At 42.9% G+C, this 57,671-nt stretch carries 54 protein-coding genes (2 of these 54 only partly in view); 24 read left to right on the top strand and 30 right to left on the bottom strand.

Translation table 11 applies throughout. The features are described 5' to 3' along the window. Together HH214_RS11110 and HH214_RS11105 are read left to right on the top strand one after the other, a co-directional pair. Positions 1-898 carry the 3' portion of a glycoside hydrolase family 2 protein gene (locus tag HH214_RS11110; protein ID WP_169607662.1) on the top strand. It extends 1,889 nt beyond the left edge of the window, so only the last 898 of its 2,787 coding nucleotides appear in the window; its start codon lies off the left edge, out of view; the stop codon is at positions 896-898. 54 nt (positions 899-952) lie between these two features. Then, on the top strand, positions 953-2,740 hold the full coding sequence (locus tag HH214_RS11105; protein ID WP_169607661.1) for a glycoside hydrolase family 9 protein: 1,788 nt from the start codon (positions 953-955) through the stop codon (positions 2,738-2,740). A 268-nt stretch (positions 2,741-3,008) separates the two neighbouring features. On the opposite strand, the gene HH214_RS11100 is transcribed toward HH214_RS11105, so the two are convergent. Then, on the bottom strand, positions 3,009-4,433 hold the full coding sequence (locus HH214_RS11100) for a hypothetical protein (RefSeq protein ID WP_169607659.1): 1,425 nt from the start codon (positions 4,431-4,433) through the stop codon (positions 3,009-3,011). Positions 4,434-4,510: 77 nt separating this feature from the next. Further along, on the bottom strand, positions 4,511-4,903 hold the full coding sequence (locus HH214_RS11095; protein ID WP_169607658.1) for an HYC_CC_PP family protein: 393 nt from the start codon (positions 4,901-4,903) through the stop codon (positions 4,511-4,513). 220 nt (positions 4,904-5,123) lie between these two features. On the opposite strand from HH214_RS11095, the gene HH214_RS11090 reads away from it, so the two are divergent. Further along, positions 5,124-5,537 carry an ester cyclase gene (locus HH214_RS11090; protein ID WP_169607656.1) on the top strand — a complete coding sequence of 138 codons (414 nt, stop codon included), beginning with the start codon at positions 5,124-5,126 and terminating at the stop codon, positions 5,535-5,537. Between the two features lie 59 nt (positions 5,538-5,596). Here HH214_RS11090 and HH214_RS11085 read toward each other — a convergent pair whose 3' ends face one another. After that, positions 5,597-5,980, bottom strand: a complete 384-nt coding sequence (locus HH214_RS11085; RefSeq protein ID WP_169607655.1) for a hypothetical protein — start codon at positions 5,978-5,980, stop codon at positions 5,597-5,599. Between the two features lie 114 nt (positions 5,981-6,094). After that, positions 6,095-6,880 (bottom strand): diaminopimelate epimerase, encoded by a 786-nt coding sequence (gene dapF, locus HH214_RS11080; RefSeq protein WP_169607653.1) that lies wholly within the window; start codon positions 6,878-6,880, stop codon positions 6,095-6,097. Positions 6,881-7,058: 178 nt separating this feature from the next. Between dapF and HH214_RS11075 the strand changes: the two genes are divergently transcribed. Beyond that, positions 7,059-8,618, top strand: a complete 1,560-nt coding sequence (locus HH214_RS11075) for a trypsin-like peptidase domain-containing protein (RefSeq protein WP_169607652.1) — start codon at positions 7,059-7,061, stop codon at positions 8,616-8,618. A 122-nt stretch (positions 8,619-8,740) separates the two neighbouring features. Further along, on the top strand, positions 8,741-9,358 hold the full coding sequence (locus tag HH214_RS11070; protein WP_169607650.1) for an HAD family hydrolase: 618 nt from the start codon (positions 8,741-8,743) through the stop codon (positions 9,356-9,358). Positions 9,359-9,448: 90 nt separating this feature from the next. Here the strand turns inward: HH214_RS11070 and HH214_RS11065 are convergent, their stop codons facing one another. Both HH214_RS11065 and HH214_RS11060 read right to left on the bottom strand, forming a co-directional pair. Beyond that, positions 9,449-10,078 (bottom strand): NAD(P)H-dependent oxidoreductase, encoded by a 630-nt coding sequence (locus HH214_RS11065; protein WP_169607649.1) that lies wholly within the window; start codon positions 10,076-10,078, stop codon positions 9,449-9,451. 87 nt (positions 10,079-10,165) lie between these two features. Further along, on the bottom strand, positions 10,166-12,343 hold the full coding sequence (locus HH214_RS11060) for a transglycosylase domain-containing protein (protein ID WP_169607647.1): 2,178 nt from the start codon (positions 12,341-12,343) through the stop codon (positions 10,166-10,168). 113 nt (positions 12,344-12,456) lie between these two features. Here HH214_RS11060 and HH214_RS11055 point away from each other — a divergent pair, with 113 nt between their 5' ends. The 3 genes from HH214_RS11055 (at position 12,457) to HH214_RS11045 (ending at position 14,616) form a co-directional block, all read left to right on the top strand. Beyond that, positions 12,457-13,545: an Mrp/NBP35 family ATP-binding protein gene (locus tag HH214_RS11055; protein ID WP_169607645.1), complete on the top strand. Its 1,089-nt coding sequence runs from the start codon at positions 12,457-12,459 to the stop codon at positions 13,543-13,545. A gap of 39 nt (positions 13,546-13,584) precedes the next feature. Further along, positions 13,585-13,863 (top strand): NifU family protein, encoded by a 279-nt coding sequence (locus HH214_RS11050; RefSeq protein WP_169607644.1) that lies wholly within the window; start codon positions 13,585-13,587, stop codon positions 13,861-13,863. Between the two features lie 93 nt (positions 13,864-13,956). Beyond that, positions 13,957-14,616 carry a hypothetical protein gene (locus tag HH214_RS11045; RefSeq protein ID WP_248282077.1) on the top strand — a complete coding sequence of 220 codons (660 nt, stop codon included), beginning with the start codon at positions 13,957-13,959 and terminating at the stop codon, positions 14,614-14,616. A 3-nt stretch (positions 14,617-14,619) separates the two neighbouring features. Here the strand turns inward: HH214_RS11045 and def are convergent, their stop codons facing one another. The 6 genes from def to HH214_RS11015 all read right to left on the bottom strand — a co-directional run bounded on the left by def (position 14,620) and on the right by HH214_RS11015 (position 20,310). Beyond that, positions 14,620-15,192, bottom strand: a complete 573-nt coding sequence (gene def, locus HH214_RS11040; RefSeq protein WP_169607642.1) for a peptide deformylase — start codon at positions 15,190-15,192, stop codon at positions 14,620-14,622. A gap of 130 nt (positions 15,193-15,322) precedes the next feature. Then, positions 15,323-16,009: an ABC transporter ATP-binding protein gene (locus HH214_RS11035; protein ID WP_169607641.1), complete on the bottom strand. Its 687-nt coding sequence runs from the start codon at positions 16,007-16,009 to the stop codon at positions 15,323-15,325. Positions 16,010-16,014: 5 nt separating this feature from the next. Then, positions 16,015-17,256 (bottom strand): ABC transporter permease, encoded by a 1,242-nt coding sequence (locus HH214_RS11030; RefSeq protein ID WP_169607639.1) that lies wholly within the window; start codon positions 17,254-17,256, stop codon positions 16,015-16,017. A 1-nt stretch (position 17,257) separates the two neighbouring features. Further along, a complete protein-coding gene (locus HH214_RS11025; protein ID WP_169607637.1) occupies positions 17,258-18,355 on the bottom strand; it encodes an efflux RND transporter periplasmic adaptor subunit in 1,098 nt (365 codons plus the stop codon). Positions 18,356-18,376: 21 nt separating this feature from the next. After that, entirely contained in the window at positions 18,377-19,699 is a 1,323-nt protein-coding gene (locus HH214_RS11020) for a TolC family protein (RefSeq protein ID WP_169607635.1), read from the bottom strand. A 2-nt stretch (positions 19,700-19,701) separates the two neighbouring features. Next, the gene (locus tag HH214_RS11015; protein ID WP_169607633.1) at positions 19,702-20,310 is read right to left on the bottom strand and encodes a TetR/AcrR family transcriptional regulator; all 609 of its coding nucleotides are present in this window, start codon (positions 20,308-20,310) and stop codon (positions 19,702-19,704) included. A 231-nt stretch (positions 20,311-20,541) separates the two neighbouring features. Here HH214_RS11015 and HH214_RS11010 point away from each other — a divergent pair, with 231 nt between their 5' ends. Then, positions 20,542-21,879: a PAS domain S-box protein gene (locus tag HH214_RS11010; protein WP_169607632.1), complete on the top strand. Its 1,338-nt coding sequence runs from the start codon at positions 20,542-20,544 to the stop codon at positions 21,877-21,879. A 121-nt stretch (positions 21,880-22,000) separates the two neighbouring features. Here HH214_RS11010 and HH214_RS11005 read toward each other — a convergent pair whose 3' ends face one another. Next, the gene (locus HH214_RS11005) at positions 22,001-22,144 is read right to left on the bottom strand and encodes a hypothetical protein (protein WP_169607630.1); all 144 of its coding nucleotides are present in this window, start codon (positions 22,142-22,144) and stop codon (positions 22,001-22,003) included. A 258-nt stretch (positions 22,145-22,402) separates the two neighbouring features. Beyond that, positions 22,403-25,024 carry a PAS domain-containing protein gene (locus HH214_RS11000; RefSeq protein ID WP_248282076.1) on the bottom strand — a complete coding sequence of 874 codons (2,622 nt, stop codon included), beginning with the start codon at positions 25,022-25,024 and terminating at the stop codon, positions 22,403-22,405. A 393-nt stretch (positions 25,025-25,417) separates the two neighbouring features. Between HH214_RS11000 and HH214_RS10995 the strand changes: the two genes are divergently transcribed. The 3 genes from HH214_RS10995 to kduI all read left to right on the top strand — a co-directional run bounded on the left by HH214_RS10995 (position 25,418) and on the right by kduI (position 27,593). After that, a complete protein-coding gene (locus tag HH214_RS10995; RefSeq protein WP_248282075.1) occupies positions 25,418-25,816 on the top strand; it encodes a nuclear transport factor 2 family protein in 399 nt (132 codons plus the stop codon). Between the two features lie 37 nt (positions 25,817-25,853). Further along, entirely contained in the window at positions 25,854-26,618 is a 765-nt protein-coding gene (locus HH214_RS10990; protein WP_169607628.1) for an SDR family oxidoreductase, read from the top strand. Positions 26,619-26,762: 144 nt separating this feature from the next. Further along, positions 26,763-27,593, top strand: coding sequence for a 5-dehydro-4-deoxy-D-glucuronate isomerase (gene kduI, locus HH214_RS10985; protein WP_169607626.1), 831 nt, complete (start codon positions 26,763-26,765; stop codon positions 27,591-27,593). Between the two features lie 176 nt (positions 27,594-27,769). Here kduI and HH214_RS10980 read toward each other — a convergent pair whose 3' ends face one another. Both HH214_RS10980 and HH214_RS10975 read right to left on the bottom strand, forming a co-directional pair. Continuing rightward, entirely contained in the window at positions 27,770-29,296 is a 1,527-nt protein-coding gene (locus HH214_RS10980; RefSeq protein ID WP_169606389.1) for an IS1182 family transposase, read from the bottom strand. A gap of 100 nt (positions 29,297-29,396) precedes the next feature. Next, positions 29,397-29,582: a hypothetical protein gene (locus HH214_RS10975; protein ID WP_169607624.1), complete on the bottom strand. Its 186-nt coding sequence runs from the start codon at positions 29,580-29,582 to the stop codon at positions 29,397-29,399. A gap of 214 nt (positions 29,583-29,796) precedes the next feature. On the opposite strand from HH214_RS10975, the gene HH214_RS10970 reads away from it, so the two are divergent. Then, positions 29,797-30,033: a hypothetical protein gene (locus HH214_RS10970; RefSeq protein WP_169607623.1), complete on the top strand. Its 237-nt coding sequence runs from the start codon at positions 29,797-29,799 to the stop codon at positions 30,031-30,033. A gap of 78 nt (positions 30,034-30,111) precedes the next feature. On the opposite strand, the gene HH214_RS10965 is transcribed toward HH214_RS10970, so the two are convergent. Further along, positions 30,112-30,693 (bottom strand): histidine kinase dimerization/phospho-acceptor domain-containing protein, encoded by a 582-nt coding sequence (locus HH214_RS10965; RefSeq protein ID WP_169607621.1) that lies wholly within the window; start codon positions 30,691-30,693, stop codon positions 30,112-30,114. Positions 30,694-30,916: 223 nt separating this feature from the next. Here HH214_RS10965 and HH214_RS10960 point away from each other — a divergent pair, with 223 nt between their 5' ends. Next, positions 30,917-31,549 (top strand): MgtC/SapB family protein, encoded by a 633-nt coding sequence (locus HH214_RS10960; RefSeq protein ID WP_169607619.1) that lies wholly within the window; start codon positions 30,917-30,919, stop codon positions 31,547-31,549. Positions 31,550-31,738: 189 nt separating this feature from the next. On the opposite strand, the gene apaG is transcribed toward HH214_RS10960, so the two are convergent. After that, positions 31,739-32,128, bottom strand: coding sequence for a Co2+/Mg2+ efflux protein ApaG (apaG, locus tag HH214_RS10955; protein WP_169607617.1), 390 nt, complete (start codon positions 32,126-32,128; stop codon positions 31,739-31,741). A gap of 30 nt (positions 32,129-32,158) precedes the next feature. Continuing rightward, positions 32,159-33,151, bottom strand: coding sequence for a tRNA dihydrouridine synthase DusB (gene dusB / locus HH214_RS10950; protein ID WP_169607615.1), 993 nt, complete (start codon positions 33,149-33,151; stop codon positions 32,159-32,161). Positions 33,152-33,197: 46 nt separating this feature from the next. Here dusB and HH214_RS10945 point away from each other — a divergent pair, with 46 nt between their 5' ends. The 3 genes from HH214_RS10945 to HH214_RS10935 are packed head-to-tail and all read left to right on the top strand — an operon-like array spanning position 33,198 to position 35,172. After that, positions 33,198-34,130, top strand: a complete 933-nt coding sequence (locus HH214_RS10945; protein WP_169607613.1) for a CPBP family intramembrane glutamic endopeptidase — start codon at positions 33,198-33,200, stop codon at positions 34,128-34,130. Continuing rightward, positions 34,130-34,342, top strand: a complete 213-nt coding sequence (locus HH214_RS10940) for a putative signal transducing protein (RefSeq protein ID WP_169607611.1) — start codon at positions 34,130-34,132, stop codon at positions 34,340-34,342. The genes HH214_RS10945 and HH214_RS10940 overlap by 1 nt, the downstream gene beginning before the upstream one ends. Beyond that, on the top strand, positions 34,339-35,172 hold the full coding sequence (locus HH214_RS10935; protein WP_169607609.1) for a phosphatidate cytidylyltransferase: 834 nt from the start codon (positions 34,339-34,341) through the stop codon (positions 35,170-35,172). The genes HH214_RS10940 and HH214_RS10935 overlap by 4 nt, the downstream gene beginning before the upstream one ends. A gap of 37 nt (positions 35,173-35,209) precedes the next feature. Here the strand turns inward: HH214_RS10935 and HH214_RS10930 are convergent, their stop codons facing one another. The 3 genes from HH214_RS10930 to HH214_RS10920 all read right to left on the bottom strand — a co-directional run bounded on the left by HH214_RS10930 (position 35,210) and on the right by HH214_RS10920 (position 39,116). Next, entirely contained in the window at positions 35,210-36,319 is a 1,110-nt protein-coding gene (locus HH214_RS10930) for a GAF domain-containing protein (RefSeq protein WP_169607607.1), read from the bottom strand. 277 nt (positions 36,320-36,596) lie between these two features. Further along, entirely contained in the window at positions 36,597-37,682 is a 1,086-nt protein-coding gene (locus HH214_RS10925; RefSeq protein ID WP_169607605.1) for a PAS domain-containing sensor histidine kinase, read from the bottom strand. A 141-nt stretch (positions 37,683-37,823) separates the two neighbouring features. Next, a complete protein-coding gene (locus tag HH214_RS10920) occupies positions 37,824-39,116 on the bottom strand; it encodes a thioredoxin family protein (RefSeq protein WP_169607603.1) in 1,293 nt (430 codons plus the stop codon). A gap of 116 nt (positions 39,117-39,232) precedes the next feature. On the opposite strand from HH214_RS10920, the gene HH214_RS10915 reads away from it, so the two are divergent. Together HH214_RS10915 and HH214_RS10910 are read left to right on the top strand one after the other, a co-directional pair. Further along, positions 39,233-39,901, top strand: a complete 669-nt coding sequence (locus HH214_RS10915; protein ID WP_169607601.1) for a phosphatidylserine decarboxylase family protein — start codon at positions 39,233-39,235, stop codon at positions 39,899-39,901. Positions 39,902-39,923: 22 nt separating this feature from the next. Next, the gene (locus HH214_RS10910) at positions 39,924-40,112 is read left to right on the top strand and encodes a hypothetical protein (protein WP_169607600.1); all 189 of its coding nucleotides are present in this window, start codon (positions 39,924-39,926) and stop codon (positions 40,110-40,112) included. Between the two features lie 295 nt (positions 40,113-40,407). On the opposite strand, the gene HH214_RS10905 is transcribed toward HH214_RS10910, so the two are convergent. The 5 genes from HH214_RS10905 to HH214_RS10885 all read right to left on the bottom strand — a co-directional run bounded on the left by HH214_RS10905 (position 40,408) and on the right by HH214_RS10885 (position 46,839). Next, the gene (locus tag HH214_RS10905; RefSeq protein ID WP_169607598.1) at positions 40,408-41,388 is read right to left on the bottom strand and encodes an aldo/keto reductase; all 981 of its coding nucleotides are present in this window, start codon (positions 41,386-41,388) and stop codon (positions 40,408-40,410) included. Positions 41,389-41,457: 69 nt separating this feature from the next. Then, on the bottom strand, positions 41,458-42,864 hold the full coding sequence (locus tag HH214_RS10900; RefSeq protein WP_169607596.1) for a glycoside hydrolase family 30 protein: 1,407 nt from the start codon (positions 42,862-42,864) through the stop codon (positions 41,458-41,460). 69 nt (positions 42,865-42,933) lie between these two features. Further along, positions 42,934-44,049, bottom strand: coding sequence for an alginate lyase family protein (locus tag HH214_RS10895; protein ID WP_169607595.1), 1,116 nt, complete (start codon positions 44,047-44,049; stop codon positions 42,934-42,936). 36 nt (positions 44,050-44,085) lie between these two features. Beyond that, a complete protein-coding gene (locus HH214_RS10890; protein ID WP_169607594.1) occupies positions 44,086-44,427 on the bottom strand; it encodes a cupin domain-containing protein in 342 nt (113 codons plus the stop codon). Between the two features lie 57 nt (positions 44,428-44,484). Further along, positions 44,485-46,839, bottom strand: a complete 2,355-nt coding sequence (locus HH214_RS10885; RefSeq protein ID WP_248282261.1) for a glycoside hydrolase family 3 C-terminal domain-containing protein — start codon at positions 46,837-46,839, stop codon at positions 44,485-44,487. 421 nt (positions 46,840-47,260) lie between these two features. Here HH214_RS10885 and HH214_RS10880 point away from each other — a divergent pair, with 421 nt between their 5' ends. Genes HH214_RS10880 through HH214_RS10870 form a run of 3 tightly spaced genes read left to right on the top strand, consistent with a single transcriptional unit; the run spans position 47,261 to position 48,811 of the window. Next, a complete protein-coding gene (locus HH214_RS10880) occupies positions 47,261-48,079 on the top strand; it encodes a CHAD domain-containing protein (RefSeq protein WP_169607593.1) in 819 nt (272 codons plus the stop codon). After that, positions 48,079-48,546, top strand: coding sequence for a CYTH domain-containing protein (locus HH214_RS10875; protein WP_169607591.1), 468 nt, complete (start codon positions 48,079-48,081; stop codon positions 48,544-48,546). Before HH214_RS10880 ends, HH214_RS10875 begins: the two co-directional genes overlap by 1 nt. Before the next feature lie 58 nt (positions 48,547-48,604). Then, positions 48,605-48,811 carry a YtxH domain-containing protein gene (locus tag HH214_RS10870; protein WP_169607590.1) on the top strand — a complete coding sequence of 69 codons (207 nt, stop codon included), beginning with the start codon at positions 48,605-48,607 and terminating at the stop codon, positions 48,809-48,811. 33 nt (positions 48,812-48,844) lie between these two features. On the opposite strand, the gene HH214_RS10865 is transcribed toward HH214_RS10870, so the two are convergent. The 3 genes from HH214_RS10865 to galB all read right to left on the bottom strand — a co-directional run bounded on the left by HH214_RS10865 (position 48,845) and on the right by galB (position 53,606). Continuing rightward, positions 48,845-49,705 (bottom strand): YitT family protein, encoded by an 861-nt coding sequence (locus HH214_RS10865; protein ID WP_169607588.1) that lies wholly within the window; start codon positions 49,703-49,705, stop codon positions 48,845-48,847. Positions 49,706-49,769: 64 nt separating this feature from the next. Then, on the bottom strand, positions 49,770-51,029 hold the full coding sequence (locus HH214_RS10860; protein WP_169607586.1) for a BamA/TamA family outer membrane protein: 1,260 nt from the start codon (positions 51,027-51,029) through the stop codon (positions 49,770-49,772). Positions 51,030-51,188: 159 nt separating this feature from the next. Then, positions 51,189-53,606, bottom strand: a complete 2,418-nt coding sequence (gene galB / locus HH214_RS10855) for a beta-galactosidase GalB (RefSeq protein WP_169607585.1) — start codon at positions 53,604-53,606, stop codon at positions 51,189-51,191. Between the two features lie 269 nt (positions 53,607-53,875). Between galB and HH214_RS10850 the strand changes: the two genes are divergently transcribed. Both HH214_RS10850 and HH214_RS10845 read left to right on the top strand, forming a co-directional pair. After that, a complete protein-coding gene (locus HH214_RS10850) occupies positions 53,876-56,686 on the top strand; it encodes a TonB-dependent receptor (RefSeq protein ID WP_169607583.1) in 2,811 nt (936 codons plus the stop codon). Positions 56,687-56,700: 14 nt separating this feature from the next. After that, positions 56,701-57,671: the 5' portion of a hypothetical protein gene (locus HH214_RS10845; protein ID WP_169607581.1), read on the top strand. 430 nt of this gene lie beyond the right edge of the window; only the first 971 of its 1,401 coding nucleotides appear in the window; it begins with the start codon at positions 56,701-56,703; its stop codon lies beyond the right edge, outside the window.

The raw sequence follows: 57,671 nt of genomic DNA, 5'->3' as shown, positions 1-57,671 counted from the left end.
GGGCTACCATGATGCCGCTACAGGTGCGGGTAAGTACGATGAGTATTACAAGGATATGGTAAGCCGTTACGGCAAGCCTACCAGCCGTGAAGATTTTTCCGACAAAATGCAGTTGATGAATACCACTGGCTACCAGGGCATATTTGAAGCAGCAGGCCACAAATTAACGGAAACCGGCGGTGTTATGCTGTGGAAACTGAATGCAGCTTTCCCAAGTGTAATTTGGCAGATTTATGATTGGTACCTGGAGCCTAACGCTGGCTACTATGCGATGCAAAATGCCTGTGAGCCTATTCATATTCAGTTTAATCAGAGTGATTCTACTGTGGCGGTATTAAACCGCACACACCGATCTACCGGCACCTTGATGTTGCAGGCCGATGTTTATGACACGCATACCAAAAGCCTTTTCCACCAACTAGCTACTGCCAGTTTTGACGACGAAGGGGTAAAGGAAGTAATACCAATGGGCTACGTTTTAAAACAGGTTAAGGAGTTCTGTTTTGTAGTATTGAGCTTGAAAGATGCTAAAGGCAATGTGGTATCGCGCAACACTTACTGGATGGCGCCGGGTAATGATTACACTCCGCTTAATAAGTTAAACAATGCACAGGTACAAGCCAAATTACTGAAAACAGCTAAAGGTAAATCTGAAAACAGCTGGACTATACAGTTAACCAATAACAGCAACCAACTAGCATTTTATGTACGCCCGCAACTAATGGTGAACGGCCAGGAAGTAATGCCAGCCTACTGGACTGGCAGCTACGTTACTTTAGCGCCTCATGAAAGCACAACCTTATCGGTAAGTGCACCGGTAGCTAAGCTGGGCCAGCAAACACCTGTTATACAGGTTTCGGGCTGGAACGTAAAGCACCAAATAATTAGTACCAAATAATCATTTGTCAGAGGCACCTGTTGGTGCCTCTGACGTTTTATAGCATCTACCCTTATGGCTTACAGTAAAAACATTATTCGCTCCTTGCTTTGGTGCAGTATTACCTGTTTATTTTCGCTTTCTGCTTCTGCCCAGACAGGGCATTCATCAGCGCCGGATAGCATTCGCCTGAACCAGATAGGCTTTTATCCTGCAGCATCTAAAACGGCTATTGTACTTACGGGCAACGTACAGCCTTTTACCATTCAAACACCCGGTAAAAAAGTAGTTTTCTCCGGTAAGTTAAAACCATCGCCCCGTCCTGACTTATCCGGACGTACTATTTACGTTGCTGATTTTACCGCCTTGCAACAACCCGGTCAGTATAGGCTGGTTGTGCCTGGTGTTGGACAGTCATATCTGTTTCAAATCGGCAATCAGGTACATGCAGGGGTAGCAGCAGGGGCTATCAAAGCTTTTTATTACCAGAGGGTTTCTACTGCTTTGCCTGAAAAGTATGCCGGTAAGTGGGCCCGGGCAGCGGGGCATCCTGATACTGCTGTGCTTGTTCATCCATCGGCAGCTACAGCACAACGGCCCGCAGGCACGGTAATATCGGCTTCCAGAGGTTGGTACGATGCAGGCGATTACAATAAATATATAGTAAACAGCGGAATCAGCATGGGCACGTTGCTGTCTTTGTACGAGGACTTTCCAACATATGTAAAAACCGTAAAGCTCAATATCCCGGAAAGCAATAATCAGGTGCCCGACTTACTGGATGAAGCCTTATGGAATTTGCGTTGGATGCTCACCATGCAAGACCCTAATGATGGCGGTGTGTACCATAAACTTACCAATGCGGCTTTTGATGGTATGGTGATGCCCGACAAAGCCGTACAGCCTCGCTATGTAGTACAAAAAGGCACAGCCGCTACGCTTGATTTTGCCGCCGTAATGTCACAGGCCAGCCGCATTTATGAAAACTATAATCAACAACTGCCCGGTTTAGCAGATTCTTGCCTGAAAGCAGCCGAAAAAGCATGGCAGTGGGCACAAGCGCACCCGAATGCAGTGTATGATCAGGATGCGATGAACAGCCGTTTTGAGCCCAAAGTATCAACCGGTGCCTATGGCGATAATCACTTTGATGATGAGCGGACGTGGGCAGCAGCCGAACTTTATATTACCACAAAAAATGATACGTACCTGAAAGCTGTTCCATGGAGCAATACTATCCGGTTCACCATTCCATCATGGGCACAGGTGCAAACATTAGGTTATTATAGTTTGCTCCGCAACCGTAACCAGCTTACGGCAGCTGGTAAAAAAGCTGTTCCGCAGCTTAGCCATCAGCTATTAGCTTTGGCTGATAGCTTAGCTAACCCAGCTACGTTGCCGGCTTATCAAACCGTTATGGGCCGGTCGGCACATGATTTTGGATGGGGAAGCAATTCAGATGCCGCTAACCAAGGGATCACTTTAATACAAGCTTACCAACTTACCCGTCAAGCCAAATATCTAAATGCGGCGTTGAGTAATCTCGACTATATTTTAGGCCGCAATGGTACAGGTTATTGCATGGTAACCGGCTTTGGCAGCAAAAGCACCCGCCACCCGCACCATCGCCCTTCGGTAGCCGATGGCATTGCCGATCCGGTACCCGGACTAATGGCTGGCGGACCCAACCCTGGTATGCAGGATCATATCCAGGTACCTTCCACCATCCCGAATCAAGCTTATATTGATGATGACCGGGCTTATGCCGTCAATGAAATTGCTATCAACTGGAATGCACCTTTTGCCTATCTGGCTAATGCGATAGAAGCTTTGCAATACCAGGCAGGATATGTAAAAAAGTAAAATAATGTATGTAAAGGTTGTTTAGCGTCAGACAGCATTCCTGTTAAGACTATAAAGTACTGACAAAACAGTGCCACCACTGCCAATGGTTTGTCAGTGTTACAGGGTGTTACACACTGAAACATGTAACACCTGTAAGTATCTTAGGTATGTCATGCATTTAATAAGGTGTTCAAACCTTGTTAAATGCAAAAAAGCTGTTTGGGATATCCAAACAGCTTTTTTGCATTACATCTATATTCTTGAATCTTTATTCTTAATGCTATTACTACATCTGCATATCATCCATCTTCATGGCTTTTTTATGCTGCCCGCCCATACCCATCATTTTCATGATAGAAGGGCTAATGCGCAGGTACACTTCAAAACCTACCGGCGCAGTTCCATATAACGTTTTTAAGGCAGATGGTGAAGCATTAACTGTAGCCTGCACACCAGCACGCAAATCGGTATGTTTTACAGTGGCTAAAATCTGGTTAATGCCTAATGTAAATGCATTAATGTTAAAGTTGGGGTTGCTGGTGTATAGTTCATGCAAATCCAATTCGTCGGCATCCTTCTGCACATATTCGTACCGGCCGTAAATAGCAGTTTTGCGCAGTTGCAGGTTGCTTTCCAGCAATACCGATGGCAAGGTTTTATGGTTGTCTGAAAAATGGTTTTGGCCATATACTAGGGTAGTCGATATATAGTTGTCACCTTTCAGCAAATGCGTGTTCATAGCTGATGCCGTAAAACGATCTACATTCTGCTGCGGCTCCAAATCTTCCGGACTGTGTATCCAGCCGTTAGATACCTGCAAGGCCCACTCTCTGGATGGATTGTAAGACAGGCGTACAGAATAGGAATCAAACTTCGGACTATCAAAGCCATAACGCTCTTCGTTAGGTTCGCGACCTTTGAAGGTAGAGCCTTCTATTTTCACATCCTTGTACCGAAAGCCTAAGGTAGCTACACCAAAAGTAATGTGGGTAGCATCTGCATAATGGTGTGTTAACGGAGCATCCGGAATATTCATGGCCGAAAGCCGGTGCATAAACGTAGGCGGACCTAAAGCCGGTTCGCCAGGATAACCCACAGAAGCATATACATCGGTGTTTTTAGCTATGCGATGGGCATAAGCGATGCTCAGCTCCGAAAATAAATCGTGCGGGTGCTGGCGGTCGACCAGCTTTACACCTTTGTAGGATTCGCCGGTTTGATACAGCAGCGGATAACCGCCATTACCCACCAAAAACGGATCGAACGAGAACATAGCATTTACCGAGAACAAGCCGTTAGCGCCTATTTTACGCTGCGTCATGGCCATAAACCAGTTTGGGGCATCTACTTTATAAGCGCCACGACTGCCTTTGTTAAACAAATCCTGGTTGGTATAACGCGGCACAATGTTGCCATGCACCATGCTCATCCACTTTTTACCATGAATCATGTAGCCATACATAGGCGTAGCATCGGGTACCCATGATGAACCGGAACCATCACGGTTCATAGGCAAATCGCGCGAGTATTGGCTCGACATCATCATCATGTGGTTCATGGGGTGATGGGTAGTGTCATGCATCATCATGGTACTATCGTGATGCATGTGTTGTACCCGGTGGGTAGGCAAGTGTACGGTATGGTCGGTTTGCGCCTGAGCAGCGCTTATGCTGATAGCCAGCAAGGCTATCGAAAGTTTTATCAATTTCATAGTTTATCAAATACTTAATCGTGAATAAAAAACACAGGATAGCGAGCGCCACCCTGAACAGGAACGATCAAGCTTGATCAGATACGAAAATTGCAGTTCTTAAGAAATACGGGGACTAGGTTAACCGGCAAATCAGGCGGGCCTCTCAGCTGCTGCGCTATCAGTGTAACAGGTTGCGGAGCAGGAGCAAAGCTATTCAGAAAGGCTACGGGTAAGTGCAGAGCCAGTAGTTTAATCGACTCCAAAGCCGACACACTCTGGTGTGCATCTTTTACTTTAACATTAAGGTGCTGGTTTTTGCAGCACTTCATTTTCATGCCGCATTTGGCTTTAGCTATCGGTAATTTACCAGGAGCCTCAAAATGTACGGAGGCCATATAGCTGCCGCAGAAATGCAGGTCCATAGCAAAGCCCAATACCGTAACTAAGTACAGCAGTGCTAAAGCTATAATACCTGATTTTTTCAGCATAATACAAAGTTAAAGATTTTGATTGGTTATGCAGGTTTACAGGTATTCATTTTTTGGAATGTATGAACGTTCATGAACGCTGTAAATAGTATCCTCAAATTCAACCTAAAAAATGTTCAGCAAATCCTTCCGGCTTACTCCTTTTAAAGCTATGAAGTATAAGTAGTTTAAAAACCCCTTCTTGGTTGATGTGTTGCAACAGATATTAAAAAAACGAATTATGAGTAAACAACTTAATATAGAAGCTCAGCAAAAATTTGGAGAAGCGGTAAATACTGGCAACTTTGAATTGTTTAAAGAGGTAGTAGCACCTAATGCTCTAGATAACGATCCGGCACCTGGCCAACTATTAGGCCCGGAAGGTTACATGCATTTTTTCACCATGATGCGAACTGCCTTCCCGGATTTTAAAGTGGAAGTAGAACACTTGGTGGCCGATGAGAATAATGTAGCCTTTGCCTACACAGCAACCGGAACCCACCAAGGCAACTTCAACGGCATACCGGCTACCGGCAAGTCTATCAAGATCAGAGGTATGCAGATTAGCCGTTTTGAGAATGGCAAAATGGTAGAGCGCTGGGGCAGTTCAGACGAACTGGGTATATTAAAACAACTCGGCGTACAGGTAGGCTAAGTTTGACCTTCATGCTGGCACCTATCTTTTTTATACTTGTGCCAGCATGAAGGTCATAATCAATCCCCATGCTCTTCTTCAAAAATGTAACCCTCTACACTTTGGCTGATTATAAAATCATGATCGTCGGCCGAAATGGTATCGTAACCTTCTTCGCTTTCGTCAGGGTCTAAGGAGATATAGACCTTGTTACCAATGTGGTAAAACTTACAGGAGTCCACCTGATATAATTCATCAGCTGGGTTATTGTCAAAACCATTCTTCAGCACATCTTTAAACGTGAGCATTACATCAGCTTCGGTATAAGCCAGTTCAAAAATAATACTGATAGCCGGGCTCCCCTCTACCACGTGCTTTTTAAAGTTCTTGACCGTAGCGTTTAATAAGGTTAAATCATTAACCAGGTAATTAATGATGTCTGAGTTATAGCCAATGAATTTCATGTTTGCTTCTGATACTTTTTGTTAAACTCATGGCTCGGTCTTTAGTTCTTCGTGAGGATAGGTAAAGTGCTATAAAAACCCTCACAACACAAAGCACAATAAATATGCACGCAACTAAATTTCTATTTCTCCTTCAAACACCTGCACTGCCGGGCCTTCTAAAAATATGTTGCTAAACCTTGTACCATCATCTTCAAACCGGATGTTCAGGTTGCCGCCTAGTACCTTAATGGGTGTGTTGATGTTGCCGGTTTGCCCGTTATGACGGGCCATAGCTAAAGCCACTGCGGTTACCCCTGTACCGCAAGCGTAAGTTTCGTCTTCTACACCACGCTCAAAGGTGCGTACGAAATAACCATCCTCCAGTGGCTCTACAAAGTTTATGTTAATCCCTTCAGCCGCATACGTGGCATTATTGCGAATAGCATAGCCTTCAGTGTACACATCTTTGTTTTGCAAATTGGTGGTTAATTGTACGTAATGGGGCGAACCGGTATTCAGCACGTAAGCTTCGGCATCACGGCTCAGGGTATCTACATCAATCATCTGTAAACTTACCCAATTACCCGATTCAGCAATTTTGGCATGGTGTGGGCCATCAACTGCCAAAAAGTTAGTCTCGCTGTCAATTACCTTTAAAAATCTGGCAAAAGCTACAATGCAGCGGCCGCCGTTACCGCACATGCTGCTGGGCTGTCCATCAGCATTATAATAGATCATTTCAAAGTCATAACCTTCTTTATTTTGTAAGAGCATTAAGCCGTCTCCGCCAATACCAAAGCGCCTATCGCACAACTTACTGATAAACTGCGGGTTATGATGATCAATGTTAGCCGTGCGATTATCCAACATAATAAAATCGTTGCCGGCGCCCTGATATTTATAGAATTTCAACTTCATGACCTTTACATTTTAGCCCTGCCGAAGCAGGTACAACACCTCAAAAATACAATAATTTGGGCTTTAACATTTTTTAACAAAAAACAACATACCATATGGTTGCCTTCATCGTCTATATGGTATTAATTTTGAATAGTATTTAGCAACCATTTAAGTAAAAAAAGAAAGTAAAGTATATATGAGAAAAATTGGTTTAACCATGTTAACCGCCTTTTTGGGCGGCGCAATGGCGCTCGGTACTTATAAAGTATTTGAGAAAGATCCAAATGCAGGGATGACTTTCGAAGACCGCCAAAAAGTTTATTTCACCAGCAACCGTACGCCTGAGATCATGTCATCAGCCGGCGAGCTTGATTTTACCCAAGCTGCAGCAGCAGTAACACCGGCTGTAGTTTATATCCGTACTACCTATAACGCCAACCAAAGTGGCCGCAGTAGTGGCCAGGATCAGTTAGAGCAGATGTTTGGTGAAATGTTTGGTCAGCGTGCTCGTCCACAGCAACAAGCACCACAACGTGCATCAGGTTCAGGTGTAATCATTTCGCCTGATGGTTATATTGTAACCAACAACCACGTAGTGGCTAATGCCAGCAAAGTGCAGATTACCACCAACGACCACCGCGAGTTTGAAGCTAAAGTAATTGGTACCGACCCGAACACTGACTTGGCGCTGATTAAAATTAGTGCCACTAACCTGCCTATCGTAAAATTAGGTAACTCTGATGATGTACGTGTAGGCGAGTGGGTATTGGCTGTAGGTAACCCTTTCAACTTAACTTCAACCGTTACTGCAGGTATAGTAAGTGCGAAAGGCCGTAGCATAGGTATTATCGGCAGCGATAACGATGATGACGATCAAAACAGCAATCCGTTTGGCCGTAGCCGTTATCAGCAACAAGCACCTGCACCAAGAAAAGCTATCGAATCATTTATCCAAACTGATGCCGCTATTAATCCAGGTAACAGTGGTGGTGCCTTGGTAAACACCAAAGGCGAGCTGATTGGTATTAACTCAGCGATTGCTTCACACACTGGTTCATACGAAGGTTACGGTTTTGCCGTACCGGTTAACCTGGCTAAAAAAGTATTGAATGATTTAGAAAGATTTGGTTCTGTTAAACGTGGCTACATTGGTGTAAGCTTCCAGGAACTAAACCCTGATGTTGCACAACAGCTGAACATTAAAAACACTGTTGGCTTGTATGTAAACGATGTAGTTGCTGGTGGTGGTGCTGCACAAGCAGGCTTACAAAAAGCTGATATTATTACCAAAGTAGAAGGCAACACTATTTACGAGTCATCAGACTTGCAAGAACGTGTAGGCCGTCTGCAACCTGGCGATAAAGTAAACTTAACTGTACTGCGTAATGGTAGTGAACGTAACGTTTCTGTAACCTTAAAAGGCGATATGCCGGTTGCTAATCGTACAGCAGCAGTTTCTAAATCAGCCGAAGAGTTGTATAACAAACTGGGTGGTAGCTTCCAACCCTTGAGCCCTGCTCAAAAAGCTAAGTTCCATATTGCTTCAGGTGTGGTAGTTACCCAGGTTCGTGAAGGTGGCTTTTTTGAAAATGCTGATATTCCGGTAGGTTCAATTATTACCAACATGAACCATAGCCCAATCAATAGCACTAACGATATTGATAAAGCTATTACCAGCACCCGTAATGGTATGGTTAATATTTCAGGCTATTACCCTGACGGTTCTAAATTTACCGGCAGCTTCCAGGTAGAATAACCCAAATTGATTAAATAAACAAAGAGAGTCCGGTACTGATAAACAGGCCGGGCTTCTTTTTTATTACAATTACTGGAAGATACAGGGTTTTATTTTTACCACTTTTGTAACTATACAACATTATGAGTACATCAACCAACAACGATAAGTACGAAGCCTTGGTTAAGTTAAGCCAGGATGATTTTGAAGCTTTTTTGTACGATTGCGATGGTACCCTAGCCGATAACATGGGCGCCCATAAAGATACCTACATCCGGGTAGCGGCCGAGCAGGGTATAGCTATTGAGGGTTCAATCATAGATGAGTTTGCCGGTTTACCGGTAACCAAAGTAGTGGAGCAGATTAACCATCGTTATGAGTCAACTTTTGATCCGGAAGAGTTTAAAACAGCCAAGTATAAGTTGTTTATGGATCAGTATATTGAGCAAACTCAGCCTATCGATTATGTGGTAAATCATTTAAAATATCACTTCGGCCGGGTTAAAATAGCCGTAGTATCTGGCAGTAGCCGCGAAGCTGTAGAGAAAACCTTGAAAGTATTAGGTATTGATCATTTCATACAAATCGTAGTTTGCGCCGGCGAAACCCCTAACGGCAAACCTTACCCTGACCCCTTCCTGAAAGCGGCCGAACTGCTGGGCGTTGCACCTGAGAAGTGTCTGGTATTTGAAGATGGAGAGGCTGGTGTACAAGCCGCCAAGGCTGCTGGTATGCGCTGGGTTCGCATTGATAAACTATAAGCACAATAATTAGCACTTATACTAAAAAGGCCATTGCTGGCATCAGCAATGGCCTTTTTAGTAATGAATTTAATTTGAAAGCAAAGTTGCTTAAATACGAATAAACAGATCATCTTTAGGTTTGCGCACTTTGGCAAACTCACTGTATTTATCATCTTCTGCACGGAAACCGATACAGGCAATTACCGATGTAGTCAGGTTTTTATCTCTCAAGCCTAAAATCTCGTCGAATTTACCGGCGTTAAAGCCTTCCATTGGGCAAGCATCAATACCAGCTTCAGCAGCAGCAGTAAGCGCTACACCTAAAGCAATATAAGCTTGTTTGTGCGACCAGGCAATTTTCTGATCTTCAGCACGGCTATCAATAGTATCCATCAGGCTTTTTTCAAATGGAGCCAATTGGCTAGCATCCACCTGACGTACACGGGCTACTTCGTTAATGTATCTTTTTATGTAATTGGCATCCAGCACAGTTTCGGCAGCAAATACCAATATTTGTGAAGCATCGGTAAGTTGTGTTTGACCGTAAGCGGCTTCGCGCAGTTGTTGGCGTACAGCAGGGTCTTCAACCACCAAAATACGGTAATGTTGTAAGCCGTATGATGAAGGCGCTAGTTGTATAGCACTCAGTAAGTCTTCCAGTTGTTCGGCACTTAACTTTTTAGTAGCATCAAATTTTTTGGTGGCATAGCGCCACTGTAGCGGTTTTATTAATGACATGACTATGAGTTTCTTATTTCATCAAAAATACATGTTTAAACATATATCTGTGTAATGCTTGCGTAATTTTGCAAGTACTTATAAAAACTACATCAAGCCTCGTTCACGCATTAACTTCTTTCGCTCTTTTTCTAAGCGCTTTTCTTCTTTGCGTTGTGCCTTCTCGCGCTTACGGGCAGCATCAGCCGAATCGGCCTGTACTTCTTTACGATGGTCGCCGGTGGTATCGCGCTTACCAAATAGGCGCTGAAAAAAGCCGGGACGTTTTTCTTCTTCGGTAACTGCCGGTGGCATTACATCATCTTCACCCTCATTAGTATCAATCTTTTTCTGCAAACTATCAGCTAAGGCAGTATCTGCCGGTGCCATCTTCGGTCTTAATGATTCACGTAACCGAACAGAATAGAACCCGTAATTACTGCTGTCGCGCTGTGCCAATCCCCGGCTAGCCATCAGGTTACCTATCAACCTGAAGTAGCCATGCAGGCGGTAACGTAAGCTGCCATCAGGCTCAAAATCATATAAACCGGTTTTCGGGTGCGGTACAATACTGGCCAGATAAATACTTTCACCTATGGTTAGCTGTGATGGCGCTTTAGCAAAGTAATAACGGGAAGCCTCACCAATGCCGTAGATATTCCGGCCCCATTCAATAATATTAAAATAAACCTCCAACATACGGTCTTTGGTCATGATATGACCATTCTCGATGATCCATACAATCAAAATTTCCTCAATTTTGCGGGCCAGTGTTTTTTGCCGTACCAGAAAAGCGTTTTTAATTAACTGCATGGATATAGTACTACCGCCACGCTTAAACCGATGTTCTTTCACATCTTCAGCAATAGAACGGCGTATAGACTCGATCACAAAGCCATGGTTGGTATAAAACGATGGATCTTCTGCCGTTAAAACCGCGTTTCGTAAGTTGGGTGAAATATTTTGCAGCGACGTATAATTAGAGTTTGATGCACCGATAAATCTGGCTGGCATAGGCTTGCCTTTCTCGTAAGGGGTGTAAGTAAACTCCTGGTTCAGGCGGCTTAAATCAGTTTTACCATAGCCCAGCACCTGAAAACCCTGCTGTGCCATACCCGACTCAAACTGTACATCGTCAGGATTAGAACTATCCAGAAACAAGTGCATGTTGTAACGCAGCTTACCCGCTACCCGTATACCTTCCAGCTCATCAAACATACCTTGGGGCAACGAGTTCACCATATCCTGGGCTCCGGTCCAGTCGGTATGCATTTTTACCACGTATATTTTGGTAGGCTTTAACGTGTATTTGATATAAGGATGCGCTACAATCTTTTTTAAATAAACCACTGATGAGCTATCAAGCGATACGTATTTAGGCCCTACAAATAAATTGGCATCAATAGCACCCTGTGGCACCACAATATTGTTAGGCGATATAGCCGGATGGTTAATGAGCAGGTTGCGTATGGCACAATACGTATAAATCTGGGTTTCATCGCTGCCATGTTCTACCTTGTTCAGGCGGGTGGTTAGGGTATCAAAGTTCAGCTTTAAATGAAATTTCTTTTCCACCAGCGGAAACTCCACCTTACCGGCATCAGCATAAAACTTCACATCAATATGCTTATCAGATGGTTGCATAATCCCCGACAGGTGCCAAACCGCTTCGTTGTTGTTCACCACGATGGTGGAAGTCAGGTCGCCATCTTTAATTAACGCTGTGCGCGTAAGCAATTTTACCTGGTTGCTGTCATCAGCAAAAGATACCAGGAAGTTTTTCATATCTAAATTATCCGGTATCTTATACAAAACTTGGTTAATGAGGTTATCAGCCAAATCATTCAGCCCTTTTTTCGATTTGGTTGCGGTAGAATCTCTTTTCTTTTTAAACAGAAAATCAAAATTGCGTACACCGTTTTTGCTGGTTAAATTCAGTAAGCCGTTTTGTAGCTTTACATCGGCCAGCTTTACATGGCCTACCAGCAGGGGCAGCATCTTTACGCTTACCTCAAAATGCTCAATGCTCAGCAAGCTATCGCGCTGTTCGGGTACTACGGTAATGTTGGAGAAGGATACCGTATTGGCGCCAATAAAGTGTGCGTCGCCTATTTTTACATCTAAATTATACTCACGTTTGGCTTTTGCTTTAGCTTTGCTGATAGCATTTTCCAGTATAGCCTGGCGTTTGGAATAAGCTATATAACCGCCAATTAACACAAAAATTAATATTATACCAACAATTAATCCGGCAATGCGGATGTATTTAGATTTAAGGCGATGCATCTGTAAATTTTCGTCAAAACTAAGCTAATTCAGTATAAAACGATTTTGCCTAGTTATTATTTCTCTAACAAAAGCAGCAAGGCCCGGTTTTAGTAATTTTGCTTATCAAAAAAATGCAGTTGAATAAAGAACAAGTTTTACAAGCCCTGAGTAACGTTGAAGAGCCCGATTTGAAAAAAGATCTGGTAACGCTGAACATGATTCAGGATATTCATATTGAAGGCAATCGCTTGAGCTTTTCAGTAATCCTAACCACGCCGGCCTGCCCGCTTAAAGGATTAATTGAAAATGCCTGCCGCAATGCTATCAGTCATTTTATTAGCCCGGCAGTGGAAGTAAGCATTAATATGACTTCGCGGGTTACTACGCAAAAGAATACCGGTGTACCGGGTGTTAAAAATATTATTGCAGTAGCTTCAGGCAAAGGTGGCGTAGGCAAATCAACTGTGGCAGCTAATTTGGCTTTGGGCCTGGCAGCTACCGGCGCTAAGGTAGGTTTGATTGATGCTGATATTTACGGGCCATCAGTTCCTATTATGTTCGGATTGGAAGGCGCTAAACCGCAGGCCAGCCAGGTGAATGGTAAAACCCGCATTGAGCCCATTGAAAAATACGGTATCAAGCTGTTATCTATCGGCTTTTTTACCGACCCGAACCAGCCTGTGCCATGGCGTGGCCCGATGGTATCCAGCGCGGTAAAACAATTGTTTAATGATGCCGATTGGGGCGAACTGGATTACCTGGTAGTGGATTTGCCACCCGGTACCGGAGATATTCATATCACCGTTACTCAAAGCTTCCCAATTACGGGTGCCGTTATTGTCACTACCCCGCAAAATGTAGCTTTGGCAGATGCTAAAAAGGGTATAGGCATGCTGATGATGGATGCCATTAATGTACCTATATTGGGTATTATCGAAAACATGTCGTACTTCACACCTGCCGAACTGCCTGAAAACAAGTACTACATTTTTGGCGAAGGCGGCGGTGTAAAGCTGGCTAACATGATTAATGCACCATTTTTGGGCGAAATACCGATGGTAAAAAGCATTAGCGAATCGGGTGATGCAGGCAAGCCGGTAGTGCTTACCGAAGATGGCATTTTGAGTAAGGCTTTCTTGCACTTAGCCGAGCGTGTAGCCCAACAGATATCTGTTTATAACGCCAAGGCAACAGACTTGCAGGATGTTATAAATCGTTAAAATTTCGTATCTTTACATATAATATAATTGAAACCAATTATGAGTTTATTTGAGCAGGTTGAATCAGCTTTAGATACCATCAGGCCATATCTGGAGACTGACGGGGGGAACGTTTCAATAGAAGAAATTACACCTGAAAAAGTAGTGAAGCTGAAACTGCTGGGCTCATGCGGTTCATGCCCGATGAGCATCATGACGCTAAAAGCTGGTATTGAGCAAGCCATTATTAAAGCTGTACCTGAAATTACCGGTGTTGAGGCCGTTAACCTAACCGACATGGATGACCCTAATGCCGTATTGCCGGCCAACATGCGTTAGTGTTAAGGAGTGTTAAAAGCAATATTTTGTTTAATTAAGCGTATATCTTTGCACAGGTAAAAACCATTTAAGGGCTAACCGGATAAATATTTGATGATGCCAGCTGGGGTAATAAAACGTTTTATTGTTATTGTAATAAGCCTTTTTGCCGTATCGGCAGCTTTTGCACAAAAGCAGGAGCGCCCATTAGTGCAGTTTACCGGTATTACTTCAAATGCGGATAGCATTAAAGCTGTTGTACCTTATGTAAGCATTACCGATATGGCTACCCACAAAGCCGTTAATATTTCCAACTATAAAGGCTATTTTTCTTTCGTTGTGCATGAACAGGATACGCTAAGCTTTACCGCAGTAGGCTTTGCACCGCAAGAAATTGTTATACCAACCGGTGTAAGCAGTAAAAGCTACATTGCACAAGTTAAAATGAAGCCGCAGGTTATTAATCTTCCGGCTTTTCGTGTTTTCCCGTGGGCTACTACAGATGAGTTCAGGAAAGATTTCCTGACCATGAAAATTGCTGATGATGATTTGGAGAATGCGCGTAAAAATTTAAACCGCAGTTCATTGGCGGCTGCCAACAGCAGCTTGCCACGTGATGCTAATGAAATACAATCATCATTGGCGCGCGATATGCACACCAACATCCTAAATTCGCACTCGTTGATTCCGAACCCATTGCTGAACCCTATTGCCTGGGGTTCATTAATTAAGCAAATTGCCGATGGGGATAAAAGCCGCACCGGCAGTAATTAACTACTAACGGCCTTTTTTAGCTGCCGGGAATTTCATTTTATAGTCTACTTTCACTACCCCGCGCGATATATCGCTCAGGCGTTTTTCAATAAGGCGTTTGCGTAAAGGGCTTAACTTATCTGTAAACAGTTTGCCTTCAATATGGTCATATTCATGCTGAATAATACGGGCCACCAAGCCTTTAAATACTTCTTCATGGTGTTCCATGTTTTCGTCATAGTATGACAGACGCACGTGCGATTTACGGTACACATCTTCCCGAACATCGGGTATGCTCAAACAACCTTCATTAAATGGCCATTCTTCGCCGGTTTCTTCCAGTACCTGGGCGTTAATAAAAGCCTTCTTGAAGTCTTTTAATTCTGGTTCATCATCGTCAAAAGGTGTAGCATCTACCACAAACAAACGGAGTGATAAACCTACCTGCGGAGCAGCCAGCCCTACACCACGAGCGGCATACATGGTTTCAAACATATCTGTTACCAACTGTTTCAGATCCGGCTCTTCTTCGGGTATAATATCAATTGCTTTTCTGCGTAAAACCGGATCTCCGTAGGCTACAATAGGTAATTTCATGGTGCAAAATTACGGATTTTGGCGCAGGTTAAAAAACCGGCGGCCTTACCAGAGTATAAAGTTATTGTCATTTCGGACCGCAACCCCAGCCTTATTTTAGGTATGAGCTGCATACCTGGCACTATGCAGTTTAGCCATGATGCACAATACGACCATCACTCAAATCAATGGTGCGATCGCTGTTTTTGGCAAAGTCTTCATCGTGGGTTACCGCAATAATGGTTTGACCACGCTCATGAGCCAGTTCCCTGAAAATATCAAATACCACCTGCGTATTTTTAGAATCGAGATTACCGGTAGGCTCATCACCCATAATAACAGACGGGTCGTTAATCAGCGCACGGGCTATGGCTACCCGTTGCTGTTGTCCGCCAGATAATTTACTCGCCATTTTAAATGCCTGATCTTCCAAGCCCAGTAGTTTCAAGTTCTCGTAAGCTTTGTGTTCAATTTCGGCTTTGGTTTTCCGGTTAAGCTTCAGGGCTGGCAGCATCACATTATCCAACACGGAAAATTCAGGCAGCAAGTAATGAAATTGAAATACAAAGCCAATATGCTCATTCCGATAAGCCGCCAGCTGGTTCTGCGTACGACCTGTTAACGTTTCCCCATTGATAATGAGCTGACCTTCGTAGTCGGTATCCATAGTAGATAGCACATACAGCAACGTTGATTTACCGGAACCCGATTTGCCAGTAAGCGATAAAAACTCACCTTTTTTAACATCAAAGCTTACATTTTTCAATACCTGAAATTTTTCAGGCTCATAAAAATATTTGATAATATGATCAGCCTGCAAGGCTAGTGTGCTTTCCATAGGGGTTATCCTCTAATAATTTCAACCGGATCAATTTTGGAGGCTTTGCGGGCAGGTAGGTAACCGGCCACCAGCGTAGTAATCAGCCCAAAAGTAAAGGCCATTAGGTAGTCTTTTACGTTATAAGCCATAGGCAGATGATCTAAACCGCCTAGCTTAAACGGAATATGGTTCACAATATCGGCAATGGCAAACCCCAGCATCATGCCTGCCAAACCGCCAATCACACCAATTACAACAGCCTGAATTAAAAATATCTGCGTTACATCATGTCCTGAAAAGCCCATAGCTTTCAGAATGGCAATCTCCCTGATTTTTTCATTGATCGTCATGTTCATGATGTTGTAAATACCGAAACCAGCTACCATCAAAATAGTGAGCGATACCGCCTGTGCAATGATATTACGCAGCTTTGAACCTGCTTCCAGCTGTTGGTTGGATGTTTGCCAGCTTTCTACCTTGTAAGGTACAACCGGGGCTATACGTTGTACAATCGGAGCTGTGTTCTCAAAATTCTGTACGTTTACCTGCAAATCGGTTACATATTCCTGATTTTTGTTCAGCAACTGGCGGGCCGCAGTAATGTTGATGTAGGCTTTAGCTTTATCTACACTTTTCACATTGGTTCGAAAAATGCCGATCAGCTTATAATTACGGCTTACACCATCCGAGGTCAGGATGTTTACATTGTCATCAATATTCAAGCTTAGGTCATGCGCCAAGTCGGCACCTACAATAATACCATCCGGGCGGTATAGCAGGCTATTCCAGCTACCGGCCGTCATGTAGGTAGAAATGTTAAATACTTTATTTTCATTCTCTACATCAACGCCCGATAGGGTACCATTTAGCTTGTTGCCGCCATTACGGAAGAAAACATTAATATTTACCTGCGGGGCAATAGCAGCTACCTCGGGCTGGTTGCGTACCAGTTCGAGTATAGCCGCAGTATTTTTAATACCCTCGGTATATTGTATTACTTTAGCATTGCGGATGTTGATAGCGGTACTAGCCGGGTAAACCTGTTTAACTAAATTGGTATTATCAGCCGGTCCATCATTATAAATGCGAATGTGAGCCAGTGAGGTAAAAGCCAGCACCGTTTGTATATCGTTTACGCCCGATATAAAGCTGTTCATGAACACATACATGGATATACCAAATACTACACCCAGCACGGCCACAATAGTTTGCTTAAGCCTGGAGGTTAAATGTACCTTGGCTATTTTAAAGTTGGTTGTTGCCATTTTACTGTTGCTTAGGTAAGGTAAGCTCCTCATTACCGCTTAATCCGCCGGTAATTTCGGTCCACTCCAGGGTACGTATACCTGCTTCTACCTTCTTTTTCTCTTTGCTACCTTGAACAAATACGTAATCGCCGTTTTGCAGATAATATGATGGAATTACCAGCGCATCTTTCTTTTTCTGAATAATGATATTAGCTTGCAGCTGCGTTCCATTCAGCAAGTTACCTGGCGTATTCGTGAAAGTAGCTTCAGCAATAAAAGCCTGCTCGCTGGTATTAAAAGCCGGATAAATTTTGGTGATGGTAGCTTCATAAACCTTATTTTTATCACTGTTAAGTGAGATTAAGGTTTGCTGACCTACCTTAATACGTTCAATATCATTTTCGGCTATATCCAGTTTGGCAATAGGCTTACCAGCACCAACCAAGGCAATGGCATCGCCTTTACGCACGTAATCGCCTGTTTTTTTCACCACATTCATCACCACGCCGGCACCACTGCTGGTTAGGTTATAGTAATTGTTATTGGCTTCCTGAATTTTGTACTGTGCCTTGGCATTCTGTAGATTTAAATTCAGATTACGTTGCAAATCGGCCAGGTTCTTTTGCAGCACATGCAGGTTAGATAAAGAGTTTTGATAGGTAAGGCGCGAGTTCTCAAAATCGGTAACTGATACAGCTTGGGTTTTAATCAGGCGTGAGTAGCGCTGATAGTTGGCCGAATCTACCCGGTTGCGTTGTTTAGCCAGTCCAATCTGTATTTTCAATTGCTCAATTTGCGGTGAGCCCTGGGCAGTGTTGGTTTCAGCATACTGCAAATTGGTTAATGCATTGCTTACCTGAGTTTGCTGCACATCATTAGCCAAGCGAAACAGCGGCTGACCGCCTTTAACGGTATCCCCTTCGGCTACATAAGCTTTCTTGATAAAGCCTTCGGCATTAGCCATAATGGTGTATTGGTTCAAGTTTTCAATATGACCACTGCCGAAAACGGCATCTACAATATTTTTACGCTGTGGCTTAACCAAGTTTTTAGGCTGGCAACCGGCTAATATTAACAAAGCGGTTAACCCCAACAGCGAGTAGTGTTTTATATACATACAATGGTTCATCTTATCTCTTTATTGACGTGATAGTAAGGTTGATCGGGTGGACAGTAGTTGCGACAAGCTGTTCAGGTAAGCATTTTCTGCTGTTAAGTAATCCTGAAAGGCACGCAGGTAAATATCCATGCTCAAAATACCTTCTTGGTATTTTTGCTGATTCAGCTTTAAGTTACTGCCGTATAACTTAAAGCTAGTGGCCGCTGCCTGCGCCATGTGCAGGTAATCGGTATAGCTTTTCAGCAGCAAGCGATCGTTAATTTCACTTTGCTGACGGGCGTTGTTGTATTGTATTTGAGCGATATTTTTTTGTACCAGCGCGCTTTTATATTTATTGCTATTGGTAAACCCGGTAAATACCGGAACGGTTAAATTAACCCCCAGGTAGCGGTAACCTGACCAGGCGTTATTGCCAAAACTCAAACCAAAATCGTTACGGAACTGTTGTGCGCCAAAGTAAGCCGAGGCGGATAGTTTAGGGTAGGCTGTTGAACGCTGCGAACGGCTTTGCAAAGCGGCTATGCTGATTTGCTGCTGGTAAACATCCAGGTTTTTGTCATTACCCAAGTTGGGTATACCTACCGAAACAAGCGAATCCAGATTCAGCGTTTCGGCCACAGCCAGTTCATTGGTGGGTTGTTCGCCTAATAAAATTTTCAGGTTCTCTATACTTTGATCATACAACTGCTGGCTTTGTGCCTGATTTTGCTGAATGTTGGTGGTATTGATGGTGGCTTGGTTTACGGCCAGCAAATCGGTAGTACCTTCTTTTAACCGCTGTTTGGTAAGTGCCACAATACTATCGGCCAATAGCTTATCAGTAGCTACAATTTTCAGGGCCGATTTGGCAATCAGTGCCGAAAAGTAATACTTACCTGCTTGGTCTCTTAAGTTCTGCAAGTAAGAATCCTGTTGCAATTGATTAAGTCGGATATTGTTGTTGGCTATTTGCGATTGCAGGATGGAGGTCCAATCGAAAATGTTTTCAGTTAGCGTTACGCCGGTGTTGTAAATAAACTGCTTACCGAATTGTGCATAATACGTAGTACCTGGCTGCCCTAATAATATACCAGGTATAGGCGTTACCGCCAGGTGCAGGTTATCCGTTCCGTTAAAATTAGCGGAGGCATTAGGGTAAATAAAACCTTTAGAAGCTTTATAGTTATAATGCGTCTGTTTAATTTGCTGCTGGTAAACGGCTAGTGTCGGGTTATTTTTTACGGCTGTAGCCACCACCTCCTGGTACGATTGTAGCTTTACCGTATCGGCTTGAGCCTGCATTACTGCTGGTTTAGGATGGCTAGCTAACAGGTTGAGCCATAAAATAGCGAGTAGCTTCATGTTTAAAATTCTTTCAGGTATTTAATCAGCATTTCAGGAATAACAGCCTGCCGGGTTTCTATAAAAACTTCCCAGCTGGTTTCCTGTACATGGGTCATGTAATTAATCATAGGTTGGGCAATAAACGGGAATACAGTTTCAGAAATAATACTAACCATTACCTGAATAGGCCGAATAGGGCGAATAAATCCCTTTTCCATACCCTCTTTAAGCTGCTGAATAAACAAGGTATTACCGACGCGATTTTCAGTCACAATATTGATAAACTCATCCGGATTGTAGCGTAGTTCGTTAATCACGAACATCGGTAAATCCGGGTTTTTCTGCATTGATGAGATATAATGCGCCACCAATAGCGGTATTTTCTCTTCCCAGGTATTGGGCTGATTCAATAACGGGATAACAGAAGCCGAAAACTGCTTAAAGGATAGCAGAAACACTTGCTTAAAAAGCAGTTCCTTACTACGATAATAATAATGCAGCATGGATTTATTAATACCTGCCGCATCGGCAATTTCTTGCATACGCGCACCAGCCAATCCTTTTTTTTGAAAGATGCTTAAGGCTGCATCAAAAATCAGCTCTTCTGTTGTTTTATTTACGTCAACCATTCAGTTCAACCATTTGGTTGATGCAAATATACAAGCAAATTTTATACTTAAAAGGAGTTCATAAATAATGGTTTACAGATTACAATACACGTAAATTCATTAACTATGATTGCATTTTTTACTTAACTTTATATTAATAAACCTATTATCAAAGCCTTATTTACAGATTGCTTTTTTGATATTGTTCTGTAGATCTGCGTTGATGCTTATTCATTAAAACCGATACCTAAATTGACTCACTTATCAAACACCCTTCAGCTAGCGGCTAACCGCTTGCAGCATTATTTGCGGTTAGGATGGCAGCATTATCAACAGTTTGTTGCTGATGCAATTCAAGCTGACTACCCTAACCACAAAGAAGATATCCATTATTGGCGAAAAAAGCTATTTACGTGTTTTGTAACCTATACGTTGCCGGTAAGCTTACTAGCTATAATACCCGGTATATGGGTAGGCATCAGGCAAGGGTATGGACTGGTAGTTTGTTTTGGCTTAACAGCAATAGCTACGGTATGCTTAGTAGCGCTGAACAAATCATTAAGCCTGAAATTTAGAAAGATGTTTGTAGTAGCCATGTTTTACCTGCTGGCTATTGTACTTACAATTACATTCGGCACTTTGGGGCCCGGAATTTTATACCTGCTAGCCCTAAATTTGTTTATTACCCTTACTTCCAGTGCAAAGGCAGCTTACTGGTCGGTAGCAGTTAATGTACTGGTAGGCGCTGTCTTTGCTTTCGTAATTCAGTTTAGGCTTTTTGCTACTCCTTTAATACAGGAGTATAATACCGGCAGTTGGATAGCGGTGGTATCTAACCTGATTTTTTTAAGTTGGGTTGGTGTAGCCCTGGTTAATTATGTGCTTAGCGGATTGGAGAAAACTTTAACAAAAGAGTATATATTACAGGACGAGCTACAACAAGAAGCCGTAGAAAGACAGCGGCGTAATGAACAGTTAAAGGAATCGGAAGGACATTACAAAAGTTTATTCCATTCAAACCCAACGCCTATGTGGGTATTTGATGAAGACACTTTACAGTTTTTACAGGTGAACGAGGCAGCTATTGAAAGTTACGGCTATTCGCGGGAAGAATTCTTATCTATGACAATTAAAGAAATTAGACCCGTTGGAGATGTAGATCAATTTTTGACGACTCTAAAGCAAGATTTATCAACTGGTATGGATTTTCATGCTTATTGCCAGCATTGTCGTAAAAACCAGCAATGTTTTCATGTAGAAGTACAATGCAGTACCATTCCGTTTAATGGCAAACTATGCAAACTAGTTATAGCACATGACATTACCGAACAGGTTAATTATACCCGTGCTATAGAAATGCATAATAAAAACTTACAGGAAATTGCCTACATACAATCGCATGTAGTAAGAGCACCATTGGCTCGCATAATGGGGTTGGTTGATTTGCTGATTCAAAATGCTCCAGAAAAAGCAGATCAGGAAGTATTACACCATTTGGAAAGCTCAGCTAATGAGTTTGATGAAGTAATTAAAACTATTACGTATAAAACTTATAACTACAATGAGAGTGATAATATACCAGAACTGTAGTTAACCAGCTTAAAGAACCAAATGTATTATAACCAATCCGGTTTGATTATAATATAAAGAGGCTTATTGTTTTAAACCTTTGTTGGCCTGCGCAGGCTGTATTATATATAGAGTAGTTAACTTAGGCAGCTTGCTTTTTAGCAACTTCCTGAGCAACTTGATTTTGCTGACGTGATTTGAACTGTGTTAAATCTTTTTGCAACATAGCTTTTAGTTCTAAATCCAATGCTTTTAACAGTACGGTGGTTTGTGTAGATGCTTTCATGCGATGTTTAATTTGTTGTATTGGTATATGCCAAAATGGTGCCAACTTTAATTTAGTACGCTTATAATAGCCTGCAATGAGTTTCTGTAAAAGGTAAACTTTGCTTTCAGGCTAATTTTATAGCCACCTCACGAAATCTTTTAAAGATATATGTAGAGAAATACATACAAATAAGAAGTTATCAGCCGAATTCGGCTTATCGGCTGCACAAAAACCAAATTGTACTACCTACCATACGCTAAGTACATTTGTCTAGAACTAACTTTGATGTACAGGCACAGCAAAGCAAAAGGTAGAACCTTCACCCTCTACAGAATCTACCCACATACGGCCGCCCATATGCTTAATAATTTCGGCTGAGATATAAAGTCCTAAACCTAAACCAGGAAAAGTGTGCTCGCGGGTGCCACTTACCCGGTAAAATTGCTCAAACACCCGGTCTTTTTTATCAGCACTGATTCCAATACCAAAATCCTGAACACATAGCTGAACTTCTGCACCTTGTAAACTGGTTTGTACTACAATTCGGTTAGCCTCAGGCGAATACTTGATGGCATTGGTTAGCAAATTAATAATTACCTGGCCTACCCGGTCGCGATCGCCTATAACAGTACCATGAAAATTAAGCTCCATTACCATCTGGTGCTTAGATGCGGTACGCTGTAAATCTTCTACTACCTCTTCCACCATCTGGCTAAAGTCAAATACCGTGTCGTTAAATTGTAATCTGCCGGTATTTATTTTAGTTACATCCAACAAATCGCCAATTAAACTATTTAAGCGGTTAATCTGCTTATCCATTTTAGCCAGCATCTCGGCATTCTTAATATCGCCCGAACGCCTGAACATACTTTCCATTACCTGGGTGTAAGCCTTTAAACTGGTTACAGGCGTTTTCAGTTCATGGCTGGCTACGCCCAAGAAGTTGTCCTTTTGCTGCGAAAGTTCCTTTTGTTCAGTAATGTCAGTATTGGAACCATACCATTTAATCACCTGGCCATTTTCATCTCTCAAAGGCACAGCACGAACCAACCACCAGCGGTAATGGCCATATTTATCCAACCGCCTGATTTCAACTTGGTAAGGCTCACCTGTAGCGATGGATGCGTTCCACAAAGCGGTTGCAGGTTGCACATCTTCCGGATGCACATCTTTCAACCAACCTGTACCCAAGGCGGCTTCAACAGGCTGTATGCTGTGCTCGCTCCAGCGCTGGTTAATGTAATCCATCAATCCGTCGGGAGTACTGCTCCAAACCACAGCTGGTACCGAATCGGCCAGAAACTCCAACTCTTTAACAGCTTTGTTCAGTTCAGTATTTTTTATATCTATTGCCTTACGGGCATTCAACTCAGGCCGCAAATCGCGGGCAATTCCTGCTATAGCTATAGGTTCATTGGTAATATCTTCACGAACAACAAAAAACTGCTTGTGTATAGGTATAATTTCGCTGGTTTTTTGATGAAGTAACTCTAACTGGCCCGACCATCTACCGGTTTTCAGGAGTTGAGGCAATACCTCATCCTTAATTTTATCATTAGCAGCCACCGAATGATAATCAAAAATTGTAGTGCCACTCAGAGTTTCTTTGTTTAATCCAATCAGCTCACTACCCGCTTTGTTCAGATAAATAGTATTACCGCTGATATCACAATAATTACAAAAGTCTTCGCTACTATCTACAATGGTAGCCAAGCGTTGCAGTTCGGTTTTAGCCTTAATTTCAGGGCGCAAATCACGAATAGTAGCGCCACGGCCAATTACATTGCCTGTTTGCAAATCCTTAATTAAAATAAAGCTTACCTGACACGGGATAACCTCGCGGGTTTTACGGTTCATCAGGTTAATTATGCCTTGCCAGCCTTCGTGCTCACTAATTTCTTTAATTACCTGCTGCTGTACCCGCTTCAGCTCATCAGGCATGTAAAAATCGTTGGCACTTAAGGTATGTACATCAGTACCGGCATCTACACCCAGCATTTTCTTGGCAGCCTGGTTCATGTATAGTAAGTGCCCGTCCATATCGGCTACGGTCATCTGGTCGGCATTATTGTTAACCAAACTCAGCAATTGCAACTCGCGTTGCCGGGCGTTTACCTCCGTGGTAATATCCTGTGCAGTACCGGCAAAGCGATAAGCTGCATTATCATTATTAAAATAAGCTTTGCCTTTACAATGCACCCAACGCACCTGCTGATTATGCCGGCCTACGGTACGATACCGAATATCATAACTGCTGCTATTGTAGGGGTTAATGGCTGCTGTAACTGCTTTACGTACCAGCTCTGCATCATCCGGGTGAATGCAACTTAATACATCATGATATGGAATAATACTATTGCCGTCAAAACCAAACAACTCACGGCATCGGGCATCCCAGTTTACGACATTGTTAATTGGGTCCAAATCCCAAGTTCCCACTTCAGCAGCATCCAACGCAAAAACTAAGCGCTCTTGTGTTTCGGCCACCTGCTGGCGGGCCAACACCAATTCCGTTACATCAGTAGCCGTGTTAATGATAGCTTGTGTTTGTCCGTCAGTTCCTTTTAAAGCTTTATAAGTGAAAGTAAAATAGAAGGTTTGCAACTTACCATCTACTATCAAATCAGCCGGATCCTCCTGGGCTTCATAGGCTTGCCCGGTGGTAAAAACGGTATTTAGTAAATCAAAAAAAGGTTGCCCCTCTAATTCAGGTAAAGCATCTTTAAGTGGTTTATTTAATACGGAAGAATCTTTACCCCACGTTTGCAACATAGCCTGATTGGCGGCTATAATCTGCATTTCCTGCCCCCAGTAAATAGCGGTAGGCATAGGTGATGCTTCAACCAACTGTTGAAAGCTTTGTTGCGTAACATGATTGTCGGACTGCATATCATTCATAAACGGGATAAATATAAGTTTTGCCCTGCTGATAATTCAACATTTTATAGCCTTTATGTCTTATACATTACAATGCATACCGAACAGCAAATCTTCCAATTTAAGCATGAATTATCGGACTATTTATCTTAACTTTCAGCGTTTAAAGAACCAATTTTTACCAACTAGGTTGCTTACTAAAGAAAATATTTTTTCAGCTGGTTCACTCCAATATAAAGAAATAGTACCTTGCAAAAGTTACAAAATCCTATGTTATAAACCTCCGGTCGGCTCATGCCAGCAACCATAACAGAACAGGATAGTTATTTTGTTATTTTTTAAAAGCCGGAAACCTATTATTGCAAGCCAATGATGAATAGAAAGTTATTATTGTTTTTTATCTGCATCATGATAATGAGCATAAGCGCTATGGCCCAATCTAAAGAAGAAACCGAAGTAGCCCAGGCAGTAACTGCCTTAACCAAGGCCATGACGGATGCTGACACCACGCAGCTCTCCAAGCTTACTTCTGCACATTTAAGTTATGGACACTCCAGCGGTAAAGTTCAAACCCAAGCTGAATTTATACATTCACTGGCTACCGGCGAGTCGGATTTTGTAAGTATTAACTTAACCGAACAAACCATTACGGTATCGGGTACTACAGCCCTGGTTCGCCACACACTAGCAGCCACTACCAACGATAGCGGCAAACCTGGCACGGTTAAGCTATACATTTTACTGGTGTGGCAGAAAACCAAAAGCCATTGGATATTATTAGGCAGGCAAGCCATAAAACCGCCGGTGAGCTAATCGGGCAGGCAAATCATATTTAATTTACCAATTACACATGAACAACATATTTGATTTAACGGGCAAAACGGCGCTGGTAACAGGCGGCAATAAAGGTATTGGCCGTGGTATGGCGGTGGGCTTAGCCCAAGCAGGTGCCGATGTTATTGTCGTTTCTGGTTCTGTAGCACTGGAAGGCAGTGAAGTAGAGCAGGAAGTAACGGCTTTGGGTCGTAAGTTTAAAGCTTATCAAGCCAACCTTTCTGACCGTGACAGCCTTTATGCTTTTATTAACCAGCTAAAAACCGATTATCCGCAGATTGATATTTTGGTAAACAACGCCGGCACCATACTGCGCAAACCGGCAGCCGAACACCCTGACGAATACTGGGACAGTGTATTATCTTTAAACCTGGATGCTCCTTTCATTCTGGCGCGCGAACTGGGCAAGCAGATGGTAGAACAAGGTTCTGGTAAAATCATCTTTACATGCTCATTGCTGAGCTTTCAAGGCGGCATCAATGTGCCGGGTTATGCAGCCAGCAAAGGGGCGCTTTCCAGCTTAGTTAAAGCCTTATCTAACGAGTGGGCAGCTAAAGGGGTTAATGTTAATGGCATAGCGCCGGGCTATATTGCTACTGACAATACTGAAGCACTGCGGAACGACCCAGACCGTAGCAAAAGTATTTTGGAACGCATACCTCAAGGCCGTTGGGGAAACCCGGAAGATTTTGCCGGACCAGCCATTTTCCTGGCTTCTAAAGCTGGCGATTACGTAACCGGCACCATCCTGACTGTAGATGGCGGCTGGATGGGACGATAAACTGGAAAGCCCGGAAACAAGAGCCAAGAGTCAAGAGTCAAGACGTAAGTTACAATTTAAGAATATAGATTCAAGAACATTAGCAGGCAATTGGATAACGGCCATTCGCCACCGGGAACCCGCCACTGAAAAACAAATACCTATATGGAAATCAGATTTGAAAATAGCAAAAAGGAAGTTAGCAGAATGATTACCGAAGAGCTGAGAGAAGCTTTTTTGGTAGAACAGCTGATGCAGGAAGATAAAATTACGCTGGTGTACTCGCATTATGACCGCCTGATTGTAGGCGGTGTAAAGCCAGTAAACAGCCAAGTAAGGCTGGAAACGCATACCGAGCTTAAAGCCGAGTACTTTTTGGAGCGCCGAGAGCTGGGCATTATCAACGTAGGCGGTGCAGGCACCGTGACTGCTGATGGACAAACTTACCATTTAGATAAGTTGAGCTGTTTGTATTTAGGTAAAGGCACCAAAGAAGTTAGCTTTACCAGCACTGATGCGGCTAATCCCGCAATGTTTTACCTGCTATCAGCACCGGCACATGCCGAATATCCTAGCCGCTTGATGCCTAAAGAAGAAGCTTCACCAGTGCAGTTAGGCGATGCAATGACTTCGAATAAACGTACCGTGTACAAATACATTCACCTGGAAGGCATTCGAAGTGCACAACTGGTAATGGGCCTTACCGTGCTGGAACCTGGCAGTGTATGGAATTCTGTACCACCGCATACGCATACCCGCCGTACCGAAGTGTACTTTTACTTTGATTTGCCGGAAAACCAACGCTTGTTCCATTTTATGGGCGAGCCGCAGCAAACCCGCAGCATTGTTATGCAAAACCATGATGCCGTGATCTCACCACCTTGGTCGGTACACTTTGGTTGTGGTACCAGCAATTACACCTTCATCTGGGGCATGGCCGGTGAAAACCAGGTTTACTCAGATATGGATGCTTTGACTGTACCTGATTTAAAGTAAATCTACATTTTAAAATCCAAAGTAATAAAAAGAGGCCGTCTCATAAGTCAAATATGAGGCGGTTTTTTATTTAGTTATGATTTTTGGTTGGAAGGTTGAGTGAAAGATGTCAGCAGCCGTTTAAGAACCGGGGGATTGATTCTAACAGGTTCTAAAAGTCTATAAAAAGCTTGTTTTCAGGTTTTCCATTTTCTTAGGTTATGTGCGATGGATAATAAGCCGATTTCGACCTCGGCCTTGGACATCCCTTTCAGCAGGAATCGTCTGAAGCCATGGTTATGCTTTAATTGGGCGAATACCGGTTCCACATCGGCCGGCCTTCGTTTCCTGAGGTTGATACCCTGTTCTGTATTCAACCGTTCTTTGGCTGCCTGTTTATGTTGTCTTAGGCTGTGGTTGATCTCAACGACCCGGTTACCCTGTGTAGTATGGCAAACACCACGCATCGGGCAACCTTCACAGTTCTGGGCACGGTAACGGCTGATCAGTTGTACAAAACCAGATGAAGTGACTCGCTGACCGTTACCGATATGCGCCATCCATTGACCTATCGGACAAACAAGGTAATTCTCCGCTTCGTTATAATGCAGGCTGTCGTTACTGAACGCTTTGATACCGTCCTTTTGTTCCTTATCGAACGTATTGTATTTGATGTAAGCCTCAATGCCTTTTCGCGCTAACACACCGTAGTTCTCATCCGATCCGTAGCCGGCGTCGGCAACAATGGCTTTGGGCAGGTCTTTATATAAGGCTTGGTATTGTTCAATATGGGAAGACAAGGTTTGGTAATCGGTTGAGGTTTGATGCAGGGTATAATTAAGGATGAATTGCTCCTGGGTGGATATCTGCAGGTTATAGGCCGGCTTAAGTTGTCCGTTCAGCATATGGTCTTCCTTCATCCGCATGAAGGTGGCATCCGGGTCGGTCTTTGACATGCTGTTACGGCCGGCTAATAACTTTTCCTGCTCGTCATACCGTGCCAGGCTCTCCGGCCAGTGCTTCTTTGCGTAGTTCAGCTTTTGCTTTACTTTTTTGTCTACGTCTTCTTTATCATCTAAGGCTGCATTGATCTTTGAGATGGTTTCCTTTACTTTCTCCGGGTTGATCTCACTATATTCCAAGGGCGCTGTATCTTTTAGTTCTTCGGCGGCAATGCTTTGCGCATAACCCCACAGTTCATCAAGCTGGGCTTTCATCTTATCTTTATTCGCCTTGATGTTTTTGCCCCATACGAAGGTGTACTTGTTCGCCGCTGATTCGATCTTGGTACCATCAGTAAAAACGGCTTCTTTCAAGGATACGATACCTTCCTGCTCGAGCAGCAACACGATTTGTGAGAAGATCTGCTTTAAGACGCCTGACAACTTCTCGCTGCGAAAACGGTTGATGGTGTTGTGGTCGGGCTTTTTCATCCCTAAAAGCCACATGAAGTGTACGTTCTGTGCCGCCTGTTCTTCCAGTTTGCGTGAGGAATAAGTATTGGTCAGATAGCCGTAAACCAGCAGCTTCAGCATCAGCCGGGGATGGAAACTTGACGCCCCGCCGCCTTTGTACTTCCGGTTGATCGGTTTGACATCTACCGTGTCCACGACCTGTTTAACGATACGGACCGGATGACCTGTCGGTACCAGTTCCTCCAGTTTGTACGGTAAAAACGTTAACTGGTCTGGATCATATTCCTTAAAGACTATCTTGCCTCCCATGCCTTTAAGATACCAAAAATATCCTAAAACAACAAGAGACTGTCCCTTATGAGACAGCCTCTTTTTTATGAAGTGCTGGTACAGAATTGAGCCTAACACTTTAATTATTTAGCATCTGCTGAATAGTTTCGGCCGATTCAACAACATCAAAATTGCTGTCGCCTATAAAAACCTTAGTGGTATTGCCATCAAAATCGACTACCTCATAAAAGTATAAAATCAGATCTGCGTTAAAGTAAAGTTTCCGGCCATCTGGCGCTTCCGACAGTTCAATAATCTTTGCCATAGTTGTGTTGTATATGCTGATGGCAACAGTTAAAAAACAAATAGGGTTTTAAGCGGAGCAACTATTTATGCCGGGTAGGTTAATTGCGGTCATCCTACCTCAGAAAAATTTATAACATAAATGGATATTTAAGTCTAATCAAATTCTAATCTGTTTTCATTAAACTAATGTTCATTTTGGCTATCTGACTATTAAAATTAACAAAATACGAATTATGAAAAAGATGATGTTACTGGCTGTCGCAGCAATGATTTCTGCCGCAAGCTTCGCTAAAAATACTATACCGGCTGTTAAAAAAGCGCATACTAAAGAGGTGAAGAAAGAAGTAAAAGCTCCGGTTGCGAAAAAAGAGGTTGCTGCAAAAGCTGATACCCAAAAGGTAAAAAAAGCGGTGGTGCACAAAACTCATAAAACCGTAGTGAAAAAAACAGCTAAATCAGCTACTAAATAATATTACAGCAGGGGAATACAATAGCAAAGCCGGCTTACATTAAGCCGGCTTTGCTATTTTTATAAAGGTTTATAAACCTTACAGGGCAGTGAAATTATCTAACTCGGTATGCTGGTCTTGTTCAGCCTGTTCCATAAAGTTGTTTAGTTCTTTGATGATAGTATCTAGTTCGCTGGCTGAGGCCTGTAAGTGCTCATGATATTCTTTTAAACTGGAAGCATCAGCATCTTTATCAATCAAATTAACAAGGCCCAGTATATTCGCTACGGGTTTTCTTACCTGATGAGAGGTAATAAACAGCATATCTTCTAACGCCTTGCTGTATTGTTTTTCCTTATCGCGGCTTAGCTGGCTTAACTTGTTGTAGTGTGCCGCTATGTACGCAACAATACAGATGGCAAAAATAGATATGCCACGATTAACCCATACAGATAAGTTAAGCATTAAACCATTTTCAACGGCAATCAGTAAACTGAGGCTAATGAGCAAACAGGCGGAAAAAGAAAAACCGATTATAGTTTGTATAGATTGTTTAAATACGGCTAAAATGCAGCACAAATACAAAATATCAACAGTATAGTCGGTTGGTGTTACAATGTCAATAATAAAAACAGCCGCAAGGCCTAGCGCCGATATAAGCTGCACTTTATTTAAAGACATAAATCGAGTAAATTCATGATGGTTGTGCTGTGTACGGTAAACATCTGCTTTAAGTTTGGGTATCTACAAGGCATAATTTATCAGTCAAAACGCAAGTATTAGCAACCATCAAAATCAGTCAGGGTATCAATTGCCGGATCTGTAATATCTATAAATTCTTAAAAACACTTAGTAACCTTTATGTGCTTATTCATCATCTGCTTTCAACAAGATTATTTGCCACATGCACTCTGAATTCTTTCACATCGCGTACCATGATTTAATTAAAATAGGTTTATCTATATTCTTCGGTGGAATATTAGGTTTAGAAAGACAGTACAAACATAAAACTGCTGGTTTTCGAACTATTATCCTGATCTGTTTAGGCTCAGCCTTGTTCACGCTGGTGGCGCAAAAGGGTGGTACAAATGTAAATGCCAATGTAATTACGGGCATTGGCTTTATTGGTGCCGGTGTGATATTTAAAGATGGTTTTTCGGTAAGTGGTTTAACTACCGCGGCCGTAATCTGGATTTCGGCTGCTATTGGCGTAGCAACCGGCACCGGCGATTATACATTGGCTATGGTGGCTACTGCATTAACCATATGCATCTTATCGGTATTTAGCTTGTTTGAAGATTACATGAACAAGATACATAGTAAGAAAATTTACAATCTTGTATTTACCGACGTTAATTTTGATGATATTAAATCTTTCGAAAGCTTGGTAATAGTCCATCATTTAAAGTCAGAACGCCTTTCCATCAACAAAAAAGATAACAATCTGCAGGCGTTGATTGAGGTAACTGGTCATCAGGAAAATATCAATAAGCTAAATGAGCAATTAGCTATCAGTCCGCTGGTAAAATCTTTTTAATGCTTGTCTTTCCTACAGGTGCAATAAAAAACTTGCCTATTTATACCTTTTGTTGCCCTTTGTAGCTAAAGCTTACTCAATACTGCATGCACTTACTCTAGGTCGTACAGATTACCAATAACTGCAAAGAGCTACCAAATAAAAAAGTCCTGCTGATGACCAGCAGGACTTTTATTTAAATAACGTATTTTAATTCATTTTAAACGGAGCAATTAAGTAAAACTCCGGTATTTGGACGTTGAAGGTGGTGTTATCTAACAGGCGTACCATCTCGTACTCGCCTTTCATGCTGCCCATATCAGTTTTCAGGTTGCAGCCTGATATGTATTCGTGTGAATGGCCCGGTTCAATAACCGGCTGTACACCTACTACACCTTCACCTTCTACTTCGCGACGGGTACTGTTCGAATCAAAAATGTGCCAGTGGCGGCGCATCAGTTGCACAGTATAGTTGCTCAGGTTTTCAATATTTATTTTGTAAGCAAACATGTAATGCTCATTCGCCGGGTTTGAGTATTCAGGTTGGTACTGCGTTTCCACCGACACTTTAACTCCATCTGTTATTGTAGTAGTAACCATATTCAAAGTTATGTTTTGGGTGGTCAATAATCAAGCCATTTGCACACTATATTTCTCATTTATCTGCCATAAAATATCATACAGTTCGTCAATATTTTCGGTAGATACCAGTTTCATGCGGTACTCCTTAAAATGGTCTAACCCCTTGAAGTAGTTGGAGTAATGACGACGCATTTCAAATACACCGGTTTTTGGTCCCTTCCACTCAATGGATTTTTCCAAATGTGTTTTGCAGGCATCAATCCGCTCGGCTATAGTAGGAGGTTCGCGGTGCTCGCCAGTAGTAAAAAAGTGCTTAATTTCTCTGAATATCCAAGGGTAGCCAATAGCTGCACGGCCAATCATCATGCCGTCTACGCCATACTCCAGCCGCCAGTTGGCTGCCTTTTCGGGCGAGTCAATATCACCGTTACCAAAAATAGGTATCTGTATGCGCGGGTTGCGTTTAATTTCACGAATCAGCGTCCAGTCGGCTTCACCTTTGTACATCTGGGCGCGGGTGCGGCCATGTATGGTAAGGGCTTTAATGCCTACATCCTGCAGGCGTTCGGCTACTTCGTACACGTTTTTGGTATTATCATCCCAACCTAAACGGGTTTTTACCGTTACGGGCAAATGGGTAGCTTCTACCACGGCTTTGGTCATGGCTACCATTTTATCAATATCCTGCAACAGGCTGGCTCCTGCACCGCGGCAAGCCACATTTTTAACTGGGCAACCATAATTGATATCCATCAAATCCGGACCAGCCTGGGTGGCTATTTCGGTGGCTTCGCGCATATGCTCAATATTGCTGCCGAATATTTGAATCCCAATGGGCCGTTCATATTCAAAAATATCCAGCTTCTGACGGCTTTTAGCAGCATCGCGTATCAGCCCCTCTGATGATATGAACTCGGTGTACATCATATCCGCGCCATACTTCTTGCATACGTAACGGAACGGCGGATCGCTCACATCTTCCATAGGTGCCAGCAGCAGCGGAAACTCACCTAAATCAATATTTCCTATTTGTACAGACATAGCTTACCTTTAACCGCTGCAAAAATACGAAATTTGCAACAGTTATATGATGACAGAAAAGCCATATCAGCGTCAGCAGATGAATCCGGCGCTGCAGTTTGTAGTATTTTTAGCGCTTACCGTAGGGCTGATTATTGTGGGGCAATTGCTCGGACTGGCAGCCGCTTACATTTTTTATGGTTCGGATGCCGTAAAGCAGATTCTGCACATGAACATCTCGACACCGCAGGCTACGCATGCTTTATGGGCCATTCAGCTTTTGGGTACTACGCTGCCTATCGGTTTAATTCCGGTTTTGTTTGCCTTGATTGTAAAAGAGCCTAATGCTTACCTGAAAACCAACATCAACTTTCGGCCTATTTTACTGATGGCCGTATTGCTGATTATGGTTGCCTCTACCCCGATTTTGCAGGTGCTAATTAATTTTAACCAGCGCATGGTACTGCCACAATGGCTGAAAGGGCTGGAAGACTGGATGCGCAGCTCGGAGCAAATGGCACAAAAAGCTATGATGGCTATGCTGCAAATGAATACTGTATGGGATTGTATAGTTAACGTACTGCTGATTGGCCTACTAACGGCTTTTGTAGAAGAACTAATGTTTCGGGGCTGCCTGCAAACTATATTGGTGCGGTGGACGAAAAGCACCCATGCCGCCATTTGGATTACAGCCGCTTTATTCAGTGCTTTCCATATGGAGTTTTTCGGTTTTTTACCCCGCTTAATGCTGGGCGTGCTGTTTGGCTACTTTGCTGCCTGGAGCGGTAGTATATGGCCGGCCGTGTGGGCGCACTTTATAAATAATGGAACTGATGTGGTTTTGGTATACCTGTATCAGCATAAAAAGCTGGCAGGCAACCCGGATAGCCCCTATGTTTTTAATTATAGCTGGTATATTTTAAGTGTGTTAATTACCGTAGCTTTGTTATATGCTTACCGGGCTATTGCCTTGAACAAGCATCAAGCTTACCTGCATTAATGGAAAAAAACTGGGTTAAATTTTATACATCAACCGACTATTTTAAGGCTGAAATAATTAAACAGGTACTGATTGAAAATGAAATTGGCGCCGTGTTGCTTAATCGCCAAGCCTCTTCGCACCGCAATTTTGGCAACATTGAAGTTTACATTCATCAGGAAGATTTCAGTAACGCCATTGAATTAATGGTGATGAACCAGATTACTTTATGAAAACACGTGCTATAACTGGGCTATTTTTTATAGCTGTAATGCTGGGTTCTTTTTTTGCCGGGCATTACGTATTTGCTGCTTTTTACCTGTTGCTGAGCTTACTTTGCTTGCAGGAGTTTTATAAACTGGTTAAGCAAGCTGGTATCAACCCCAATGTGGGTGCTGGTATATTAAATGCAGGGTTACTTTATGTAGCTTTTGCATTGCTAAGCTATAGTTCTGATCCAACCAACGTGGGGTTTACCTTCCCGGTAAACAAACTTGTTTTTTTATTGCCGGTAACTATGGGCAGCATACTGGCCCTTGAACTATTTAAGGAGCAGCCTAACCCATTTACGCATATTGCCTATACTTTTTGGGGTATCATTTTCGCTGTGGTGCCGTTTTGCTTTTTTCATGCACTGGCTTATGTAGGGCATAGTGGTTTTAACTTTCATATCCCGCTAGCTTTTATGCTGATGCTATGGGCTAATGATACCGGGGCTTACTTAACTGGGCGCTGGCTGGGTCGAACCAAATTGTTTGAACGGCATTCGCCCAAAAAAACTTGGGAAGGCTTTATTGGTGGTGTTTTGATAAGCGCGGTAGTAGCTTTTATTATCAGCAGGTACTACCCCGAAATGTCATGGCGCAACTGGGTATCAATGGCTATCATTATAGGTGTGGTAGGCACCACTGGCGATTTAGTAGAATCTATGTTCAAGCGCAGTATTAATATTAAAGATAGCGGCGGCATATTGCCTGGTCATGGCGGCTTGCTGGACCGTTTTGATGGACTATTACTGGCCTGCCCAGTTGTATTTGCTTATTTATACTTTGTGCTGAACTAAGCCGTAATCTTCTATCTCAATAAAAATTACCTGAAGTTTAGGCACTCAGGCTGGATGATGAATTGTCAGTATAATTAACTACTATTCTGATCTTCTCATCTAGTTCTTGTACAGCGTGCTGCATAAGTTCCAGTTCTTTAATCTGAGAGGTATGCCCATCCATTTCCAAAATTTGCATTAAGCCCAGAATGGAAGCTACGGGACGACGTAACTCATGAGATTGAATAAAAGCAATTTCCCGGAGCGATTCGTTCTGTGCATCCAATAGGGCTCTTTGTTCAATTTTCGAGGTAACATCAGTAGAGTTGACTGATACGCCAATAATTTCACCGGTGCTGTCAAACGCTGGTTCAAACTTGGAAAGGCGCCAATGGTGACTGTTATGCTGTTTGATTTTTCTTTCAGCAAAAACGGCCGTCCCTCTTAATGCTTTAGTATAATCTTTATAAAAAACGCCTAAGTTGTCAGGATTTAAGTAATGCGTCATGGATTTACCTCTTTCCAGCGTTAACCCATAAGCTGATTTTACATAATTTTCCCAGGCTTTATTAAAAGTTAATATTTCAAAATCTTTTCCTAAAAGCAAATGGCAATCAATTGAACTTTCAAAAAAAGACCGAAGTTCAATTTCTGCTCGTTTTGCCTCCGTATATTGCTCTTTCAGAATTTGTAGGCTGGCATCAAATTCCATTAGCTGAATAGCCTGTTTAGAAAGAGCTTTCAACATTAGCTGCTGAATGCTGCTCAACTCTTTAGGTGCTTGGTCAATTACGCATAAGCTTCCCAAGTTCTGCCCGTCTTGCGTGGTTAATGGAGAGCCGGCATAAAAACGGATATTGGGGTTGCCCGTTACTAAGGGATTGTTAATAAAGCGTTCATCCTCAAGTGCATCAGGTACTACCATAACCTCATACTGATCAATTACATGATTGCAAAATGCATCACGACGGGTTGTGGTATCAAAATCAAAAGCTTGTTTTAATTTGATGTATTGCGTTTCCTCATCAATCAACGTAAGCAGGGCTGTTGGTGTACCGCAAATTTCAGCAGCAAGCTTTACAATCTCTTGTAATTCCTTTTCTTTGCTTAACTCTAGTTTTAAAAACCGGTTTACAGCAGCAATACGTTCTAACTCTTTTTGAGGCATATAATTAGAGGTGCTATACTTTAATCAAGCAATTAGAGCATAGATTTTTCCTTATACTTCAATAAACCTTATAATGTTAGAGTTTCCTGATAAAAATTAAACCGTAATTAAGCAAATACGTGTTCTGGTTAAATTAACTTATTATCAAATGCTTGTCAGTAAGGTTTTGAAGTTTAGTTTACAATATCAGCAATCAATACAGGGCTTTTACACTTTTAATTAAATTGTTTTAATGCAGGATTTTAATTAGAGCTGTTATGAGTATATCTGCTTTATATTAAAGCATGGGCAGTTCTATGTAAAAAGCGGTTCCCATATTTTCTTTACTCTCTAGCCATATTCTTCCGCCATGCAGTTCAACAATCGTTTTAATGATAGACATGCCCAGCCCGGTAGTTTCTTCCCCGTTTAAGCCCAACCGCCTTGCCTTGGTAAATTTATCGAATATGTAAGGTTGCAGATGATCGGGAATGCCAATACCATTATCGCGCACCGTAAGGATTACCCATGGATGCTGTTCTTGAATATGCACCTCAATTAAACCATTTGCCGGTGTGAATTTGATGGCATTAGATAGTAAATTGTTAAATGCCTGTATAATTTTTAAATTATCAATCTGCACATATATTTTTTCGGCAGAGGAGGTTAGCGTGAATTTTTTCCGAATAATGTCTTCCGAATTTTTGTAGGTATTTAAAACATCATTGATAGACCAAACCAGGTCAACCCTTTCCTTGTGCAAACCAACCTCAGGCGATTCTAAAAATTCAAGGTCAATCACGTTGCGTATCAGGCTGATGTTGCGCTGGCATAGTTCCTGAATAAATTCTACGGATTGTAATAGGTTTTCAGTTTTTTCCTCCTCAAGGCCGCTTTTAATAGATGCAGCCAATACGTCCATCGTACCCATAGGGCCTTTCAAATCATGGGCAAGAATATGCAGCATGGAATTTTTACGGCCGTTAATTCTTTCGGCATACAGCACATTATTTTGCAGCACTGTTATATCACGCGCAATACCCGCTATTGAATTGGTACCGTAATCTGCATCGAGCGGGTAAAGGCTAAGCTGAAGATACTTTTCCTGCCCGCTTGCTGGGCAAATTCTGAACTCGAATTTATGTTCCTGTGCCGATTGCAGGGCATCCGCATAGCAATCCTGAACATAACCCCGATCTTCCGGATGAATGATGTCTAAAAGTATAGATGGATTAAGTTCTACTTGATTTATAGGCAGCTCCCATATTTTTTCAAAAGCTGGATTAAGATAGTGAAAACAGTTATGAGCAGTATTGAAAATGAAATAAGCATCTTTAGAAAGACAGCCAATATGATGAAATAAGTTAGACGAAATATTCTTCATGCTACGGTAAAAGATTACCAAATATACTTTCAGTAACGCCGATAAATATGTAATCTTATTGTAAAAGGGGAATATTGATAAGAGCAATAAAGAATAAAGCCGCCTACGCTATACTTAAAGCAAAGAAAGATTAACGTCTATTTACCACGTCTTTTCGCCTTTTTTCATTTTATCCAATTCGGTGGCTAATACTTCATTTTGTCCTTTTACCGCAGCTTTATAGGCTTTTTCCATCGCGGTGATGGCTTCTTCTTTTTTGCCAAGTTTATATTGCAAGTGGCTATAGGTATATAGATAGCCTACGTTATGAGTGCCAGCCCCTACCAGTAGTTTATCACACCAAGATAAAGCAGTTTTTAAGCAAGTAGTATCATCAGTTGAGCGGAAAACGTTTTCGGCGTAAGAACTTAAATAGTCAGGGTTAAGGCCATCTGCATAAGGAGAAGCCAGGTAAGCAGTAACTGATTGACAGAACCTGGGCCAGTTATGTATAAATTGGTAGTAAGTAGGTTTAGACGATAGTAAAACAGCTTCTGACAAATCTGGGTATTGTGCATCTAATTTAGTTTTTACATCAGCCCAATTTACATTTTCAACCGCTTGACCAGAATACATAGCCATTCCCCAACCAAGGTCGGTTATTTTACCATCCTGCATTACCTCTGGAAAAACTACTTCCTGAAATACAATATTTCTAACTTTTTCGGCGCTTTTACCTTTACCTAAAACGGCATCAGCCTGAGTACCGCTACGGCGTAAAATATTAAAGCCAGGATCAGTGCTTTTAGTAGTTCCGGCCAAAACAAACTTCAAGTTTTCATCGGTGAGCAGGTTATTTTGTGTAGCCAGGTAGGTATTGGTTATAGTTGGTATAAATTTCCAATCGTTAGCTTGTAAAGCAGCACAGCTAAGGGTTAATAAAAAAGTGGAATCTCTTTTACCCTGTTCATATTGCTTCTTGAGTGTAGCGTATTGTGTTATCGGGTTTAATGCTGATTGTGCTTTGGCTATAAATTCATCAGGGTTCAGGATTGCACCTTCCTGTGTGTGTACCAAATCCCCTTGCGGGTTTAAAAACAAGAAAGTAGGATAAGCATGAATAGGGTACGTTGCCTTAATAAGCCTGGCATCCCGGTACCAACGTTTTATTTCAGGGTTATCTCTTTTTGATACATCTAACTGAACAGATACGTTGATGAAGTTCGCGTTAAAAAAATCTCCTACCTTTTGTTGCGGAAAAACTTCTTTCGCCATTACTTTACAGGGTACGCAATCACTGGTGTAAGCATCCAAAAAAATGTACTTGTTTTGCTGACGGGCTTTGGCTTTGATTTGTGCCCAGGTAAGGCCGTGTTCAAACTTAATTCCTTTAAATGGCTGTGCTTTAGTTAAACCGCTAGTAAGCAGTAGCAGAATGATAAAAAGGTTTTTCATGTTCAGGTAGTTGGTTAACAGTAAAGATAAAAGGAATAATTACTACCTGCCTGTTTTATATATTTTTTCGCCTATGCCGGTTAATTATTACTTTTGATACTTTATTTATAAGCGATATGACTTTTCATAAAGAAGGATATACCTCAATGGCTCTGTGCATACTGGTTATCTTTATACTTAATGCCCTGGTACATTTTTATTATCCGGAATCGATTTATCTGAAATGGATAGTATATGGTATATCAGCCTTGCTGTTTATTGTAATTCTACAATTTTTCCGTAGTCCGCGTTTTGCCATTAACACGCATGAAACCCAAGTGTTATGCCCTGCTGATGGTAAAGTGGTAGTGATTGAAGAAGTAGAAGAGCCGGAGTTCTTTCAGGATAAACGTATCCAGATTTCGGTTTTTATGTCGCCTATCAACGTGCACGTAAATCGTAACCCAATATCAGGCATAGTTAAGTACTTTAAATATCATCCGGGAAAATATCTGGTGGCTTGGCACCCTAAATCATCAACCGATAACGAGCGTACTACCATTGCTATTGAAAACAGCGCGGGCTTAACCGTACTGTTCCGCCAGATAGCGGGTGCTATGGCCCGCCGTATTGTATGGTACGTAAAAGAGGGACAGGAAGTAGAGCAAGGCCAGCAATTCGGCTTTATCAAATTTGGTTCGAGGGTAGATATTTTCTTACCTTTAGGTTCGCAGGTATTGGTTAACCTGGGCGATAAAGTAAAAGGCGGGCGTACCATGCTGGCCGAATTACCTGAAGCAGTTTAAATCAACCTAAATATAAACAAACATGAAAAAATTAGTATTAATGCTGGCCGTAATGGGTACCATGGCCACCACCTTTGCCCACGATAAAGACAAAGGTAAAATGCATGAAAAATGCACTGCAGGTAAAGATTGCTGCAAAAAAATGAGCCAGGCTAGCGCTGCAACTAAAGCAAAATGCGCTAAAATGTGCGCTGATAAAAAAGCAGCATAACACATCGGGTTCGTAACACAAAAGCCGGTTTGTAAAATTACAAACCGGCTTTTGTGTTTTATATAGAATACTATACCTAAGCAGTACGGAAAGCTGGTCAACAACTTTCCTTATTTACTATTAATTTGGTTAAGAACCTTTCTTACAAAAACAATACAAATGCGTCATTGCGAGCGCTAGCGTGGCAATCTCTGCGGAGACATTAGTTGTTTACAGATCAGCGTAGAGGTGGCGCCCGTTCCTTGCAAGAACGTGTTTGTATATAGTACTGCTATCTATAGCTTCTTACAAGCTTCTATTGAAAGCCCAGTACCGGGTGTGGCTGGTACAACTCTTCTAATTGCTTAACCTCCTCATCAGATAATTTGACCGACACAGCGGCTACGGCATCTTCCAGGTGGCCGGGCTTGCTGGCGCCTACAATAGGAGATGTAATGTAAGGCTTGCTCAGCATCCAGGCTAAGGCAATCTGAGCATTCGGTAAGCCGCGTTGTTCAGCTATTTCGCTGACGCGGTTTACAATGTCAAAATCTGAATCCTGACCGTACAGGCTTTTACCGAAAGCATCTGTTTTAGCACGTTCTGTTTCGTTACGCTCTTTACTGCGTTTGCCAGTCAGCAGTCCGCGTGCTAATGGCGACCACGGGATAATCGCAATCTTCTGATCCTGGCAGAATGGGATCATCTCCCGTTCCTCTTCCCGGTAAATTAAATTATAATGCGGTTGCATAGATACAAAGCGTGTCCAGCCATGTAAATCAGCAGTGTATTGTGCCTGCGCAAACTGCCAGCTGTACATAGATGAAGCGCCAATGTAGCGCGCCTTACCGGCTTTTACTACATCGTGCAAGGCTTCCATCGTTTCTTCAATGGGGGTATCGTAATCCCAACGGTGTATCTGGTACAAATCCACATAATCAGTACCTAGGCGCTTTAAACTGGCATCAATGGCACTCATGATGTGCTTGCGTGATAAGCCTTTATCATTAGGCCCTGGCCCCATAGGGTTATATACCTTGGTCGCCAGCACCACCTCATCACGTTTGGCAAAATCTTTTAATGCCCGGCCTACTACTTCTTCGCTGGCGCCAGCGGTGTACACATCGGCCGTATCAAAAAAGTTGATACCCAGCTCCAACGCTTTTTGAATAAACGGGCGACTTTGCTCCTCGTTCAGTGCCCATGGCCAACGTTCGGTTGGCGTACCATAGGTCATGGTTCCCAGGCATATCCTGGAAACCGTCATGCCTGTATTTCCAAATCTCACAAATTCCATAACTCTCCTTCTGGTTGTTGTTATAAATAAGATTTGTAACGTTTATTTGTTGACCAAAAAATTAAAATATTACTTCCACACGTAAGTAGCAACCGAACCACTATTCAAGTGAGTGCTTACCTGCTGGTTTTTGTATTTAATGTTGAAGTTTTGGGTTTCTTTACCTGTATTAATAACCACCAGCACTTTCTTACCATCAGGTGTTTTAAAAGCTACGTTAGGTAAATCGGCAGGCAGGTTTGATTGTATACGCATGGAACCCGGACGAATAAACTTAGCGGAGTGCGCTGCTACATAATAGGCTGGGTTGCGCAGTACATTATCTTTATCTAAAGTAATAGCACCCAGGCACCGGTCGCAACCACCACGGTCGGTGTGCGGGTTATTTTGCGGGTCGGCAGCTAAGTTCCATTCTAGTACGGTACGGCACCAGTTGCGGGTAGCGCCAATAGTCAGGTCGCGAATGTGATCCCGGAAGTCGCGGAAATTAGCAGGTGCGCCCATCCATTGCTCCGTAAAGTACAGGTTTTTGTCAGGGTGTGCATTATGCACGGTAGATAACGCATCAATAGTACCTCCGTACAAGTGAAAAGCCGAACCATCAATATATTTAGCTGCTGCCGCATCATTCAAGATGGAGATCGGATATTCTGGCTTGTCAGCATTATGGTCATAAATAATAATCTTGGTATCCAGCTTAGCAGCATTAAACGCCGGGCCTAAGTGGTTTTTTACAAATTCGGCCTGTTCTGGTGCTGGCATATACATGCTGGGGTTATTACCAGGGTGCAGCGGTTCGTTTTGTACCGTAATAGCACTGATGTGAATGCCATTAGCTTTCATGCTCTGGATATATTTTACCAGGTAACGGGCGTACACACCCTGGCAATCGGGCTTTAAGCTGCCACCTTTGGTATCGCCATTAGTTTTCATCCAGGTTGGTGCCGACCAGGGTGAACCCAAAATACCTAGCTTCGGATTAATCTTTAAGATTTCTTTTAATACCGGAATTACATCTTTCTTATCAGGTCCTAAATCAAACTTGGTTAACGATGAATCCGTCTGCCCGGCTGGTAAATCATCATACGAGAATACGAAAGGATTTAAGTCAGAAGCACCAATAGAAACTCGTAGGTAGCTAATGCCAATGTGATTGCCTTCGGTATCAAACAATTCTTTAAGTAGTTGTGTGCGGCTGGCTGGTGTCATTTGCATCAGCAACTGGGCGCTGCCGCCAGTTAAACAAAAGCCAAAGCCATCAATGGTTTGGTAATGTTCAGCTTCGTTTACCTCAATAGTTGGGTTAGCTTTAGCCGTTTTGGTAAAATTAAGCGGTTGTTTTTGGTGTACAAACAACGTGGCATTGTCGGCTGTGGTAAGCCAGCTATCTACCGCATTGCTCTTCTGTTGCGAAAAAGTACTGGCTGTAATGGTAGTAAGTACCGTAGCCAGTAAAGCGTGTTTTAATTTAAACATAGATGAATTATTGAAAACGTATAAAGAAGCACTTAGGGCTTTTATGATGCTTGAAGTTTCAGATAAATATTAATTGGTTCTTTTAATTTGACTAAGCAGCAGTGTCCAGTTTAGATACTTACTTTTTTTTCTAGATACCTGCTGAATAATGCTCGCATAATCAGGGTTAAAATAGCTGGCTAAGGATAGCAGGTAAACACCCGATTGCGGATTGAACGGTGTACCGGCGGCATACCCTTTTTCATGATTGGCAGCCCGTTTCCGGTCAAACTCTACCCGGCTGTTTACAAATTCGCCATGCTGTTTTTCACCAGTCATGTAAGGAATGATAAAATCAACCGACTTTTTGATAGAGGCTTTTTTATCCGACTCATACATAAAGTAGTTTTTACCTGTAGCGCGCTTGATGGCGATAGCTGCAGTTAGCAGAGGTTCCAAATCGTAGGTATGGTAATGAAAAGCATCACGTTCTATAAAATCCAAAGTGGTTCCATCGGCATTCAGGTTTTGGCCAATCTGCTTTTCCAGTTCGGGTATAATTATACCCTCATACTTGCTGCTGTGTAGCGTATAGGCAATCAGCGTGATAATCTTGATGCGGTGCGAGTTCCAGTTGTTAATGACGGTGCCTTTACCTGGCTGTATCGAAAAGCTATGCACTTCACCATCGGCTATGTGGTCGAGCCAGGCATCAATAGGCTGCCTTTGTGCAATGGATAATTCCGGTCGTATCAGATCGTACCCAGTTATAAAGGGTTCCAGTTTGGTTTCGTTAATTGGGTCGCCAGTGGGCTGGTTGGTTTCGGCCCAAGCTGTTAAATATGCAACTGCTTTTAGCTTATAATCTTGCTTACCATAAACACGATAGGCTAAAGCCAGTGCATACACCTTATCACCATCTTTCACCGCCTTTAGGCTGGCTACTTTCCTCGAATCGCCCTCCAGCAATCCCTGCGATTCAATTTTTTGAATCGGGTTAGGCTGCTCTTGCAAGGCCAACGCTGCCTGCCTCCAAAAAGAGGCTATCAACCGTGCTGCTGCCGTGTCTTGGCTAATGCGGGTTTTAAGCCGGATAAGCTCGTTGGTAGTTAAGCTTACATATTGAGCTGTGGCTGTTGCTGTAACCAGCCAGCAAGCCAGCAGCCCAATGAGCTGAATTTTTAGTGGATGGATAAGTCTCCCCATTTAAATTTGTTGTCTCGGAAACTAAATGCTTATCTACTATTTAGGTAAAAAATCTTCCCGGCAAGGGCTAAATGTATCTACCAGTTCACCGGCCTCCAGACAAATAATACCATGCTGAGTATTTGGCGGTACATAGTAGCCATCGCCTTTTCTTAAAACTTGGGTTGTATCGCCAATAGTCATTTCAAACACGCCACTTTCAATGTAAGTAACTTGTGTATGCGGGTGGCTGTGTGTGGCTCCTATACCATCGGCATCAAAGCGTACCTTAACCATCATTACGCTGGCATCGTAACCTAATATTTGCCGTTCAACACCTTCTCCAGCATATTGCCAGGCAATCTCCGGTCCCTGTTGAAATAAACTGCTATGAGTCATGTTACTTGGGTTTGTTTAATACTATATAAACTATTTAAAAGCCGAAGGTTTAAAATATTACTTACTGGCTGAACCTTTATACTCAGTAATGTTTACCGGTGTTTGCAAAACCTGATGATCTTTTTCTACCACCAAGGCTTTGGCTACGTTAAAGGTGGCTGTTTGCTTGATGTCTCGTGAGGATGTGCCGGCCTTTAAAGTGTACTTGCCAGCATCGGTAATCCATTCTGAACTACGGGTATGATACGAAGCTAGATCTGCCGAGCGGATTGCAAATGTAAGCGTCTGTGACTCGCCGGGTTGCAGCAGGTGGGTTTTGGCAAAGGCTTTCAGTTCCTGCTCTGGTTTATCAATAGTTTGCGTAGGTGCGCTAATGTAAATTTGTACTACTTCTTTACCCGCTACTTTGCCGGTATTTTTCACCACAACACTGGCCGTGAGCAACCCGTTGAACTGCGTTGAGCTCAGTTTCAGGTTACTAACAGCAAAGTTGGTGTAGGATAAGCCATAGCCAAACTCATATTGAGGTTTTACTTTGTAGGTATCATAATAACGGTAGCCTACATAAATACCTTCCTGGTAAATCACCTGCGCTGGTCTTTCTGCCGGTGTGCCCGGAAAGTTCTTAGCTGAAGGTACATCACTGTAACTAACCGGGAAGGTAGTAGCCAGCTTGCCGGATGGATTTACCTTGCCGCTTAATAAATCGGCAATGGCATCACCTGCTTCCTGGCCGGGCTGCCAGGCTAGTAAAATAGCATCGGCATCATCCTGCCAGCCTTTCATATCAATTACGCCACCTATATTCAATACAGCTATCACCTTTTTGCCTTTGCCATGAAAAGCTTCGGCAATTTTCTTAAAGTTCTGCTTTTCTTCTGGGGTTAGGTTGTAATTGGTTTCTAAATTACGATCATGACCTTCACCTGCATTTCTGCTGATGGTTATTAAAGCCACATCATTATGGCTGGCTGTAGCTTTGAGCAAGCTATCACTCGCCATTAGCTCAGATGAGCCACGATGAGGGTGTTCCGGGTCTGTTAAAGATTTAAAAAAGCGCCCATACACGTTTTTTAAACTTTCATCGGGTAGATAGCCTGCATTAAGCAAACCCTGATACACGGATGTAGTATAAGCCTTGTTGACCTCACCGCTGCCTGTACCGCCCGGAATGGTATTGTAAGTAGCATTGCCAAAAGCCGCTACGGTTTTCACGTTGGTAGTCATTGGTAAAGCCTGGCTCTGGTTTTTCAGCAAAATCATGCCTTCGGCTGCTGCCCGGCGTGCTATTGCGGCATGAGCTTTTAAATCGGGATGGTTAGAGTAAGCATACTGTTTAAAGGCAGGCGATTTCAGGATGATATTCAACATGTGCTCCACATTGCTATCCAGTACTTTTACCGACAGTGAATCGTGCTGCACCGCGTCAATTATAGTTTCAATCTGGTCTGGGCGACCTGGCATAATCAAATCGTTGCCTGCTTTCATTTCAGCTACCCAGTCGTAACCACCACCCCAGTCGGTCATTACAAAGCCTTTAAATTTCCATTCGTTTCGTAAAACGGTAGTCAGCAGGTCATGGCGCTGGGCTGTATAAACATCATTTAAGCGGTTATAGGATGACATAACCGTCCAAGGGTTAGATTCGGCAATAGCCAGCCGGAACGTTTTCAGGTAAATTTCGCGTAAAGCCCGTTCACTCACTATTGAGCTTACATAATTGCGATTGGTTTCCTGGTTATTAGCTGCAAAGTGCTTAATAGAAGTACCTACTCCATTTGATTGTACGCCCCTGATTAAAGCAGCGGCTATTTTCCCAGCTACTAAAGGGTCTTCCGAGTAGTACTCAAAATTACGCCCGTTTAAAGGGTTACGGTGAATGTTTACACCGGGAGCCAGCAAAATATCAACGCCGTACTCTTTTACTTCGTTACCAAAAGCACGACCTACACTTTCCACCACGGTTGGGTCCCAACTGGAAGCCAGCAGTGTACCTACCGGAAAAGCCGTAGCATAGTAGGTATGGTTATCACCTTTGCGAGTGGGCGAAATGCGTACCCCAGCAGGGCCATCGCTTAGTACCAGCGAAGGAATGCCTAATCGTGGTATGGCATTGGTATTACCGGCAGCGCCAGGTACTTTGGTTTCAGTATGCCCGATCATGGGTGGTTCCGGAACCCAGCCGTTACTCACGCCGTTACCGGCTGATTTGGGCTTGGGCGCACGACCAGCACCAACGAGCAACGTAACCTTTTCGCGCAGGGTCATGGCGGCAATAACTTCTTTAACCGAGTTTTTGCCCAACTGCGGTACCGGCTTTTTAGCGGTTTGTGCAGCTGCACATAAAGACACAGCCATTAACCCGGCCGATGAGGTAACAACTAACGCAAATGTTTTGAAAAAGCGCATCATGTAAACAGAATTATTTAGATAGATGTAAGCCTTGAAAGTGGCTATTTGTTATAAAAGGTATCTGCAAATCTAAAGGGAAATTTAATTCTATTCAATAAAAACGCTTATACACTGTATTTAGCACTGGCTTTAATACGCTTTAAACACATACTGATGAGTGCTATAAATTCGGTTTAAATCTGCCTAAGCACCAATTTAACTTACAAAAAAATATTTCTTAATACGCTTAATTCCAGATAAGCCATTCTAACGATGATATGGCACATATTGAGCCTGTTAAGCGGCTTAGCTGCTAATAGTTGTTATCGGTACTGTTTGCAATTACTGAAAGATGAACTAAATTGATACTTAAGCGCTAATTTCATCTTTTTTAAATCTTTTAGGTGTTTCGCAAGTTGCTATATCACTAGCAATACAACTGATGAAAACGAAGGAAGAAGAAAAGCAGATAAGTAAACATTATCAGGAGCTAAAAGCACATGTTAAAGGTTTTTTAAAATCGGCCGAGCAGGAAGAATTACACCAGTTCAGGGTGCAGTTTAAAAAAATGCGGGCTTTGCTTACGTTACTGCAAAGCGGCGATAAGCATCCGAAACTGCTGAAGCAGGTTAAACCCATACAAAAGATGTTTAAAAAAGCAGGCGTTATTCGCGGTGCTTACGTGAACCTGCAGCTAAGCCATCAGTACGGATTCAGAAAGCCTGAGTTTGAAGATAAGCAACAACAGATTATATTATCAGGTGCCAACCGGTTTTACTGTAAAGGCCCTAAGCAGCTTGAACAACTTAAACGTACACGCAAAAAGCTGATGAATAGTTTGCACCGCCTACCAGCTAAAACGGTACAAAACTTCTACCAGGATATGTTGAATGAGGCAGCCGATTTTTTGCAATCGCCAGTATTTGACGAACGTTTGCACGACTGCCGCAAAAAAATCAAACTACTGATGTATAACCAGAAAGTGGCTGATAGCGCCCTGGCTGATAAGCTGACCTTGAATAAAGATTATTTAAACCAATTACAGGACACTATTGGCAAGTGGCATGATGTGGTGCTGGCGTTGGAGTTATTTCATACTGATGAACTGAAGCATGAACCTGTACCGCGACAGTTAAAAGCACAGAAGGACGAACTACAAAAAAGCATAGTTTCTCTAGCTGAAAATTTCAGGCAGAAAGCTGTACTGGAGCAGGCCTCGGCAGAGAAGAAGAAACCCGCAAAAAATAAAGCAGTACAGTAATGGGGGTAGAAATTGAACGCAAGTTTTTGGTAGATAAAAACCGCTGGCAACAGTTGGAAAAGCCGGAAGGTACTTTATACAAGCAAGGCTATTTGTTAGATAGCAGCGAGAAGGTAGTTCGGGTGCGTGTAGCCGGTGAAAATGGTTATATCACCATTAAAGGAAAATCGGAAGGTTTTTCGCGGAAGGAGTATGAATACAAAATTCCTGTGCAGGATGCCGAAGAGATGCTGGCACATTTTTCTGGCACTGTAGTAGAAAAGACCCGGGTTAAAATCACCGTAGCCGGTAAAACCTGGGAAGTGGATGAGTTTGCCGGAGCCAACCAGGGCCTGTTATTAGCCGAGCTGGAATTAGAGCATGAGAGCGAAGCTTTTGAACATCCCGAATGGCTGGCCGAAGAAGTAACTGAGGATGAGCGATATTATAATGTTTATTTAGCCAAACATCCATTTAGTAAATGGTAATACTGGCACTATACTTGTACACCTAACCTAGTTAAACATCAACTTAATTTATATAATCATGAGTTTACTAAAATACGCAGTTATAGGCGCAGCAGTAGCCTACGGCATTCAGCAAGTTACCAAAAAACGTGCTACCGATGGTAAATCGATACTAGATGACTTACAGGAAAGAGCACCGGAGTGGACAGATAAGGCCAAGCAGTTTAGTGATCAGATACTGGACAAAGTGGCTCCTCGTACCGAAGGTCAGGAAACTTACCAATAAAGAAAAAGCCCCGCCTATTAAGCGGGGCTTTTTTTAGTGTACAGATTTTCGCTTCATTAGCCCGCCGGTGGTATCATCAATGCTTTGTTGTACCACAAAAGCAGAGGCATCAATTTTCAAAACTTTTTCTTTCAGCGTAGGTATTTCCAGCCGGGTTACTACCGTAAAAAGAATATCTCTTTCTTCCTGAATGTGCCCTACTTTGCCGTAACCACCCCGGCCCACATACACGGTTACGCCACGTTTCATGTTATTTTGAATAAAATCTTGAATTTCTTTACTACGTACGGATATAATAGTTACTCCGATATACTGCTCTATACCATTCAAAATAAAGTCAATCATTTTGGAAGCGGCCAGATAAGTAAGCGTTGAATACATGGCCGATTCAATGCCTAAAAAGAAGGCTGCCAATGTGAAAACGATAACATTAAGTAGCAATATAATATCGTTTACCTTAAGCAATTGGCTTTTTTTACTCAGCATTAGGGCGGCAATATCAGTACCATCCAGCACGGCACCGCCGCGTATAGCCAAGCCAATGCCTACCCCAATAAAAAAGCCGCCAAATACCGCTGTTAATAGTTTATCGTGCGTAACATCTGGAAAATGAACAAAAGCAACGCATAAAGATAAGCCTGCAATAGCGAGGGCTCCTTTAATGGCAAACGCCATCCCTTGCTGCCGGTATGCTAAAAAAATGAAGGGCAGATTAATGATTAAAAGCCAGATAGAAATAGAACTACCGGTAATATCAGAAATCAGCATGGATATACCGGTAACCCCGCCATCAATGAAATGGCTTGACAATAAAAAGCCTTTTAAACCAAAGGCGGCTGATAGTATTCCGAATACAATAAGCAGCGTTTCGGTTAATATTTCTTTTACTTTCATAGCCCAATATATATTTTAAAAAGGTAACCAGCTTCATAAAATATAGAATAGCTAAAGCCTGAACTTAAAAAATTTCGCCTACATCGATAAATAATCCGCGTGAGCCCTGGCGGCCAAAACCATAATCAACCGCTACGTTGGTGCGTGATGTTTTGTTCAGTTTAAGGCGCAAACCGGGGCCGAAGGCTGGCTGTATAGCTTGCAAACGCGTATGCGGCTGAGCCGATAAGCTTTCGGCATTGGCAAACAGTACGCCGCCAATTAAACCATTACGGGTAATTTTAAAACGGTATTCGGTTTCAGCATATACCATCTGTGCTCCTCTGAAACGCCCCTGAATGTACCCGCGCCCTGTGGCCGAGTTCGGGTCCCATGAATTACTGGGCAGGTTCAGGTAAGGCGGCTTGCCACTCAGAATAAACCAGTTGTACGACCAGAAAGCCAGTACATTGTCTGACTGAGCCGGAAAGCGTACATACTTACGATAATCAATAATTAAGGATGACCACGTACTGGTACTTCCTAAAATTGGAGTGTTGGTACGATATTGTATGCTGCCATACCAACCTCTAAGCGGATTGATAGAATTATCGCGCGAATCATGCAGTACATTCAGAGTAAAACCCGAAGCTATAGTATGGCGTGAAGTGCCATAAGCTTCGTAATCTGAAAAGGCACCGTTAAGCGGGCCTTGGTGCGATAAGTTCCAATAATTATCCAAAGCGTAACCTAAGCCAGCATACCAGTTGGCTGTTATGTGTCGGTAAGCGGTTTCATAAAAGCGCACAAATGAAAAGTTCATGGGGTCTTCATCGTGGATGTTAGAACCGCTGCCTAAACCGTAGGTGCTTTCAGGATACTGGTAATAGCGGAAATCGCCTACAAAATCAAACGTGTTGTTTTTTGTCCAGATATTGGACAGGATGGGAATAATAAACTGCTTGTTTTGGGTATAAGAGGCACTGGCTACAATAGTTGAAATATGCGCCTGCGGACCTGTACGAAAGGCCACATTGCCCGAAAGTACCGCCGCCAGCCTGGAAACTAGCGTATAGCCAATAGCCGGCACTACCGAGATTTCAGGTTTTGACGTGACGGAATCATTTTCGGCTGCTGGCTTCAAATGCAGCAACGCCCGGAAAACATCAGGCAAATCTTTTTGGTTGGATGCAGGCTGGGTAACATTAGCCGTAGTATCGGCCACCCCCTTTTTGCCGGTAAGCAGTTGCGGAATTGAAACGTTTTTATCGGCCTGTGCCCATACCTGGTGTTGTGCCAAAATCAGTAGGGCAAAACAAAAGGACAGGCTCCGGATCAGTTTCATATAATGCTCAAATTGCAGCCAAAGTAACATAAAGGTTACGAGTATTGCAACTTTAGCCAGTATCCATCTAAAGCAATAGCCCTAGTTGAACTTAGATGAATCAAAGTTTAACCAGGGCTATTACCTATTAAGTAAGTGCCCGAACGGCACGGCTAAAGGCTACTTCTGCATTTTTATGGCCACGTTGGCGGATGGTAAACCATCGGCACTAGCAGTCAACGTAAGCGTACCGGCTGCCGTTCCGGCTTGCAGTACGGCTAGCCCCAAACCATTAAATACCGAGTGCTGATTGCCTTGGAAAGATTCCATACTGGTTTCACTGCCATTATCCATACCTGCAATATGCCCGTTGCCTGCCACTTTGAAATGAATCAGGTTATTAGCATCAGGTACCAGGTTACCATTTGCATCCAATATGCGCACAGTTACAAAAGATAAATCCCGGCTATCGGCCTTAATAACTTTATGATCGGCTACCAATTCAATTCGGGCAGCTTTACCGGCGGTTTGAATGGTTTGGGTAAGCACTGTTTTACCATTTTTGCGTGATACGGCTTTTAGTGTACCGGGTTCATATTTTACCCGCCACATGACGTGCAAATCCTCGCCTTGTTTCTTTTTAACACCTAATGATTTGCCATTCAGGTATAGCTCTACCTCGTCGGCATGGTTGTAATAAGCCCATACATCTACCGTTTTGCCGGGCTGCCAGTTCCAGTGCGGCAAGATATGCAGTACGGGTTTGTTGGTCCACTCGCTTTGGTACATATAATAAATATCCTTCGGGAAACCTGCTAAGTCGATAATACCAAAGTATGAACTGCGTGAAGGCCATTCATAAGGCGTAGGTTCGCCCAGGTAGTCAAAACCTGTCCAAATGAACATGCCCGACAGAAAATCATATTTCTTGATCTCTTTCCAGCTTTCCTCATGCGTTGATCCCCAAGGGGCAGATACATTATCATAAGCCGATACGGTATTATCTGCATTGCCTTTTTTCAAAGATTGATCCCATCTTTCCGGCCAACGACGTATGCTGTCTGATGGCATATCATAATGTCCGCGGGTTTCCAGTGCCGAGGTAGTTTCGGTACCAATAAACCTTTTACCCGGATACCGCTGATGAAAAGCAGCATAATCCTGATGATGGTAGTTATAACCAACCAAATCAATAGCACCTGAGCTGATAATTTTATTACCTGTATCAGGATTATTGTTGGCGGTGGTGATTGGTCGGGTTTTATCTAAGCTATGTACAATATGGGCCAAATCAGCGGCAATGCGCAAAGCACTGCTGTCGCGTTGTTCCGGAATTTCATTGCCAATGCTCCAGATAAATACAGAAGGGTGGTTACGATCGCGCAGCAACTGGTCTTCCAAATCGCGTTTGTGCCAGGCTTTGAAGAACTGATGATAATCGTATTTCTCTTTCGGCTTTTCCCAGGTATCAAAAGCTTCATCCATTACAATAAAACCCATTTTGTCGCACAAATCCAATAGCTCAGGCGCTGGCGGGTTATGGGAGGTACGAATAGCATTGCAGCCCATTCCTTTTAAAATTTCCAGTTGGCGTTCTAAGGCGCGGGTGTTCAAGGCAGCGCCCAGGCAACCTAAGTCATGGTGATCGCAAACGCCTAAAATTTTAAGGTGCTGGCCATTTAGCGAAAAACCTTTGTCGGCATCAAAATCAAAGTAGCGAATGCCCAAAGGTGTAGTATAGGTATCCAGCACCTGATTATTTTGCTTAACCTGTGTTACAACTTGGTACAGGTATGGGCGATTAACTGACCATAACTGCGGCTGCTTTACTGTAAATTGCTGCTCATAAGTAGTAAGCGTATCGGGCAAGCGGTAACTTGTAGTGCCAGCCGCGGTAATAGTTTTACCACTCGCATCCACAATTTTGGAAGTAATAGTTACTTGCTGACTGCTACCTGTAGTATTGCGTAAACGGGTTTGTAACTTAACCGTAGCCTGTGCCGAGCTTACCTCGGGCGTGGTTACGTAAGTTCCCCAGTGGGCAACGGCTATTTTACTTTTGGTTACCAGCCAAACATTGCGGTAAATACCCGAACCAGAGTACCAGCGCGAGTTAGGCTGATCAGCGTTATCAACCTGTACGGCAATCACGTTACTTTTGCCCCAGTTAAGGTAAGGCGTAAGCTCGTACCGGAAGGATATGTAACCGTTAGGCCGCTTGCCCAGCAAGTGGCCGTTAATCCATACTTCGCTGTTGCGGTACACGCCGTCAAAATCAATATAAACCTGTTTGCCTTGTGCCGTTTGCGGTACAGTAAAAGTTTTACGATACCAGCCTATGCCACCAGGCAGTGCTCCGCCGCCTATACCCGCCGGGTTATCCTTACTGAACTTGCCTTCAATACTCCAATCGTGTGGTAGGTTAAGCGAACGCCAGCGGGCATCGTTATAGCCTGCCTCTTTGGCTTGCTTGTTATCGCCCAGGTAAAATTTCCAGCCATTATCAAAATCGGTACGGCCGTTAACCGATTGGCCAAATGCAGTGTGACATACCACTGCCAGCAATACTAAAACAAGTAAAGGTTTACTACGAGGCATAAGCGTACAAGGTTAAATAAGCAGCAGATGTTGAAACCTGCTATAGTTTACAATAGGTGTTTGTTACAAATTAAGTGTTTTCTGTACAGTTAATCAAAAAAACAAGTATGCTGGTGAAGTATAAATGTAAGAGAAATGATAGCATTCAATAGGTGTCAGAATTACTCAAGGTGTGCAAGATGTTGTTACATTGTCTTAACAATAGCATAATATCGGGTTGATGTTCGCTTTATATAGCTGGGGTTACTTTGCGGAAACTTTGCAGATTGATGAAGAACCTGTACTCCCTGTTAATTTTTACGCTATTGTTTTGCTATACTGCACAGGCTTTTGCCGACAGTGCCATAAAAGGTATAGTAACCGACCAGAAGAATGGTGAGCCCCTCCCCGGAGCTACTGTTACCTTAAAAAATGAGCGCATGCATACCAAAATATCCACCAGCGTAGGGCTGGATGGCAGCTATAGCTTCAAGAATGTTACCGCAGGCAGCTACGAGGTAGAAGCTAAATATGTAGGCTACAAGGATGAAGAAAAGCATACAGAAATAAACGGTAACGTACCTTTGATTATCATTAACCTGGCTTTACAAGGCAAGGGACATGATTTAAGCGAGGTAAATATAAAAAGTCGTACCAACCAGGGGTCAGATCAGGCTGCCAGGCGCATTGAGCAGCGGGCCGACCAAGTGGTTAATGCTGTATCGTCACACAGTATAGAAATATCGCCAGATATTACCATTGCCAACGTTACCCAGCGTATTAGCGGTGTATCAGTTGAGCGCAGCAACAATGGCGAGGCGCAATATGCCATTATTCGCGGGATGCCGCAACGTTATCAATACACATTGATTAACGGTATCAAAATACCTAGCCCCAGCAATACTAACCGTTATGTACCGCTGGATATTTTCCCGGCCGATATTGTTGACCGTTTGGAAGTTTACAAATCATTAACCGCCAGTCAGGAAGGTGATGCGATTGGTGGGGCTATCAATTTAGCGTTGAAAGATGCTCCTGACGATTTTGCTCTGCACCTGAATGTGGGTACGGGCTATGCTGAAAACTTTTTCAATCACGGCTTTACGCAATTCGATCATAGCGCTAGCTTGTCACGTTCGCCACGTATTAAAAATGGGGCAGATTATATTGCCACCATGAACGATTTTCCGAATAGCCCTTTCCACTACAGTACTAAAAATGTACCGCTGGCTAGTATATTAGGCTTTAGCGTAGGTGGCCGCAGCCATGATAAAAAACTGGGTGCTTTACTGGCGGGTAGTTACCAGAACACCTACCGGCAAACCAATGGCGTGTTTTTTAATACGCAGGTTAACCTAACCAATAATGAACCTAGCGTACAAGATTTTCAAAGCCGTACCTACAACATCCAGCAGCAGCGTGCTGCGTTAATTGGTAAATTGGATTATCGTTTTGATTCGGCCAATAAGCTTACCCTAAATGGTTCTTATATCAACCTTATGCAAAATGAATATCGTTTTGCTTCCGATACCAGCTTTTTAGGCCGTACGGCTGTAGGTAACGGCCGGGTAAATGAAGGTTACCGTAGCGACCGTACTATACAGCAAGTTTATAACGTAAACCTGCAAGGCGATCATACCCTGTTGCCTAACTTCCGCGCTAACTGGATGGCAGTATATTCAAAAGCCACCGCGAATGAACCTGATCGTGCTGATTTAAACCTGAATACGGGTAGAAACATACAACCGGATGGTTCGGTAGTGCAAGCTTCAACTACGTTTGATGCACTGCAATCGCAAACCCGCATTTTTACTTACAACTCCGATCAGGATAAAACAGGGTACCTGAACCTGATTTACTCGCCGCAGCTATTTAATACCAAAGTAGAATTTAGCGCTGGTGGTATGTACCGCGATAAAGACCGCCACAGTGATTATGATGAGTACGACTTACGAGTAAGCGGCAATACTGCTCAAACCTTTAACGGTAATATCGATAACAACACTTTTGCGGTGTTCAATGGGCAAGGCCGTGCCTCAGATGCCTTGAACTACACCTTCAATGAAAAGATAGGTGCTGCTTACGGACAGTTTAAGTTTACAGCGGGCAAGTTGCAAACCATTGGCGGCTTACGGTATGAGCATACCAGCCAGGCTTATGAAACCAATGCTTCCGAGCAAACGGTAGGTAAAAATGGTACCAACCATTATTATGATTTTTTGCCTAGTCTGAACTTTAAGTACATGTTGTCAGAACATCAGAACCTGCGCTTATCGTACTATTCAGCTATTAGTCGCCCTAATTTTTACGAAATTATCCCGCATACTTCTGGCGATCCGGATGCCGATTACAAAGAGATTGGTAACCCTACCCTGAAACGTACCACGGCAGAAAACTTCGACTTTCGTTATGAGCTGTTCCCGAAAGGATTGGATGAGTTATTGGTAGGTGTATTTTACAAAGCCATCAATAACCCTATTGAAAATGCTTTAGTGCGTCAAACCAGCAGTGCCGGTAGTACCAGTACCAACCTGGTGTTACAACCGCAAAACTTTGGTACAGCACACAACTATGGTTTCGAGTTTGAAGCAGTTAAGTACATTCACAATTTTGGCGTAAGGCTTAATTACACCTACACCGATTCAAAAATTACCACATCCAAACTGGTAAACTATCGTGATGCCAGTGGTTATGTAACCAATCGTTTGGAAAATCAAACTCGTCCATTGCAAGGCCAATCTAAAAATATCGGTAACTTCTCGTTTCTGTATAAGGATGGTAAAGCCGGGTTAGATGCCCAGTTATCGTTGGTGTACACTGGCTCGCGCATCAACTTGGTATCAGGTTACCTGGATAATGATGTTTGGCAGAAAGCCTTTACCACGCTCGATTTTTCAACCGAAAAACGATTGTTCAAAAACCTGTATGGCTACTTCAAAGCAACCAACCTGCTGAATACGCCATTTCAACTGGAGTTGCATCGCCCCTATCCGGAAAGTGTAACTGTATCATCCGAATACCAGAAAGATGGCGCTAACGCTTTTGTGCGGCGCGATACTTACAACCGCTATTACATTTTAGGTTTACGTTACCGACTATAAATTCATTCATAGTTATGAAACTGATAAAAAATTTATTCCTGCTGCTAGCTTTAGGCAGCGTAGTACTGCTGAGTGCCTGCCACAAAACCGAACTGTTAACCTTATCGCAGCCGGTGTTGCAGATAAGTGCCCCTATCACTTCCGACACTTTAAAAGGCACCATCAAAGGTACCTTGCTGAGTGGCAAAACTTATTATTTTAAATCGGACATTACGGTTAATGATGGCGATACGCTGCAAATGCAGGCCGGCGTTAAGCTGATTGCCATTGGTGATGGTAAAACTTACCAAACCAGCCCCGAAATTATTGTGCATGGTACCTTTATCAGCTTAGGTACAAAAGATAATCCTAACTATATCACTGTAGGTAACTATACCGATTTACACAGCCAGGCTGCCGCTGGCAACTACGCCAACGTTTTTCAGGGCTATTGGGGAGGTATTGTTTGTTCGCCCTCAACCACAGCTACCGCTACCAATGCTGCTCCTGCCGGTGGCGATTTGATTATCAAATGGACACACCTGGAAATGGCAGGCGGCCCATCGGGCCCCAACAACGATCCGGCTATTTATGCACAAGGCGATCCTCGCTACATCATTTACTTTGGTAATATTAAAAAGAATTTTGTGCTGGAAGATTCATGGGTGTTTGGCAGTAAAGATGATGCTATACGCGTGGTAGGCGGCAAAATCAACATTATGCGCAACACCTTTGAGATATGCGGCCAATCGGGCGGTGAGTTTTTCAATATGAAGAGCGGTACCGTGGGTGATATTGCCTATAATATGATGATTGGGGCTGCTACCAATGCCATTAAAGCATCAGATTCAGGTAGCTCGGGTACGCAGTGTAACGTAAACATGTACAACAACACAATTGTGAACTGCGGTTTCCGGCAAACTAAATCAGGCCGGGGCGGCTCTATCAACTATGAAAAAGCAGCCCGCGGATTAGTTTACAATAACCTGATTGTGAACTGCCGCTT

This window comes from Mucilaginibacter robiniae (assembly GCF_012849215.1).
Classification (GTDB): domain Bacteria; phylum Bacteroidota; class Bacteroidia; order Sphingobacteriales; family Sphingobacteriaceae; genus Mucilaginibacter; species Mucilaginibacter robiniae.
This window is presented reverse-complemented; position numbering and strand designations above follow the sequence as displayed.

What these genes read in the sequence shown, in the direction of transcription:
- HH214_RS11105 (WP_169607661.1), top strand. Translation starts at nt 953, where the DNA reads ATGGCTTACAGTAAAAACATTATTCGCTCCTTGCTTTGGTGCAGTATT.
- HH214_RS11100 (WP_169607659.1), bottom strand. Translation starts at nt 4,433, where the DNA reads ATGAAATTGATAAAACTTTCGATAGCCTTGCTGGCTATCAGCATAAGC.
- HH214_RS11095 (WP_169607658.1), bottom strand. Translation starts at nt 4,903, where the DNA reads ATGCTGAAAAAATCAGGTATTATAGCTTTAGCACTGCTGTACTTAGTT.
- HH214_RS11090 (WP_169607656.1), top strand. Translation starts at nt 5,124, where the DNA reads ATGAGTAAACAACTTAATATAGAAGCTCAGCAAAAATTTGGAGAAGCG.
- HH214_RS11085 (WP_169607655.1), bottom strand. Translation starts at nt 5,980, where the DNA reads ATGAAATTCATTGGCTATAACTCAGACATCATTAATTACCTGGTTAAT.
- dapF (WP_169607653.1), bottom strand. Translation starts at nt 6,880, where the DNA reads ATGAAGTTGAAATTCTATAAATATCAGGGCGCCGGCAACGATTTTATT.
- HH214_RS11075 (WP_169607652.1), top strand. Translation starts at nt 7,059, where the DNA reads ATGAGAAAAATTGGTTTAACCATGTTAACCGCCTTTTTGGGCGGCGCA.
- HH214_RS11070 (WP_169607650.1), top strand. Translation starts at nt 8,741, where the DNA reads ATGAGTACATCAACCAACAACGATAAGTACGAAGCCTTGGTTAAGTTA.
- HH214_RS11065 (WP_169607649.1), bottom strand. Translation starts at nt 10,078, where the DNA reads ATGTCATTAATAAAACCGCTACAGTGGCGCTATGCCACCAAAAAATTT.
- HH214_RS11060 (WP_169607647.1), bottom strand. Translation starts at nt 12,343, where the DNA reads ATGCATCGCCTTAAATCTAAATACATCCGCATTGCCGGATTAATTGTT.
- HH214_RS11055 (WP_169607645.1), top strand. Translation starts at nt 12,457, where the DNA reads ATGCAGTTGAATAAAGAACAAGTTTTACAAGCCCTGAGTAACGTTGAA.
- HH214_RS11050 (WP_169607644.1), top strand. Translation starts at nt 13,585, where the DNA reads ATGAGTTTATTTGAGCAGGTTGAATCAGCTTTAGATACCATCAGGCCA.
- HH214_RS11045 (WP_248282077.1), top strand. Translation starts at nt 13,957, where the DNA reads ATGATGCCAGCTGGGGTAATAAAACGTTTTATTGTTATTGTAATAAGC.
- def (WP_169607642.1), bottom strand. Translation starts at nt 15,192, where the DNA reads ATGAAATTACCTATTGTAGCCTACGGAGATCCGGTTTTACGCAGAAAA.
- HH214_RS11035 (WP_169607641.1), bottom strand. Translation starts at nt 16,009, where the DNA reads ATGGAAAGCACACTAGCCTTGCAGGCTGATCATATTATCAAATATTTT.
- HH214_RS11030 (WP_169607639.1), bottom strand. Translation starts at nt 17,256, where the DNA reads ATGGCAACAACCAACTTTAAAATAGCCAAGGTACATTTAACCTCCAGG.
- HH214_RS11025 (WP_169607637.1), bottom strand. Translation starts at nt 18,355, where the DNA reads ATGTATATAAAACACTACTCGCTGTTGGGGTTAACCGCTTTGTTAATA.
- HH214_RS11020 (WP_169607635.1), bottom strand. Translation starts at nt 19,699, where the DNA reads ATGAAGCTACTCGCTATTTTATGGCTCAACCTGTTAGCTAGCCATCCT.
- HH214_RS11015 (WP_169607633.1), bottom strand. Translation starts at nt 20,310, where the DNA reads ATGGTTGACGTAAATAAAACAACAGAAGAGCTGATTTTTGATGCAGCC.
- HH214_RS11005 (WP_169607630.1), bottom strand. Translation starts at nt 22,144, where the DNA reads ATGAAAGCATCTACACAAACCACCGTACTGTTAAAAGCATTGGATTTA.
- HH214_RS11000 (WP_248282076.1), bottom strand. Translation starts at nt 25,024, where the DNA reads ATGAATGATATGCAGTCCGACAATCATGTTACGCAACAAAGCTTTCAA.
- HH214_RS10995 (WP_248282075.1), top strand. Translation starts at nt 25,418, where the DNA reads ATGAGCATAAGCGCTATGGCCCAATCTAAAGAAGAAACCGAAGTAGCC.
- HH214_RS10990 (WP_169607628.1), top strand. Translation starts at nt 25,854, where the DNA reads ATGAACAACATATTTGATTTAACGGGCAAAACGGCGCTGGTAACAGGC.
- kduI (WP_169607626.1), top strand. Translation starts at nt 26,763, where the DNA reads ATGGAAATCAGATTTGAAAATAGCAAAAAGGAAGTTAGCAGAATGATT.
- HH214_RS10980 (WP_169606389.1), bottom strand. Translation starts at nt 29,296, where the DNA reads ATGGGAGGCAAGATAGTCTTTAAGGAATATGATCCAGACCAGTTAACG.
- HH214_RS10975 (WP_169607624.1), bottom strand. Translation starts at nt 29,582, where the DNA reads ATGGCAAAGATTATTGAACTGTCGGAAGCGCCAGATGGCCGGAAACTT.
- HH214_RS10970 (WP_169607623.1), top strand. Translation starts at nt 29,797, where the DNA reads ATGAAAAAGATGATGTTACTGGCTGTCGCAGCAATGATTTCTGCCGCA.
- HH214_RS10965 (WP_169607621.1), bottom strand. Translation starts at nt 30,693, where the DNA reads ATGTCTTTAAATAAAGTGCAGCTTATATCGGCGCTAGGCCTTGCGGCT.
- HH214_RS10960 (WP_169607619.1), top strand. Translation starts at nt 30,917, where the DNA reads ATGCACTCTGAATTCTTTCACATCGCGTACCATGATTTAATTAAAATA.
- apaG (WP_169607617.1), bottom strand. Translation starts at nt 32,128, where the DNA reads ATGGTTACTACTACAATAACAGATGGAGTTAAAGTGTCGGTGGAAACG.
- dusB (WP_169607615.1), bottom strand. Translation starts at nt 33,151, where the DNA reads ATGTCTGTACAAATAGGAAATATTGATTTAGGTGAGTTTCCGCTGCTG.
- HH214_RS10945 (WP_169607613.1), top strand. Translation starts at nt 33,198, where the DNA reads ATGATGACAGAAAAGCCATATCAGCGTCAGCAGATGAATCCGGCGCTG.
- HH214_RS10940 (WP_169607611.1), top strand. Translation starts at nt 34,130, where the DNA reads ATGGAAAAAAACTGGGTTAAATTTTATACATCAACCGACTATTTTAAG.
- HH214_RS10935 (WP_169607609.1), top strand. Translation starts at nt 34,339, where the DNA reads ATGAAAACACGTGCTATAACTGGGCTATTTTTTATAGCTGTAATGCTG.
- HH214_RS10930 (WP_169607607.1), bottom strand. Translation starts at nt 36,319, where the DNA reads ATGCCTCAAAAAGAGTTAGAACGTATTGCTGCTGTAAACCGGTTTTTA.
- HH214_RS10925 (WP_169607605.1), bottom strand. Translation starts at nt 37,682, where the DNA reads ATGAAGAATATTTCGTCTAACTTATTTCATCATATTGGCTGTCTTTCT.
- HH214_RS10920 (WP_169607603.1), bottom strand. Translation starts at nt 39,116, where the DNA reads ATGAAAAACCTTTTTATCATTCTGCTACTGCTTACTAGCGGTTTAACT.
- HH214_RS10915 (WP_169607601.1), top strand. Translation starts at nt 39,233, where the DNA reads ATGACTTTTCATAAAGAAGGATATACCTCAATGGCTCTGTGCATACTG.
- HH214_RS10910 (WP_169607600.1), top strand. Translation starts at nt 39,924, where the DNA reads ATGAAAAAATTAGTATTAATGCTGGCCGTAATGGGTACCATGGCCACC.
- HH214_RS10905 (WP_169607598.1), bottom strand. Translation starts at nt 41,388, where the DNA reads ATGGAATTTGTGAGATTTGGAAATACAGGCATGACGGTTTCCAGGATA.
- HH214_RS10900 (WP_169607596.1), bottom strand. Translation starts at nt 42,864, where the DNA reads ATGTTTAAATTAAAACACGCTTTACTGGCTACGGTACTTACTACCATT.
- HH214_RS10895 (WP_169607595.1), bottom strand. Translation starts at nt 44,049, where the DNA reads ATGGGGAGACTTATCCATCCACTAAAAATTCAGCTCATTGGGCTGCTG.
- HH214_RS10890 (WP_169607594.1), bottom strand. Translation starts at nt 44,427, where the DNA reads ATGACTCATAGCAGTTTATTTCAACAGGGACCGGAGATTGCCTGGCAA.
- HH214_RS10885 (WP_248282261.1), bottom strand. Translation starts at nt 46,839, where the DNA reads ATGATGCGCTTTTTCAAAACATTTGCGTTAGTTGTTACCTCATCGGCC.
- HH214_RS10880 (WP_169607593.1), top strand. Translation starts at nt 47,261, where the DNA reads ATGAAAACGAAGGAAGAAGAAAAGCAGATAAGTAAACATTATCAGGAG.
- HH214_RS10875 (WP_169607591.1), top strand. Translation starts at nt 48,079, where the DNA reads ATGGGGGTAGAAATTGAACGCAAGTTTTTGGTAGATAAAAACCGCTGG.
- HH214_RS10870 (WP_169607590.1), top strand. Translation starts at nt 48,605, where the DNA reads ATGAGTTTACTAAAATACGCAGTTATAGGCGCAGCAGTAGCCTACGGC.
- HH214_RS10865 (WP_169607588.1), bottom strand. Translation starts at nt 49,705, where the DNA reads ATGAAAGTAAAAGAAATATTAACCGAAACGCTGCTTATTGTATTCGGA.
- HH214_RS10860 (WP_169607586.1), bottom strand. Translation starts at nt 51,029, where the DNA reads ATGAAACTGATCCGGAGCCTGTCCTTTTGTTTTGCCCTACTGATTTTG.
- galB (WP_169607585.1), bottom strand. Translation starts at nt 53,606, where the DNA reads ATGCCTCGTAGTAAACCTTTACTTGTTTTAGTATTGCTGGCAGTGGTA.
- HH214_RS10850 (WP_169607583.1), top strand. Translation starts at nt 53,876, where the DNA reads ATGAAGAACCTGTACTCCCTGTTAATTTTTACGCTATTGTTTTGCTAT.